A 57,671-nucleotide genomic window follows, 5' to 3' on the forward strand; every position below is an offset into this window, starting at 1 on the left:
CTTCAACTCCTGTGGGAAATGTTTGACCTGAAGATCCACTTTTTTGAGCGGGTTTTGCTAAAAAAGTTAGCTGAAGGACAAACCCCACGGAAAGGGAAGTGGGTAGCCGGAGTGGTGGTCAAGCAGTAGCTATTCCATAATAGCTACTAGAGGAAGCGTAAAATCTGAGCATGTAGTGATAAGGACTGAGCGAATTTTGCTCAGTTTTTTTTATAATGAACATACGTGTCATTATCTATTTGGATAGAAACTCCTCGATAACCTTCTTCCAGTAGTTTTTTCTGTGTTTCATAATCCATCATTCGAACGATTTTTTTCTTTATAGTAGTATTAAATTCTCTTGTGAAATCACGGAGTAGTATGTAACGAAGTTTTCCGTTATATTTCTTTTTGAGTGCGATTATTTCCATTCCTAAGGCAATCTTATCTTTAATACTTGGAATATTGAATGGTGCAACTGTGGTTGCTACATATTGAAAACGCTCTTTGTCTACTTCTGTAAATAGTAATTCCCCCATATACGTTTGTAGTCGATTCCCACGAAAGTCAGGATGTACATTAGATATTTCTGAATAGATCATTTTTAACCGTTCTTCTTTCGAAAGTCCAGCATCTATGCCTAAATGTTCATGTTCATCAATATTTGGAATGAGCATTGCTCGAAAAGCAATCATTTTGTTCGTAATGAAGATACCAATCATTGAGCCATTTCCAGTTAAAATATGGCGATATTCTTCATAGCTCAGCGTCTGTAAAGCCGCTGGTACTTCCATTGCTTGCTCAACTATTTGTTGAAGCTCTAAAATTTGTGGTATATCATCAACGGTTAAGAATCTAACATAAAAGGATTGCTTAGACTTTGGAAGCTTTCCTTCAGCAATAATCTTATGATTCATATGGACACCTTCTTTGTATGCTGTCAATGTAAGTAGTGTGGATTCATCAAATCAATTCCTAGGCCGATGTGTTTGGTTCAATTGAATAAATGGAAACATTATATTGTAAATTGCCAACGTCTTTTGAAAACTTTAATGGACCTGTTAATTCTACGCTTGTAATTGTCTTTTTCTAAAAAGCTATATAAAAGCCGGCAGCAGACCCGATGGAATATTCTACCATTGAACCAATCTGACAGTCTATCCGAGCCGTCTCTGCCATCGCGGCTAACTTTATAGCAGGTACATGTCACCACATTTCATCAGTTTAATATTCACTTTATCTGGTGAGCGCTTGGCTATTACTTCACGCATTTTTTTAAAACCATGTAATCCTTCATCAATCCTTATTGGAGTAGTAGTTTTCAATTTTATTTCTGCTAGAGAATCCATATCATCAGCTATAACTGGCTGCTCAAGCTAGTTTAAAGACACATGTTGTAATTTATCTAAAGCTTGTAAGGTAGCTGCAGAAGAATGCCAGCCTTGGTTGACATCAGCATGAATAGCAGTTTTTTGCCGACATGTTTATGGACAGCTTGATACGTTCCAAGCCTATATTTTACTTGGCAATACTTCTATAGCAGTTATTTTCATAATTATCTCTACCTATATATAATGTTTACTTTTCTTTTCTCTAGTTTCTTCATTTTCTAAGGTATTGATATCATTAGCTTGATTTCTATCCATTTTTACAATCGTAAATCCGGTAAAGGCATAGAGTAGTCCGATTAATGGAACTGTAAAATTCAAAATAGCGTATGGTGCATAGGCAAAAGCATGTACACCTAATGTGCCATATATAAACACACCACACGTATTCCACGGTATAAAGACAGATGTTAACGTACCGCCATCCTCTAATGATCGGGATAGATTTTTCGAATGTAGTCCACTATCATAATATACTTTGGCAAACATTCGCGATGGTACAACGATGGAGATATATTGTTCTGAACAAGTAGCATTAGTCAAAAAGCAAGCACCGATCGTTGATGCAATAAGAGAACCAGTCGATTTTACAATTTTCAAAAGCTGATCCATCATGGCTTGCAGCATACCAGAGTATTCCAGTATACCACCAAACGTCATGGCAACAATTGTCATGGATACAGTATACATCATTGACATTAATCCACCGCGATTAAATAGTTCAGAAACCATCTCATTTGACGTGTTAATGGAATAGCCATTTTGTAACACATTTAGTGCGCTGGCTATGGTATCTCCTTGAATGATAATTTCAGATAGGAATCCCATAATAATTCCTACAGCGATTGAAGGAATCGCTGGTACCTTTAATGCTACCAAAATAATCACAAGTAATGGAATCAACAAAAGATATGGTGAGATAACAAAATTCGCTTGCATATCTGCAATGGTTTGTTGAATATTAGCATTCTCAATGGTATTCCTGCCGAAATCTTTTCCCAAGTAAGCGAAAACAAACAGAGAAATCAGTAGTCCAGGGAAAGTTGTATAAAACATATGCTTAATGTGCACAAATAAATCTGTGTTTGTTAAACCAGATGCAAGGTTTGTTGTATCAGATAGTGGCGACATTTTATCGCCAAAATAGGATCCAGAAATAACCGCACCTGCTACCATCGGTACGGGAATTCCCATACTCATACCGATACCCATGCCGGCAACACCGATTGTCCCCATTGTTGCCCATGAGCTTCCAACTGTCAATGCAACAATACCACATAAGATTGTAATCGTTACCAAAAAAATGGATGGTGAAATAATTTTTAAGCCAAAATAAATCATTGTAGCTACCACGCCACCACCAATCCAAGCACCAATAGTCAGTCCGACAAGCATGATGATAAGTACTGCCGGGAGAGCGAGTTTAATTCCTTGAAACATCATTTCTTCGATTTCTTTCCAATTATAACCTTGATTCCAAGCTATCAAAGCAGCAACCCCTGTACCGATAATGAGTGGTATGTGAGGTTCACCTTCAAAAACAACAATGGTTAAAAGCATTGCAATAATCATAACTATTAATGGAACGAGTGACCACCAAATATTGATTTTTCGTTTTTTTATATCGATGCTCATATTGTATCCCCCATCTAGTAAAGTCGTAACAATAATAACATTTTTTAAAAGAATAAAAATTATTTTAATTAGAAATTATAAAATTGTCAATCTATTTTTGTTAATAATATTGTGGGTGTATACAAAGCGTGTTCGTATAAAAACAATTCTTCTCCGTGAGGACGGTAGGCTTAAGCTTACTTACAAATGAATATGTTATGTCTACTTATTTTGAGAAACATAGTTTTTTGTATCCTAATTTGTCAATGATAGCTTTATCTACATCCTTATTTTTACTAATCCAATTAGGGGATATGCTGTATGCTATTTTTAATAAAAGAAGCTGGGACAAAACACAACTTTTTACTCAAAATACGAATAATCATGTTATAAATAGAAGTATCATCGCCGCCCCGTGAAAATATACCCGCTTTCCGCGTGCACGGATTAATTTCAACTAATCAACGTTCAGTTTTATTGTTTCTTCATTCTTTTGTCTCAGCCTCAATTAATGTATGTATCTTTCTACTCTGCGTTTGAAAATATCCCGGCTATTTTGTTTATACTGTAAGCGAAGTCGTTCAGAAATTTTCCTAATAATTACACCCAGCCTCTAAAAGAGAAGCCTCTGCCAGTTTCGAATACCAACGATATAAGTTGCTAACCGCATGTTGACTTGGTGCCGATTAGTAGCTACATAAACTTTTTTGAAAGACAGTTTGCATTCTTCAGATCAGTAATACCCGGATGTATCTAAAATTCACAAATTATGGCATGGATGATGGATGAATATAGCAGAATTAAAGAGTTCGAAAGCTAGACAATGGTAACGTCGGAATGTTTGAAAGGTTATACTGTCTGATCTCAGAGACGTATTTGTCTCTTTTAGGGTCAGACAGTACTTGTTTTATTTCTGACTAATCAATGTTTCTCCTTAAAATTCTTCATAGGTTGCAGGGTCTTGGTCTTTATTTCTACCATCCGGTCGAGTTAGGGTTGCGATTGCCTCCATTTCCGACTCTTCTAAAGAAAAATCAAAAATGGATATATTCTCAAGCTGTCGCTCGTATGCAGCAGACTTCGGAATTGCAATAGAACCAAGCTGATAATGCCAGCGTAAGATAATCTGCGAATTAGATTTTTGATGGTTTTTCGCTATGTCATTAATTATTTCATTTTGTAATACCTCATTTGCTCGCGCCAATGGACTCCATGATTGTGTACGAATGTTATGCTTTTCATGCCATTTTCGCTGTTCTTCCTGATTGAAAAATGGATGTAGTTCAATTTGGTTGAGGCTTGGCAGCACACCAGTTTCTTCTTCTAAACGTTCCAAATGCTCAGGTAGAAAATTACATACCCCAATTGAACGAATGAGTCCCCATTTCTTGGCATCTATTAATGCTTGCCATGCTTCGATATACGTATTCTGCTTTGGATTTGGCCAATGTATAAGATATAAATCGTAATAAGATAAATTCGCTCGATATAGGGATTCTTGAATAGTAGTTATAGCCTTGTCATAGGCTTGGTAACGACCTGGTAATTTCGATGTAATTATTAAATCCTCTCTATGGACAGAACTTCGACGCACTGCTTCTCCGACTGTTCCTTCATTCTCATAATTATACGCCGTATCGATTAATCGATAACCTGCATGTATCGCATTGCTAATTGCTGTTACACCTTGATTCCCATTTAGTTTATATGTACCAAAACCGACAAAAGGTACAGCAATCCCATCATTTAAAGTGACTTCTGGTATAGATAGGTTCATTTCGATTCACCCCTTCTTATTCTTATCTCAAGGTTACACATTTATAGGTAGAAAACCAACTATTTGAACTAATCTTTCATAAAACGTAATCGTTACTATTTACAAATCCAACGATTATAAGTATAATATTTAATCGTAATCATTACGATTTAATGCGCGACTTCTTATATTGAAGCATGAAATTTAGAAAGGAGGGATATGGTGGCTAAAAAAGCAAAAGTAGTCAAAGAGAAAAAACGTCAGGCAATGGTAAAAAAGTATGCTGAGATTCGTAGAGAATTAAAAGCAAAAGGTGATTATGAAGCATTACGAAAGCTACCGAGAGATTCTTCACCAACAAGATTAACAAATCGATGTCAAGTAACCGGTAGACCAAAGGGGTACCTAAGGAAATTTGGTATGTCACGAATCGCATTTAGAGATTATGCCCATAAGGGGCAACTACCAGGAGTCAAGAAATCAAGCTGGTAGGATGGAAAAATTAATAATAACTATATCCTACATTGATTGGTTACCTCTTGCATATAAATCGTAATGATTACGTTTTTTATGAAGGAGGAGAAGCGACTTGAAAAAATATTATAAGTTTAGTATCTATATTGCTTTTATTATTTTATTTTTGACTGGCTGCAATGTAGCGAAGGAACTATCTGTGTCGGAAGCTGGTGAAAATCATAAGGTGTTACAAATTTATACAACGTTATATCCTTTGACCTATTTTACAGAGCAAATAGGTGGAGAGCATGTGGAAGTGGAATCGATTCTACCTTTAGGTGCAGATGCTCATACATATGAGCCTACATCCAAGACAATGGTTGAGATTGCTAAGGCGGATGGATTTATATACAACGGAGCCCAAATGGAAGCTTATGCGGAAAGTATCAAGGAAGCATTAAAAGACGAAGGTGTTACTGTACTAGAAGCATCTAAAGGAATACCTTTATTAGAGCATAAGCATCATCACAGTCATGTCGAAGAAAATGACCATGACCATGGACATCATCATAATGAGATGGAAGAGGAAGAAGAAACGCACCATCACGATCATGGACAGGAAGACCATGAAACAGAAGAGCATACACATGAACATCAAGAGTCCCATAATCATGACGAGGAACCTGAGGAACATCACCATAATCATGGTGACAAAGACCCGCATGTCTGGTTAGATCCAAATCGAGCTATCACGATTGCTGAAAATATTAAAGATTTATTAGTAGAATTACAGCCTGAAGCAGAAGCGGAATTTGAAAATAATTTTACGGATTTGAAATCCAAATTAGAAGAACTAAACAAAAGCTATCATGAAAAAATTCAAGCACAAAGTAGAAATGAAATCTTAGTTACCCATGCAGCATATGGATATTGGGAAGAGGCTTATGGGATTAAGCAAATTGCTATTTCTGGATTATCTCCATCCAATGAACCATCTCAACAGCAGCTAGTGGATGTTATAAATATTGTCGATGACCATGAGATTAACTATTTATTGTTTGAACAGAATGTAGAGCCAAAAGTAGCGAAAGTTATTCAAAATGAAACAAATGTAAAGTCGCTTGACCTGCATAATTTATCTGTTCTTACTGAAGAAGATATACAAAATGAGCAGGATTATTTTTCACTTATGTATCAAAACCTAGATGTCCTAATAACAGCATTAAAAGAATAGACTTTATGCCTTTTCAATAGATAAGTAAATATTACGATTATTACAGGCGGGTCTATTCTATGGACCTAAGGCACTACTCTATCTCCGGAGATATACTAGACTTCTTGAAAAAGAAGAGCGCTTTTTCTGTATCGCTGCCGAAGCTTTCCTTAATCCTAAAGAGGAAAGATACCGGTGAGACCTTACAGTGTGCCAGCACGAGGAGGCTCTCTAGCCACCTAAGGAAAACGAAGTATATTTCCGGAGAAACTTTATCCCACATCTAACTGGCAGTAAGATCCCATTTCAATAAAGTGGAACCAATATGAATAAGAGGGGATTGACTGCCAGTAAATGTCCGATTGATTCTAGGGCCTTTAGGTCATACCCTTGTGGTACGAACAATCAGTGGGAGAATATACAATATCTCCACTGATTGAAGTTTCACTTTATCATATTAGTTATGCGTACTATTCTTTAATTAAAATACGCTTGTCTTCAAGCTTTCGTTAATAGTGGTTATTTCATTCTATGTTCCTCTTTTTTTAATTTATGCAATGTATGTTTAGTTCCCCATTCATGCATGGCTTCCAAAATTGGTTCTAAGGTTTTTCCGTACTCCGTAATGGAATATTCCACCTTAGGGGGAACCTGTGGGTAAACCACCCGCTGAATAATATCTTCTTCTTCCAATTCCCTCAATTGCTTCGTTAACATCTTTTGGGTAATCTCGGGCATCCTTTTTCTTAGCTCATTAAAGCGTTTCGTTCCTTCTTGTAATAAATATAAAAGGATTATTGGTTTCCATTTACCAACAAGTATACCTAAAGCATCTTCTACACGACATTCTTCTGGTATTTTATCCATTCTATTCCTCCTAAGTATCATTTTGTATACTAGGTCACCTTAAAGTGCGTACTTATATTTGTGATGGTTATAAACTACAATAACACTATAAGAGGTAATTGGAAAGGTGGATGAACAATGGAAACTTATCGCATTGATCGACGTAAAGGAATGGAGTTTGGCATCTATACACTAGGGGACCACCTGCCAAATCCTAAAACAGCAGAACGTATCTCTGCACAAGAACGTATACATGAAATAATTGAATTTGCTAAGTTAGCTGAACAAGCAGGTATCGATTTCTTTAGTGTTGGGGAGAGCCATCAGGAGTATTTTGCAACGCAGGCACACGCCGTAGTATTAGCAGCAATTGCCCAAGCAACAGAAAAGATAAAGCTTGCAAGTTCTTCGACGATTATAAGCACATCTGATCCAGTACGAGTATATGAGAATTTTGCAACCATTGATCTCATTTCAAAGGGAAGAGCTGAGATTGTAGCTGGGCGTGCATCAAGGATTGGATTATTTGATTTATTGGGCTATGATGTACACGATTATGAAGCATTGTTTGAGGAAAAGTTCGAATTGTTATTAAAAATCAATCGAGAGAAGATAGTTAATTGGCATGGTGAATTTCGTGCGCCGTTAAATAGCGCTGAAGTTCTCCCACGTCCGAAAAATGATTCTATGCCAATTTGGCGAGCTGTTGGTGGTTCTTCGGCTAGCGCCATCAAGGCTGGTTACGCTGGAGTTCCAATGTTTCTTGCTCATTTAGGTGGTCCAGCTACAAGCTTTAAACGTTCGATTGATGCATATCGTGAAGCTGCTAATAAAAGTGGGCACGATTCATCTAAGCTACCAGTCGCGACTGCTGGCTTCTTTTATGCAGCAGAAACTTCCCAGCAAGCTTTACGTGAAATGTATCCTCATATAAATGAAGGAATGAAGCTAACGAATGGACAAGGATTTCCTAAACAGCATTTTGCACAAGGAGCAGATCCGCATAATGTTATGAATATAGGTAGTCCACAACAGATTATTGAAAAAATCTTATACCAGCATGAATTATTTGGGCATCAACGTTATATTGCCCAAATTGATTTTGGTGGTGTTCCATTTGATCGTTTAAAGAAAAATATCGAGATCATTGGTGCTGAAATTCTACCAGCCATTAAAAAATATACAGCAGAAAAATAGGAGGAAAAAATGAAAATTGTTGCGATGTCTGGGTCAAAGATTGGTACGAAAACGAGCACGGCTATGAAGTATACGATGAAAACAATTAAGAATACGTATCCACATGTAGGCGTTACTTTCATGGATTTAGCAGAATATGACGTTCAGTTCAGTGACGGCCGTCATTATTTAGATTATGAAGGGGATACAAAATATGTTACCCAATTAATTATGAGGCAGATGCAATTATTATCGGAACACCTATATTTCAAGCATCGATTCCAGCTACGTTAAAGAATATATTTGATTTACTTCCAGTAAACGCATTTCTTGATAAAGTTGTAAGTATGCTAGTAACTGCTGGTTCGCCAAAACATTATTTGGTCCTTGAACAACAACTGAAACCAATTTTAACGTATATGAAAGCACAGATAGTTCCGTCTTATGTATTTATTGAGGAACAGGACTTTTATCAAAAAGAAATAATTAATGATGATGTGCGATTCCGAGTTGACCGTTTAGTGGAAGATACAATTGTATTAACCGAAACATATACAGCTATTCGCGAAAAGAAAGAAGCAGAATACTTCTTTTAATTCATTAAGGTAAAAGCTTTCCCTTACAAAAGCATCTTGCCTTTTTAAGGCTATATGTTGCTAACGCCTAAGGAAAGCGCATTCAAATGGTCTTGACAGATAGTTCTCCATCCTATATGATAAAATTAATGAAAGTCGACAACAAAATAGCATTAACAATTGGGTATGTGCTTAGGTGAATCCCTGCAATAATTGGCAGTTAACTGTCAGTTGGTTGTGGGGATTTTTTGTTGTCTATATTATAGAAATTGGGGAGATAGCATGCAAAAAACTAGACGAATGGCAAATCTATTTGCAAAAGATGGAAAGTCAATAACGTTGGCTCTTGATGGGTATTATTTTTCAACGAAAACGACCGGTATTGATAAGGCAATCGCTCAATTGCCAAGCATGATTGAAAATGGGCTAGATGCAGTACTTGTGACATATGGCATGGCTAAAACATATGCTGATACTTTTACCAATGTCGGCATGGTAGTACGTGCGGATATATCGACAGAACTGTTTGATGCAAGTGTTCCAAATACAACTGGATTAATTACAGTTGAAGATGCATTAAAACTCGGCGCTGATGGTGTGATTTCAATGACGTTTCCAGGAACTACGAATGAAGCAAGTTCACATCAAATAGCTGCTAATTTGGCACGTGAAGCAGATAAGTGGAATATGCCATTTATGTGCGAAACATTACCATTTGGTTATGCGATAAGTAGTGAAGCCTCCAATCAACCGGAAGTCATCGCCTCTGCAGGAAGAATGGGGACGGAGCTCGGTGCTGATATTATTAAGACTAGATTTTCTGGTGAAGCTAGTGACGTAGAGATTGTGAAAGCTGCTCAACGACCTGTGCTTGCCTTAGGTGGACCTAAGACAAATGACATGTTAGCCTATTTTAAGTTTGTTAAGCATTGTATGGATGCTGGAGCGAAAGGCGTGGCTGTAGGACGTAATATTACGCAAAATGAACACCCATCAAAAGTGGTAGCTGGTTTGAATACAATTATTCATAAAAATGGTACAGCTGAAGAAGCGTATGAAGTTTATCAGACATAATAGCTAGTAAAATACGTAGAGCTTGACACTTTTTTTGAAGTTTTCTAGAGTAATAGTTGCAAGCGCTTTAAAAAAGGGGTGAGGGCGATGTTTTCGCAAAAGACTGTAATCCCTTCTATAAGACAACTAAAGGATTTGCAAAGTGCGCTTTCAAGTAAGTCAACATATATATTTCTCTCTGAAGTGCATATTGGCAATTTAAAAGAGCTAACGAATCGTTGTCACCAAGCTGGTAAAAAAGTCATCGTACATTTAGATTTGGTTGAAGGGTTAACGAAAGATACGAAGGGTGTTAAATGGTTAAAAGAGATGTTTAAAGTCGATGGGGTTATTTCTCCGAATCAACGTGTATTAAACGCTGCAAGTAAAATGGGAATGCTGACAATCTATCGTATCTTCTTGTTTGATTCTCGTTCGTTGGATCAGTCATTGAAATCGTTAAAAAATACGCATTTTGATGGTGTTGAAATTTTACCAGGACCGTTTGCTATTCATTTTGTCGAACGGATTCAATCCATCGTCCCAGAAGCAAGCCTGCTTGCGGGTGGTTTTCTAGATACAAAAGATAAAATAAATAAAATTCTTCATGGGGGATTTGTTGCTGTGACGACAAGTAATAGAGAGCTTTGGTAAAACAAAATAGCGAAGGGGTATTTGTGATTAGGTGATAATTCCCTCAAAGCTGACAGACAAAGGGCTGTCTTCTTTGGGGGGTTTTTCATGCACAAAAAAAGGGGGAATAGAAGGATGGAAATAATAAACTGGGTTATTGATCTAGGTCCGTCAGTTATGATGCCAATTATTTTCTTAATTTTAGCACTATGTTTTAGGATTAGGTTAGGTCGTGCTTTTAAAGCTGCCATGCTTGTAGGAATTGGTTTTATGGGTATAAATCTAATCATTACACTTCTTCTTGAGAGTATGGGACCTGCAGCAGAAGCAATGGTAAAGCGATTTGATTTGCAACTGACGGTGATCGATCCGGGGTGGCCAGTAGCAGCTGCAATTGGCTGGGGAACACCGATTGTTCCTTTTGCAGTAATTAGCATCATCCTAGTAAATATAATTCTATTAGTGTTTAATATAACAAAAACAGTCAATATTGATATATTTAACTTCTGGATATTCATGATAACAGGTGCACTCGTTTATAGTATAACTGGGAGTATATCAATAGCTGTTGTTGCATCACTGCTTCATTTTATAGTGGTTTTGATCATTGGCGATGTAACTGCTCCACGGATCCAATCAGACTATAATTTAAAAGGGATATCATTCCCACACGGGACTACAGCAGTTTTTGTGCCATTTGGAATAGCTATAAATTGGATAATCGAGCGTATACCCGGATTACGTAAAGTGGAGGCAGATCCTGAATCGATTACTAAAAAATTCGGGATATTGGGAGAACCCCTTACATTGGGGGCGATCATTGGAGCACTGTTAGGGATTTTAGCGGGATTTAATATAAGCTCTGTTTTAACGTTAGCTGTAACAGTAGCAGCGGTAATGGTACTTTTACCTAAGATGGTTGACGTACTTGTAGAGGGATTATCAATAATTCGTGAAGCAGCAGAATCGTTTTTAAAACGAAAGTTTCCAGATAGAGAGTTTTACATTGCTATGGACACAGCGTTGTTAATTGGTCATCCTGCTGTACTTGCAACCGGTTTGTTGATGATACCATCTACGCTTTTACTTGCAATTATCCTACCTGGCAACCGATTATTACCATTCACTGACTTGGCATCGCTTTCATTTTTGTTTGCGATGTGTGCACCTTATTTAAAACAAAATATGGTTCGGTTATACATAACAGGGCTGGTAATTATGACGATGGTGTTATATATCGGAACAGATATCGCTACTGCTTTTACGGAAGCTGCTAATCTAGCAAACGTTACTTTACCTGACAACATAAGCGATACAACAGAGCTTGCAAATCTTGTTGGTGGAGCTTCAACGCCGCTAGGTTGGTTATTAATTAAAATTGCATCATTTTTTGGATAGGGAGGAATGATTTTTTTGAATAAGTATTTACTAGGTATTGATAATGGGGGAACAGTTACAAAGGCAGCACTCTATTCGCTATCTGGAAAAGAAGTGGCAATTGCTTCTCAAAAGACAACGATGATTATGCCAAAGCCATTTCATACAGAGCGTGACATTAATGAGTTATGGAATGCCAACGTAACGGTTATTAAAGAGGTACTAAAGAAATCAAACATTGATTCAGAACAAATAGCTGGAGTTTCCATTACTGGACATGGTAACGGTTTATATTTAACAACCAAAAGTGGTGACCCTACTTACAATGGTATTATCTCTACCGATAACCGTGCGAAAAGCTATATTGAGAAATGGTACGCTAATCCGAGGTTTGAATCAGAAATATTGCCGAAAACAATGCAATCTGTGTGGGCAGGCCAACCGGTAGCGTTGTTAGCGTGGTTGCAAGATAATAAACCCGAGGTAATAGAAAACACGGATTATGTATTCATGGTTAAAGATCTCATTAGGTTTAAATTAACTGGAGAAGCCTATTTGGAATTGACTGATATCTCAGGTACGAATCTAATCAATGTAAAAGATCAGTGCTATGATCTGCATTTACTTGAATTTTTTGGTTTAAGTAAAATGTTGCCAAAGCTACCTCCTCTTAAGCAATCAACCGATATTTGCGGATATGTTACGAAAGAAGCTGCATTAGCAACAGGGCTGAAGGAGGGGACGCCAATTGCAGGAGGAATATTTGATATCGCGGCGTCGGCTGTAGCATCAGGCTTAGTTGAAGAAGATAAATTATGCATTGTAGCGGGGACTTGGAGTATAAATGAATATATTACTAGGAAACCAATTGTAGACAAGGATTTATTTATGACTTCTATTTATTGTTTGTCTGATTATTGGCTTACAACTGAAGCAAGCCCAACTTCAGCAAGTAATTTGGAATGGTTTATTGAAAAATTTATGTCTGTAGAAAAACAAGAAGCTGAAAAACAAGGAAGTTCTATATATGACCTTTGTAACGAACTAGTAGCTTCAACTGAGCCTGAGGAGAGTAATCTTTTGTTTTTTCCATTTTTATTCGGTTCCAATACAGTGCCGAATGCCAATTCTTGTTTTATCGGAATGAATAGCTGGCATCAATTGAAGCATTTCTTAAGAGCGGTGTATGAAGGTATTGTCTTTAGTCATTTATATCATATTGAACGATTGACGAAATATAATGACCAACTTGAATCATCGCGAATTGCTGGCGGTGTAACTAAATCAGCTATTTGGTTACAAATGTTTGCTGATTGTCTACAAATCCCACTGGAAATTGTTGAAGTCAAAGAACATGGAACGCTTGGAACAGCAATGTGTGCAGGGGTAATGACTGGATATTACCGATCAATCGATGAAGCTGCTAGAAATATGGTACATGTAGAACATATCATTAAGCCAAATCCGAACAGAGCCGAAGTGTATGCAACAAAATATAAGCTTTATAAAGAAACGCTAGAGAAGATGGAGCAAATTTGGAAGGTAGGGGTGTAGTAGCGATGGATTTAGGGATAAAAGAAAAAGTAGCCATTATTACTGGAGGTTCAAGAGGCGTTGGTAGGGAAACAGCACTAGCTTTAGCAAGAGAAGGTGCTAATATTGCTATTACCTATCAAGGAAGTCAAGAAAAAGCCCAAGATGTAGTAAGTGAAATTAGAGCTTTGGGCTGCAAAGCCGTAGCTTTTCAAGTGAATCTTGCGGATGCTCATGCAGCAAAAGAAGTAGTGCTTAAAAGTATTGCGTATTTCGGTGATGTAGACGTTTTGATTAATAATGCAGGTGTATGGCCGACAAGTTACGTGAAAGATATGCGATTGGAGGATTGGAAGGAAACTCTTGATATTAATTTAACCAGTGTATTTCAAACATGTAAAACTTTCTCTAATCATTGCTTAGACAAAAAGAAATCAGGAAAGATTCTTAATATTACCTCGCAAGCAGCATTTCATGGATCGACAACTGGTCATGCTCACTATGCAGCAAGTAAAGCTGGAATGGTTGGTTTTACGATTTCGCTTGCACGTGAATTAGCAAAAAGCGAAATAAATGTAAATAACCTTGCTTTAGGGATAGTGGAAACAGATATGATTAAAGACTCATTACAAAAAAATAAAGAATACTACATGAATCGTATTCCGCTGGGGCGTGTTGCATCACCTAGAGAAATTGCTGATATAGCAACTTTCTTAGTCTCAGAGAAGGCAAACTACCTTACTGGTGCAACCATTGATGCTACAGGTGGCATGTTGATGCGATAAACATTAAAACAAAAAAGGGGTTATGGAAATTGAAATGTTTAGCCATTGCTGACTTATTTATTACAAAAGAAATGATGGAACAAGGTCTAACCAAATTAAAGGAAGCTGGTATCGAAGTTACGATACGTGAATGGAAACATGAAAATTTAGAGCAGTTGCAAAAGGATAATCTAGCGATTGAACAAGGCGGGAGTGAGGTTGTTGACGTACCGAACGACTTACTAGAGGATATGGATACGTTTGATATGATCATTACACAATTTGCTCCTATAAATAAGAAGGTAATTTCTTCTGCAACCAATTTAAAAGTAATAGGTGTACTTCGTGGGGGAACAGAAAACGTAAATAATGATATAGCCAGAGAAAAGCATATTAAAGTGGTGAATACACCAGGACGCAACGCGCGAAGTGTAGCTGAGTTTACGGTTGGACTCATCTTATCAGAAATTCGTAATATTGCAAGATCTCATGCTTCTCTAAAACAAGGTGAATGGCGTAAAGAATTTCCGAATAGTTCCTTTATACCTGAACTTGAAGAGAGGACAATTGGCTTAATCGGGTTTGGAAACATTGGCCAATTAGTTGGTCGCTTCTTAAGTGGATTTGATGCTCGAATTATTTTCTACGACCCGTATTTTCATGGGCAAACAACGTTTGAACAGGTTGATTTAAATACGGTGCTTACCGAATCAGATATCATTTCTATGCATGGTCGATTGACGAATGAAACGAAGCATATGATTCGCTATGAGCATTTCCAACAAATGAAGAATACGGCTGTAGTCATTAACTCTGCTAGATCAGCACTTATGAAGGAAGCAGACCTTATTAAAGCATTACAGCATAAAGAAATTGCGGGAGCAGCGATTGATACATTTGATCATGAACCATTAGGAGATAGTAGTCCATTTTTACAATTAGATAATGTGACAATTACTGCTCATATGGCTGGAAGTACGAATGATGCTTTTCGCAATACACCAAAAAAACTCGCAGAATATTTATTAGCATGGTATAAACGACAAGTGTAAAAGTAGTCTTTTAACATTTTTATCCCGCATATAACTAGCAATAAGATCGCCGCTTCAAGCGGTTCACCTAACAATCAGTGGGTTGATAAACCACCCCCCACTGATTGAAGTTTCACTTTATATTTCTATTGAATGAAAAGGGAAATGATTACAATCGGTATTAAAATGCTATTAAAAACCGACAGTGATCATTTCCTTCTGTTTTGCAGCTTGTTCGTGTAACATTATCCGTTTGTAATACCTTTTGAAACATGGAGGTTTCACATCGGCATGCAATTTTGTATTCTTTAGCAACTGCCATAATAGGACAATTATATTCAGTAAGCTCATAGGTGTTTGCGTCAATCTTTGTGATATCCGCCATATAACCTTTTTCATTTTGAATCATTTCCATTTCTTTTATTCTTTCAGATGGGGATTTTTGGTACATCCGAATATTATATTCGTTCGTTAAACGATTTTCTCGTCTTTGAAATAATCGCTGAATGGAATCATCTCCATGCAAATCTCTAATATCGTTTAAAAATTCTACACTTAACCCTTCATAGCTTTTTGGAAACAATAATTCGCCTTTTTCCGATAACGAATACTGTTGCATCGGTCTTCCCATCGATTGTTTTACTTCTTCTGAAAAGATAAGCCCGTCTTTTTCCATAATAGAAAGATGCTTTCGAACTGCCATATCTGTGATATTCAAATGCCTTTTCAGTTCACCAACAGTCAATTTAACCTCTTTTTTTAATAGATGAAGTATCTTATCTTTCGTAGTAATCCTTTCCATAATTAACACCTCTTTTTAGGAAATTACGGTCACTGTCTGTATAAGAAGCAACAAGTCTAGGCTCATACTAAACCTGGTCATTGATATGGCAGAATATAGATTTCCTTTATTGTATAAAAAAGTAGCAATAGTTAAAAGCAAAAAGAAACTATGTGACCAACAAAATTATTAGGGTTTTTGAGCATATAAATTGCTTTTAACAAATTGATGCGATATCCTTTTTGCATACTTATTATACCAATAAGTATAATAAGTACAAAATAAAAAGGATGGAGGAATTTTTTATGGCAAAATTTGAATTACCTGAACTACCGTATGCAACAAATGCATTGGAGCCGTACATCGATCAAACTACTATGGAGATTCATCATGCGAAGCACCATCAAACATATGTAAACAAATTAAATGCTGCACTAGAAGGTAAGGCTGAATTAGCAGACAAATCATTAGAAGCAATTATTAGTAATTTGGAAGCAGTACCAGAAGATATCCGCACAGCGGTACGTAATAATGGTGGAGGACACTTAAACCATACGCTTTTCTGGGAAATTATCGCACCAGGTAAAGAAGCAGCTGAACCTGCTGGAAAACTGGCAGAAGCGATAAAAGAAGCATTTGGAAGTATTAGCAGTTTTGAACAAAAATTCGCTGATGCAGCGACAACTCGCTTTGGCTCTGGATGGGCATGGTTAGTTGTTAATCAAACTGGTAAGCTAGAAGTAATAAGTACACCAAATCAAGACAACCCAATCTCAGAAGGAAAAACACCGATTTTAGGTATTGATGTGTGGGAGCATGCTTATTACCTTAAGTATCAAAACCGACGTCCAGAATACATTGAGAATTTCTTTAATATTATTAATTGGGACGTAGTTGCTGAAAAATATGAGTTAGCTGTGAAATAATGCAAATAAATGGAATGATGTGCTATTCTGGCGCATTATTCCATACATATACAGAATATAAAAAAGGGGGGAAACCAGTGAAAATTGTTGGAATTTCCGGATCAATAGTTGGAGAGAAAACCTCACAAGCTGTGCACGAGGTTTTACTTGCTGCAAAACGCCAGCAAAAAGATGTCGAGACAGAGTTAATCGATTTAAAAGACTATGAAGTTGAATTTGTTCGTGGAACCCCTTTAGCTTATTATAACGAAGATACTTGGTATGTTGTAAATACAGTCTTAGCAGCAGATATCATTGTATTTGGCTCCCCAATATATCAAGCTTCGATCTCAGGTGTGTTAAAAAACCTGCTCGATCATTTTCCTGTGGACGCTTTCAAATCTAAAGTGACAGGAATTATAACAACGGGCGGATCTGAAAAGCATTTTCTTGTGTCTGAATACCAGCTTAAACCGATACTTTCTTATTTAAAAGGGATCGTACCGTCTTGTAGTGTTTTTATTCATAATGACTCATATAATGATGATAATGAAATCGTAGATCCTTCCATTTTAAATAGGATCACATTGCTCACGAAAGAGATGATGGCGATACAACAACGGATTGAACTGGAAACACAATAATGATGCAGTAAATCTGCTGATAGCTGATAGACGAACAGGGCTGTTCCCGAAATTTAAACTGGCTTTTTGGTGACAGCCCTTACTATGTAGCCTCTTTTACAGGAACTTATAGCACTTAGTTCTCTACAATATTTTTTGCAGGTGAATCCTTCTTTAAATTAAAATTATATTGGTTTTCATTTTCATATTTTGGGTCTAGGTAACTGGATTTTAAATCGCTTTTTGAAGTAATTTTAAATTCAGGAAAAGAAGTGTATGCTTCTTCTTTCCATACCCAAATACCTGTTCTTCCTACTTCCTTATGAAATACATTCATTATTAACTTGTTGGCATAATTTGTTGTAAAATGGTTAGCAATAAATAGACGAGATGGTCCAGCAGTTAAAATGTTTTTTTCAATCACATTTTTTTTAATATTATGCTGTAATAAAAGCTGTCCCCCGTCTAACCCTTTCGTATCGTTTCGATAAATAATATTTTTGGAGATAATGGAATTTTTCGTACCACCTCGTTCTTTATCATATCCGCCAATTGATATGCCTGTGTAATAGTTTTCATAAATAATATTATTTCTAATTGTAATATGCTCCGCATATTTCCCAGCATGTTCAGAGGTTGCTTCAATACCGATATCGCAATGATAGATGGTATTCTTTTCAATAGTTATATTTTTTCCGCCGTCTACGTAAATACCACCTGCACTATAATCTTCTCCATAACTTGGATTTCCGTAAGAGGAAATATCATAAACTTGATTATTCTTTATGAAGCCATTTCGTGCATAGTCATTTTTCTTATCATTAGATATCCCTTCATAACCGATAATATCAATGCCTATATTATCATTTCGGCGAACAAGATTATGTTCTATTTTAAAGCCATTTATATTACCATTGAGTACAATCGATTCACTTGAGCCAAGCTTTAAATCTTCCACTGTATTATTTAAAATGTTTATGTCTACCATTGGAGAGGTTCCATATACCGCAATTCCATGCCCATTTCCATCATTTGCATGAGTTTCAATACGCTGCACATGGTTATTTTCTAAAGTAATATGACTGCTAGAACCTGTAACATAAATTCCCATTACTGTTTCATTTGTTACATTACTAGTTAAATCCTGTATGATTAAACCACTAACTGTAACATAGTTTTTATTATTTATTGTAACTAACGAAGTATTCTCTTCAGCATCCTTTAGGTCCTTTCCACTAACAACTACCTTCTCGTTTTTGTAGGCTTTAAAAGTAATTGGTTTTGTTTTTGTACCACTATGTTTAACGACAAGCTTTTCGTTGTAAGTTCCTTTTCGTATGAAGACAGTAGTTCCTGCACTAGCTTTTGTAGCGGCTTTATTTAGCGTGCGAAATGGCTTTAATTTTGTACCATCATTTTGATCATTTCCATTTATAGATACATATATGACCTTTTCCTGCCCTGCATTAGCACTATTCGATATGAGAAAAATTGTAACAGCAGCCCCCATCAATAGAATAAATAATACCTTTTTCATGTAATCACTCCGTAATAAAAATAATTATGTCTTCATCATCGTACACGATGATGAAGACAAATACTATTTCTTCGTATTTAAAGCAAAAAAGAAGGCTGAAGAGATGGCCATGCGGCATTAAATCTAATTTATGGGAGCTTTAGTGCAATTCTATTTGGAAACAACTGAAAACTGACTGAGTTGAAAAAAGTATAGTAGCAATTATTTGTTGATCTAATTTTCCATCAACAAGAAGGGACATGAGGGAAAACAAAGCATATGGAAGCATGTGGGAACACTATATTAATAGAGAACTGGTAGAAGATACATAGGTTGGTTTGAAGCAACCGTACCTAGTTACGACTGAATCTGAACTTCATGGGATGAAGAGCAAGAGGTTAGTGGCATTTGGAGAAAATGCTATCACTAACTCCTAACTTACTTACATGTCCTTTGACCAAATTGGTAGAAAAAGCTTAATGCCTCGTTTGTTAAACGGGAGGAACTTGCTATCTCCAACTAAGTGGCTAATATACCCAATGAGGCAGGTATAGTAAACGCCGTCAACAGCAAGTGAGGATTCTAGGTTAGCAGCAATAAACCCAAAGAAAATAACCCCCAAGATAGAATGCGTATATGTACGGTGTGCTACAAAGGAAGCAATAAGAATATAGATTCCTAGCAATAGTAACCACATTTCCTGTAAGGATAGTCCACCCGCTAGTATACCAATCCCGGTAATGGTTAGCATATGCTTTTGCTTGATCGATGAAGATAATGCCAACAGTGCTAAACCGATTCCCATCCCAATGTACCTTTCATTATTTGCTCCTTCATAGAAACTATAGCAAATAAGCAAAACACCAATTAATTGTGCAACCGCTCGAAACATCTTATGAGATAAGGTTATCTTTCCTCTTAATTTACCATCGATATCAAGATCAGGAAGTAAACCTGATACGGTACCGATCCCGATTAGTAAAAGTGTTTGCGAAGGAGTAGATTGAAGGTTGTTTGCTATAATAAATCCTGTTGCTGCTCCAATTGTTGCATGTGCTGTACCATTCATTTAGTAGTACTCCCTCCATCCTATACGAGATTATAGAAAAACAGACTATTACATTGTACAACAAAATATATGTTCTGTTTAGTAGTAGAATTAATTATTTCAATTGTTTTATTTTATGAGAAAGTATAGAGAACAAGTGAAAGTCAAACGTGAAAAGGCAGTCTGAATTGGATAATCTATATTTAGAAAACAAAAAGGAGCAATCTCAATCTATCGAGCTTGCTCCTAGTTACAGATCATCTTATTCTTTTGTGTTTGTAGAATCTACAAAATTCCATAGCTTGAAGGCTATTTCTCTGGCCTCTACTTCATGGGGCGTTGTTTTAAATACTTCTTTAAATGAGTGCGAAATTGTCTCGATCAGGAAATATCTAGGATCATCTTTTTTTAATTCTTCAAGTAGAAATAGCAAGTACTCCAGACCGCTTGATGTAGTATTCGTATCAAGTTTTTGGTGGAAGCCATTTAATTGAGTTAAAAGTTGGTCTTTGGATCCTTTCTTATCACCTATGTTTCTCGCTAATGTGCTTCGTACATCGTCATCTAAAAGCAGGTCTTTTGAATGTATCAATTGTGGTACAATCGCATCTATTCTTCTAATCACATAGGCTACAAGCTCAGTAATATCACTTAAATTCTTTGATGAGGCAGTCCAAATATGAATAATATGTTGCATCATGCCAAGTAGAAGGACTGCACAATCAAGTGCATAGGGAGCAGATGCTTTGCCATATACATCAATTAGTCTATCTCTTAGCCAAAATAATTCGGCTAAATGATTTTTTTTGACAAAATCTCTTAGTTCATCGTCACCGGAATGGAAAATAGCTTCAAACAGAAGAAATAGATTCTGTTCGCGATTAATGTGCATACGAATTGCTATTTGTTCTGCAAGAACTTTTTTATCAGAAAGGTTTTGTCCAATAAGAATTTCTCTTCGCCTAACAAATGTCTCCTCATTAACATATTCTAATATTGCTATTAGACATTCATTCTTCGAGGAAAAATAGTTATAAAATGTTCCCTTTGAAATGTTTGATTCCTCTAAAATATCTTGTATGGAAGTAGCAGAGAACCCTTTCTCGATGAAAAGTTGTTGTGCAGTAACTAAAACTTGTCGCTTTCTTTCATTCATCTTATCACCTTTATTCCGCTCTCACAGGAAGAAAAAGATAATTTTGCTCCATTCCTGTAAGAACCAGCGTCGTTCAACTGCAAATAATGGAAGGATAATATTAGCTATACCTTATGCAGCATAAGATTATCGTAACCGATTACTATCTTCTTAGCAATGAGAACGAATATTATTGAGAGAAGCTTAAAAAAATTGTTGAGCTTTATACAATATTAGTATCAGGTATTAATACTTTATGTTAGAATGAAGTCGTAAGAATAAATCAATCTATTTATAAAGTGAAGGGGTTTCAGGATATGTATTATTTCGCAGCACATGCTTTAAAAATAATATTACGTTTGTTTGGAAGATTGAGTGTATACGAAAAGCAAAATGTACCGACATCAGGTGGCTATGTTATAGCTTGTACGCATACAGGTTGGGTTGATATATTATGGCTCGGAGTATCTGTTCTGCCAACAAAAATCCATTATATGGCAAAAAAAGAGCTCTTTCAAACTCGATTTTTAAAATGGTTGATGGAGGGGCTCCACGCATTTCCAGTTGATAGAGAAAATCCTGGTCCGAGTACCATTAAAATTCCCAGACGTTTACTATCTGAGGGAAAGGTTGTGGGGATTTTTCCAAGTGGTACGAGAACGAGTGAGGAAGTTCCTTTAAAAAGAGGTGCAGTTACGATTGCAGGACATGCGAATGTTCCAATTATTCCGGTGGCTTATAGTGGGCCAAATAATTTTAAAGATCTGTTGACGCGTGTGAAACCGAAAATTATATATGGCAAACCAATTTATCTGTCAACAGATTTGACTAAAAAAGAGGGAATGGAAGTTATGTTAGCTGAACTAAATCAGGAATTACGTCTGCTCCAGCAGAAGCTCCAGTCAAAGTGATCTCAACAAGAGGGAGTCTATGTTAAGAAATAGAGCTCCCTTATTAATAGATTAGCATAGAGGATGAGTAATTTTTCCGCATGAATAATACACTGCCTTACGTTACAGCCAGTTTTGAAAAGTATAAAAAGACTAATTATTCATCTAGGTTTAGTTAGATTAATTTTATATGTAATGATAAACGATTCATTACTCTAAGTTAATTAATCAATAACTTTGCACATGAGAATACAAGCGTAAAAAAGCGTAGGAGGGAAAGTTATGGGGATTAGAAATTCTGCCAAAGCAATTATTATTCATGAGGGTGAAATTTTAACAATAATGAAGCAAGATAGAGAGGGCTATTATTATTTGTTGCCTGGAGGTGGGCAAAATAAAGGTGAAAATTTACATCAGGCCTTAAAAAGAGAAGTATTAGAAGAGATAAGTGCAGTTGTAGAAATTGGTGAATTATTGTGCATACGTGAATATATCGGAAAAAATCATGAACATGCCACATATGATGGGGATACGCATCAAATCGAATATATGTTTATTGCTAGTTTAGAGGGAGATAGAAGCCAAGTAATGAATGGCGTTCTTCCTGATGATGGTCAAATTGATGTAGCTTGGCTACCTATTTCAAGCATTGAGAACTATCGGCTATATCCAAAAGCACTTCGTCCCTATTTAATTGAATATATGGCTGAAGTAAAGCCTCCCGTTTATCTTGGGGATGTTAATTAACGATATATACTTCAATAAATAATATAAAACAATAGATGTCCGTATACCTTTCTTTTAAAGGGAAAAAGTAAGTAGAACCGATAAAAAAGATAGAGGTGTGTAAAATGGATAATGTTAATCTAGGGCTATCTGATGAAATGCAGAACCATTTAAGCAAATATTTAACACAAATTACATCTGATATTAATCATGTGCTTGATACAATTGAAAGAAAAGACTGCTGTATATTAAATGAGTTTGAGCATATCCATCATACGTTTCATGATTTACAAAAGACAGCTGCTTCGTATTATTTAAATTCATACTTATCCTCATACACTGATCGCTATCAAGCCTTATCAACAGCGATACAACATTTTTCCGAGCGTAAACACGGGGCACTCATGGTTGTTGAACGAAATGATATGTTGGAAACATTCCTACATTCTGGGATTCCAGTTGGTGCAAATCTTAGTTATGCCTTATTGGAATCCATATTTTACCCTGGAAGCCCACTTCATGATGGCGCTGTCCTAATTAAAGGGAATACCATAATCTCTGCGGGAAATGTTCTTCCTCTCTCTCAACAGGTAGCAGGTGATAAAAAAATGGGAACACGACATAGGGCTGCATTAGGATTATCTGAAATTAGTGACGCAGTTGTACTTGTTGTATCAGAAGAAACAGGTAAAGCTTCCTTTGCATTAGATGGTAAAATGTATGCGATTCATCCTGGAGGAATGATTTAAATGGTTGAAACTGACAAATCTTATGCGTATCATCCAATCGGTCATTCGAAGATAGTTTCTTTCTCAAGCTTTTCGGATTGAAATAATTCAATAAATCGCCTTGTACTTTTAGAAAGGTAACGGTCCTTTAACCAAATAAGAGATGACTGAGAAATGATTGTATTATCTTCTATTGTTAATGTTTTTAGCCCACGTAATTGATGTCCAGATAGTGTCGACTCAGGAACAATTGTTGCTCCAACCTCCTCACTAACAAGTTGGAGAATCATGTCTACATCTGGACATTCACAGACTATTTTAGGGTGTAGATTAAAACTTTCAAATTGATCAAGGATTAATTCATATTGTCCAATGCCGCTAATTCTGTGTAATAGTAACAATGGAAATGTGCTTAGTTGTCTCATTGTAGTAGCTATCATGGAAGATTCGCACCATTGTTCTGGCATTACTACGATATATTTTTCATCCGGAAGGGAAAGGGAATTAAAGGCTTGCATCTCTAATGGTAAACGAATAATGGCAATGTCAATATCTCGATTACTTAGTTGTTCAGCAAGCGAATAGGAATCTCCTTCTTTTAAATAAAAGTGCACGTGAGGGTATTTTTCCTGAAATAGCTTTATTTGCCTTGGTATGTGAGAGAAGCAAGTTTTCACACAACCGAGCGAAATACTTCCCTTCGTACCCGTCCCAGTTTCTTTTACCTCTGTAATTGTTTCTTCTAATGTATCGAACAATTCGTTAATTTTATTATAGAGTACTGTTCCTGCATCTGTTAATTCCATTTTACGCCCGTTACGTTCCAATAATTTAACTCCTAGTTCTTCTTCTAATGACTTCAAGCTTTGACTTAGTGGTGGCTGGGCCATATGTAATTTATTAGCTGCTCGGGTAATTTGCCCTTCATTAGCTATAGCTTGAAAATACCGTAAATGTCTTATTTCCATTGAGCTATTCATCCTTTTTTAGTTGGTAACGCTTACTTTCATTGGATTATATATGATTTGATGTACAAAAACAATATCTTTTAAAACAAATATATATTATATATATAGATTACTAATGAAATAGATATTATTAATATAGAAATAATCGTGCTATTATTCTAATTAAAGGTATTATTCAGAAAAAGTTTGTGCATTGGACCGAAATGATACCGCTTACAATAATAAAGTATAGGAGGAAAGTATATGCCAGCAAAATCAGGAAAACAATATATCGATCGTTTAAAGCAAGCGAATAATAATGTGTATATTCATGGAGAACGTGTTGAAGATGTAACAGAGCATCCGGCATTTAAAAATGCAGTTCAGTCCATGGCAAGACTATATGATATTCAATATGAAAAACCAAAAAAAATGCTCTACACTTCTCCTACTACAGGAGACCAAGTAGGGAAGACATTTATGGTACCAACCACCATTGATGAACTAATCGAGCGACGTGAGGCAATTATGGAATGGCAAAGTTTTACGAAAGGGTTAATGGGAAGATCTCCTGATTATTTAAATGCTGATGTTATGGCAATGGGAGCAGCAAGTGAATTCTATGCCGAGGGTGACCCAATGTTTGCTGAAAACGCAAGGAACTTTGCTACTTTTGCAAGGGAAAAAGACATTAGTTTGACCCATACATTAATTCACCCACAGGTGAATCGTGCAAAGATTCAGGCTGAGCAGAAAGATGCAAATGTCGCTCTTCATGTAGTAGAAAAAAATGATGAAGGTGTCGTAGTTGATGGGATTCGCCTTTTAGCAACGCAAGGTGGTATTACGGATGAAATTCTAGTATTTCCATCTACAGTTAAAAAATCAGGTGAATTAGACGATCCTTATTCGTTAGCTTTTGCAATTCCGAATAACACACCAGGACTAAAGTATTTGAGTCGTGAATCGTTTGACTATGGAAAGAATCAATATGATCATCCACTCAGTTCTAAATTTGAAGAAGGGGATACCATTGTCGCATTTGATCATGTACTTGTACCGTGGGACCGAATCTTCGTTTTAGAAAATTCATCCATATGTAATCGGGCATTTTCTGAGACGAATGCAGTTGTGCATATGACACATCAAGTGATTGTCAAGGATATCGCTAAAACTGAATTCCTGCTTGGGGTTGTTCTTACACTAATGGATTCGATTGGCATTGATGGATTCCAGCACGTAAAAGATAAAGGCACAGAAATCATGCTTACCTTAGAAACAATGAAATCTCATCTATTTCGAGCTGAGCATAGCGCTAAATTGGATAGGTGGGGGATGATGACACCTAATTTCCAAGCTTTAGATGCTGCTAGAAATTGGTTTCCTCGTGTTTATCCGAGAATGGCTGAAATACTAAGGATTTTAGGGGCATCAGGCATGATGGGAATACCAACATATGCTGATTTCGAAAATGAAGAAATTGGTCCAATTCTTCATCGTGCTATGCAAGGAAAAAACGTTGAAGGTTATGAGCGCGTACAGATTTTTCGTTTAGCTTGGGATTTGACAATGAGTGCATTTGGTAGTCGCCAAACGCATTATGAATACTACTTTTTTGGCGATCCAATTAAAATGGGCATGGCGTATTTTGATAAATATGATAAAGAAGTGTATAAAGCCCAAGTTCGGGACTTTTTAAGTAGTCAGCACATGGGGCAAGTGAAATTATAAAATTTTTATTATAAAAGCCAAATAAAATTGATGGTAATACATTGAGCCTAGAAATTGGCTCGGTGTTCATTATCAAATGAAAATTACTTTCTCTAATACAGTTATAAATTGTAATTTACTTAAGCCAACAGGCAGCCACATGAAGGAAGCTATAAGGTTCTCAAGTGGTATATTGCAATATAACGGTGATAGCCAATGGTTGGTGGTAGTAAAATCGAATGCGTTATGAGTAAGACTACCAAGATAGATGTTCTAAGTAATTTCCATGATTTCCGTAGAGTCAGTTTCCATCTTACAATAAAGGAGGAGAATTAGCATGGAAAACAGAGAGTTTCGTAATGCAATGGGGAGATTTGCCACTGGAGTTACGGTAATTACAACAAAATCGGGAGATAATCATCATGGCATGACAGCGAATGCGTTTATGTCTGTTTCACTAGATCCTCAATTGATAACGGTTTCCATTGACAATCGAGCTAATATGTTAAATAAAATAAACCAGTCTGAGAAATTTGCTGTTAGTTTTCTGTCTGATAAGCAGCAGGATATTTCCATGCACTTTGCTGGTCAAGCAAATGCTGACGAGGAAATAGAATTTGATTATATACAACAAGTTCCGGTAATCCAAAACGCTCTAGCCTCCATAGTATGTGATTTAGATCGTAGCGTAAAAGTTGGAGATCATACATTGTTTATTGGTAAAGTGATCGATATGAATGTAACAGATGGAAATCCGTTAACATTCTTCGGTGGAAAATACGGAAAACATGAACCCGTTGAATATGTATAGTTAACGATCGAAATTATTATATATGATTTAATATATTATATTCAAAGGAGTGGAAATCACATGGCTAATCAAGTAGCTGATCAGCATTTGAAAATGAAACAGCAAACAAAAGATATCAAGCTCTATATCAATGGAGAATTCGTTGAAGCCGAAAGTCAGCACACATTTGAAAATATAAGTCCATATACAAATGAAACCATAAACAAGGTTGCATCAGGTGATCAAGCTGATATTAAGAAAGCTGTACAGGCAGCAAGAGCTGCCTTTAACGGAGAATGGGGCAACTTAAAAGTAAAAGATCGGCTTGCATATGTCTACAAAATTGCAGATCTTATTGATGAGCATATTGAAGAGATAGCCCCTCTAGAATCATTTGATACTGGTTTACCAATAAGTCAAACCAAGAAAATGGTGAGTAGAGCAGCCTATAATTTCCGTTTTTATGCTGAAATGGTTTCTACGCGCATGGTAGGAGAAGCATATCAAGTGGATGATGAATTTTTAAATTATACCATTCATAAACCAATTGGTATTGCTGGGTTAATTACACCATGGAATGCACCATTTATGTTAGAAACATGGAAAATAGCACCAGCATTGGCTACTGGGAATACCGTTATCTTAAAGCCGGCGGAGTGGTCTCCATTGACTGCTAATCGATTGGCAGAAATCATAGACAAGGCAGGACTTCCTAAAGGCGTATTTAATGTAGTTCACGGCTATGGAGAAACAGCAGGTGCTTCCCTTGTAGCACATCCCGATGTTGAGTTGATTTCATTTACTGGAGAGACGACTACTGGCTCAGAAATCTTAAAAAATGGTGCGGACGCTTTGAAGAGCTTTTCTATGGAGTTAGGTGGAAAATCACCAATTATTGTTTTTGACGATGCTGATGTTGAACGTGCACTTGATGCATGTACATGGGGGATATTCTCGTTTAATGGAGAGCGCTGTACGGCGAATTCGCGCTTGTATGTGCATGAACATATAGCTGATGAGTTTATTCATAAGTTAAAACAACGTATAAACAAGATAAAAGTAGGAGATCCGTTAGAAGCAGATACACAGGTTGGTCCACTTATTCATAAAAATCATTATGCTAATGTCAGGAATTATCTTGAAATTGCTAAAAAAGAAGGATGCGAAGTAATTAGTGGAAATGTTCCAGACAGCAAAGGTAATTACGTTGCGCCAACCCTTATTCTGAATGCAACTAATCAAATGCGTGTGATACAGGAAGAAATATTTGGACCAGTTATTGCTGCAATGACATTTACAGATGAACAAGAAGTTATTGACTTAGCTAACGATGTTCGCTACGGCTTAGCTGGTTACGTTTGGACACAGGATATACAACGGGGGCATCGTGTTGCTCAAGCGATTGATTCTGGTATGTTATGGGTGAATTCACAGAATGTACGTGATTTAAGAACACCATTTGGAGGATCAAAGCACAGTGGAATTGGTCGTGAAGGTGGACATTATGCCTTTGAATTCTATACGGAAACACAAATTATCCATGTTGCTTTAAAGGATCATCCTATTCCGCAATTTGGAAAGTAATAGCTGTCATGATTTTATATGGGGAGGGGAATGCCAGCATGAACTTTGATATTATTCGTTCAGGTCGTGCCATTTTACACGTAACCGATTTAAAAAAGTCTAAAGCTTTTTATGAAGCGCTCGGATTTATCGAGTCAGAAGCGGATGATGAGAATATTTTTTTCCGCGGGCTGGAAGAACACAATCATCACAGCCTCTGGTTAAGAAAGAAACCGGAGGCTGCTGTGGAAGCAATAAGCTATAAAGTTACCTCTGAAAAAGATCTCGATGAACTGGAGAAATTCTTTCTTAGCCAAGGCAATGATGCGAAGTGGTTAGAAAAAGGGACACAACGAGCACTTGGGCGTGCATTACGAGTTCAAGATATTTCTGGTTTACCATTAGAATTTTACGCAGAAATGGAGACGGTTGACCGCCTATTACAACGCTATGACCTGTATAAAGGTGCGAAAGTACAGCGGATTGATCATTTTAACTGTATGGTACCAAATGTGGAGCAAGCATATGACTTTTATATCAACCAACTTGGATTTATGTGTTCAGAATATACCGTTGGAGAAGAAGATAAAATATGGGCTGCTTGGCTACATCGTAAGCCATCCGTTCATGATGTTGCATTCATGAATGGGCAAGGACCACGGCTACATCACATTGGTTTTTGGCTAAAAGACCCAATGAGTTTAATAGATGGTTGTGATGTGCTTGCGGCTATGGGGTATGGACCAAATATTGAACGTGGGCCAGGTCGTCATGGATTATCCAATGCCTTCTTCTTGTACCTAAGAGATCCAGATGGTCATCGAATTGAATTATATAATGGAGATTATTTAACGAGTGACCCCGACTTCAAACCAATTAAGTGGGATTTAGATGATCCAATGCGACAAACATTTTGGGGACATGAAGCGCCGGACAGCTGGTTTGAAGAAGCGTCTAGAGTTTTGGATGTACAAACTGAGAGAAAATTGCCGCTACATGAACCGAAATTGAAAAAAAGAAAACCGCAATTTGTACTATAGGTTAATTCAAATCGTTTAATGAAAAGAAAGGATGAGCAAAATGACCAAGACATATGAGGAAATAAAGCAGCGTTTAAGGGGGTCAATCACTCCAGTTATTACACCGTTCAAAGCTGATTTTTCAATTGATTACGATAAACAATCGGAACTGATTGAATATCAGTTGAACAATGGTACACATGCGATTTCTGTTACAGGTACATCAGGGGAACCAAGTTCACTGACCATTGAAGAACGGGTCAAAGTAATGGATAACGCGAAGAAAACAATTAATGGTCGAGTACCATTTGCACCAGGTACTGGCTCAACGAACCACGATGAAACCATGTATTTAACAAGAAAGGCACAAGAAATTGGTGCAGATGCAGCCATGGTTATTGTTCCATATTATAATAAACCGAATCAGCAAGCATTATATAAGCATTTCAAGACGGTAGCAGATTCGGTGGATATACCAATTATTGTATATAATATTCCGGGTCGCACTGCATTAAATATGGAAGTAGAAACATTAGCTAAATTAAATGAGGATTGTCCAAATATTGTGGGTGTTAAAGAATCAAATAAGGATTTTGAACATGTGAACAGAGTAATGCTTCGTTGTGGTAGAGACTTCCTATTATATTCAGGTATTGAATTACTTTGTTATCCGATGTTGACTATTGGTGGTGCAGGATCAATCAGTGCAACAGCTAATGTAGAACCAGCAAAGGTAGCGGAGATGCATGATGCATGGACAATGGGGGATGTGAAGCGTGCACAAGACTTGCATTTTGAATTAATGAAATTAAATGATGTCCTATTTAAAGATACAAACCCTGCACCAGTAAAGACAGCTTTAGGGATGATGGGGAAAATCGAACCCGTATTACGACTGCCGATGGATTTACCTTCAAAATCGCTTCAAAACGAAATTCGTGAAACCTTGGTTGAATACGGGAAACTTTTACAGCCCACTTAAGGAGAACAACATAAGAGCAAAAGTAAGCTAGTCAATGGGCAATGAGGCTTATGGGTATATTTTTTCATAGTACTTCGAGCTTAAGCAATAATCTTTTGTAACAGGATTGGGTATTGCTTAAGCTTGGTATATAGCTCAGAAAAAAGGATGATGAATCATGAAAACCGTTCGCTTAAAGATGTCAGGTATACAGCATTATAGGGAAGCCAAGGTCGATGTTGAAAATGGGAAAATCGAAATTGCTGGAACATCGTATAAGCAAGAGGAGGTTTCGTATGATATCCCTGTGTCTGGAACAGTTTACGGTACGTTATTAAACTATCAGGGCGAATACAAACAACTAGAAAAGGCTATGTATGAAGCACCATATCTAGCCCCTCCCAAAGCACCGATTTTATATATTAAACCTGTCAATACATTTGCTTCTGCAGGATCGATGATTGTCCTACCTGAGGACATTTCAGAACTAGAGATGGGTGCAGCCTTAGGTGTTGTAATAGGTAAATCAGCAACCAAGGTTAATGAAGTCGAAGCATTATCGTACGTAGAAGGATATACGATTGTAAATGATGTTACTATTCCACATGATAGTGTTTATCGACCAGCTATTAAAGAAAAGGCTCGCGATGGTTTTTGTCCAATTGGACCCTGGGTTGTAACACGTGACTCTGTAGATAGCCCTAATGATTTACAGATTCGAGTAAGGATTAATGGTGTGTTGAAACAAGAAAATAATACGAAAAATCTTATTCGTTCCGTTGAGAAACTAATTGCTGATGTGACCGCGTTTATGACATTAGCAAAAGGGGATGTGCTATTAGTTGGCATACCAGAAGACCCACCTGTTGCCAGAATAAATGATGTTGTACAGATTGAAATTAACAAGATAGGTATATTAGAAAATACGATAACTACCGAAGAAGCACTAGTAGGAGGGAGAGCATGAAGCATGCACGAATTGCTTATCAGGGACTTGTCCATGAAGCAGTTGTTACAGAGGATGGTATCCAACTAAATGATGGAAGAATGGTAAGCGAAGATCAGGCAGTGTGGCTGCCTCCAGTTAAGCCAAATACAATTTTTACATTAGGTTTGAATTATGCCGATCATGCGAAGGAATTATCGTTTTCTCCAACTCAAAAAGACCCACTTGTATTCTTTAAAGGTCCAAATACACTAATTGGTCACAAAGCCAGCACCATGCGTCCAAGTGATGTTGCATTTATGCATTATGAATGTGAATTAGCGGTCGTCATTGGCAAGGAAGCGAAACAGATAAGAAAAGAAGTTGCATATGATTATGTTAAAGGATACACAATTGCAAATGATTACGCGTTACGTGATTACTTAGAGAATTATTACCGGCCAAACTTAAGAGTGAAAAATCGTGACGGTTGTACACCAATAGGACCATGGTATGTAGATAAAGCCGATGTGAAGGATCCTATGAATTTAGCATTGCGTACATACGTCAATGGAGAAAAAACACAAGAAGGATCAACTGCTGATATGCTTTTAGGAATTCCAGAGTTAATTGAATACTTAAGTGGATTTATGACCCTGTTCCCAGGAGACATTATTTTAACCGGCACCCCAAAGGGCTCCATAGATACAGCAGTAGGAGATGAAGTAGTAACCGAGATAGAAGAAATCGGTCGTCTTGTCAATACAATAGTTGGGGAGGAAGCCTTTCTATCTAATTAATATGGCGAAAGGAGAAGAGCTTGTGCCACATGTAATCATTGAATACACAGATAATTTAAAAGCGGTGAGTATCCCAAAATTATTGAAAACAATAAATACCACACTACTTAACCATCAAGATATCATTCCGATTGGTGGACTTCGTTCCAGAGCTATTGAATTGAGTGATTATCTTGTCGCTGATGGTACTCAAGATGACGCTTTTGTACATGCTACGTTAAAAATAGGAAAAGGACGAACGGAAGAAGAAAAAAAGCGATTAGGTGATGATTTGTTTCGTGCCATCGAACAGCATTTTTCTACGATCTATAAAGATCGTTATCTTGCATTATCTATGGAAATCTATGAATTTATCTCTCCTACGTATAAATTAAATAATATTCATCAGCGCTATAAAAAATAGTATTGGAGAAAGTTCAAAATAGTTACTAGCACAAAGCGATCAAATATTTATGCCAAATAGCTGGGAAAGGCCTGCCACCAATTGATGTTATCTTAAAGGGTAACCTGTTGAAGAGGAGGTATGTAACCATTTTGACATCATATATAATATAGTATATGATTAATCCACTATGGAAAATAAAACAATTACTAAAAAACAAAAAGCTTATGATTATATGAAATCAAGAATTATTGAAGGGTACTATGCACCTGGTCAACGCATTGTCATTAATCAATTAGTAAAAGAACTATCTACAAGTGCAATTCCAATACGAGAAGCTGTACGGCAATTAGAAGCAGAGGGATTAATTGATTATCAGAACAATATTGGACCGGTAGTTACGCCAATTGATAAAAACGAGTATTTAGATACGATTTCCGTATTAGCAGTTATGGAAGGATATGCGACTGCATTGAGTAACCAACAGGGCTTCTCAGAAGAGAAAATAACGGAGTTATCAACGAAAAATCAACAAATGAAAGAGGCTATTGAAGCATTTGATTTTCAGGCTTTCGGAAGATTAAATCGGCAGTTTCATGATTTAATCTATACCCATTGTGAAAATAGATTTTTGGTTGAGGAAATTCGCAAATCTTGGAGAAAGTTAGACTCAATACGGAGAACAGGTTCTGCATTTCATCCTAAACGTGCTTTTGCTTCTATTCAAGAGCATCAACAACTCATAGATTTACTTCGTAGAAAAGCTGATTTTGAAACGGTTGAAAAGGTAGCTCGTATGCATAAATTAAATACAAAGGAAGCATTTAAACATCAACGTAACCAAATCCATGGAGATGCCTTTATATAATATGCAAGGTGTTATTGGATCGATTTTTTTGCTGGTAATTATACACGATGGCAATGCTTATGGGAACAGATAAGGTGGAGTATGTACTTGTTCACAAGATGAAAACCGTGCTTGTAAAAAAGGCTCATATTCCTGTTATGTAAGTAGGGAGCTGACGAATACAGACAGCTCCTTTTACATAGTCTAGGAAATTAAAAAATTAGCCCATGTCGATAAATATGGGCGTGTCAAGCCGGGTCCAGGTTCAGCGCTCAGAAACGAGGTGACTTCATGAATTGCTCTACAATAAGTCATCATCGGTTCGTAAGCACACCGTGATTCCTTATCTCCGTTGACTCGCCAGTCGTTACGTTTCTAATCGAAAGAGAAAAAATTCTGATAATTCACAATTGACATTATATATGATCTTATATATAATTTTGTATACCAAATGGAAGCGTTATCAAAAGGATGATGGCTGAATTTATTCCTTGGAGGGAAAATGATGTTTGATAAGCTTGGATATTTTATTGGGATTATTGTATTGCTTTTACTAACAGCTTGTTCTGAAGGAATAGCTTCCACTGGATCACAACATAATTTAATTATTTCTCATTTTTTACCCGGGAGTCATCCGGTTCAGACTCAGGTGTTACAAGGTATAGGTAATGAAATAGAAAAAAAGACAGATGGAGACATAACCTATGAATTATATCCCTCCAATGCATTGGGAGTGGCAGGATCACAATATGATATGGCTGTTACGGGAGAAGCAGATATTGCATTAAGCGTTCATGGATATTCTCCTGGGAGGTTTCCATTGATGTCTGTTATGGAACTACCTTTTTTGGCGGAAACAGCTGTCCATGGTTCGGAAATAATAGCAAATCTCTATGAAGAATTTCCAAGTATTCAGGAGGAGCATGCTGATACGATACCATTATTTTTATTTACCGCAGAACCTGCTCAGTTAATTACGAAAAATCACCGTATTGAATCACCTGAAGATGTAAAAGGTTTACGTGTTCGATCTCCATCTCCGTTAGCTAATGATATTTTGGAAGCATTAGGAGCTGTACCTGTATCTATGCCAATGGGAGATGTTTATGAGTCACTAGAGCGAGGTGTTATCGATGGAGCGATGGTTCCTTTGGAAGCGCTTTATAATTATCGTCTACATGAAATAGCGGCTTATATCACAATTGGCAACTTCTCTGCAACTCCTTTCTTTTCGGTAATGAATAAGGAAGCATATTATCGTTTTACAGATTCGGAAAAACAGGTCATAAATGAAGCTACAGGAATAGAAGCGTCTATAGAAAGTGGAAGTGTTTTTGATGTAGACGGTCAGACAGGAAGGAAATTAGCAAAAGAAAATGGAGCAGAGGTAATTGATTTAACAGAGGAGCAATTAATTCCATGGAGAAAGGCATTGGACCCAATTGTTCAAGCATGGATAAATGACATGGAAAATAGGGGCTATCCCGGTCAACATATTTATGATCGAGCATTTCAATTAAAAGCGGAGCTAAAGAAGTAGAAAGAAGGTGATTAGATGGACAGCATAATGAAGCAATTAAGTAGAGTCATTCATTATATTGCTCAAGTCATTCTATTATTGATGGCGATCTTGATTACATTAGATGTACTCAGTAGATGGATTCTTAAAGCTCCTATCACGGGTACGGTCGACTTTACGGAGCTAGGTCTATCACTTGTCATCTTCTTAAGCCTAGCTTACACACATGTCAGAGAGGGACATATTACAATTGACTTTGTAATTGAGCGATTCTCAACTCGTATACAGTGGATATTTGAATCTGTCATTAATTTGTTAATCACGGGTTTAATGCTACTTGTAGCATGGAGTACCTGTGAATATGCAATTCGTCTCTTTTACGCTCATACGGTAACAGGTGATTTACGTATTCCACTTTTTCCGATCGCTATGTTAGCAGTTATAGGGACAATATTATTCGCGCTAACCGCATTTCTGCATGCTATTCATTATTTGCAAAAGGTGGTTCATTCAAATGAGTCCTGAAATAATCGGTTTTATTAGTATTATTGCATTGATTGTCTTGTTATTACTAAAGGTTCCCGTAGGTATTTCTCTTTTATTTGTAGGCTTGACAGGTACAACATTAATAAGAGGTTGGGATGTGGCATTTGCTCAGCTCGGTAGGACTCCATTTGACACGGCGAGTTCCTATTCGTTAAGTGTTATTCCATTATTTATTTTGATGGGCATGATTCTTTCATACACGGGATTGGGAAAGGATTTATACAAAGCTGTAGACAGTTGGGTTGGTCATCTTCGGGGAGGATTAGCAATGGCCACCATTGGTACTGCAGCCATTTTTTCTTCCATTTCTGGTTCACTTAATGCGACAACTGCAACCGTTTCTAAAATTTCACTTCCTGAAATGGAAAAATTTAAATATCAACCGAGTCTATCGACAGCTTGTGTAGCAGCAGGTGGTACACTTGGAATATTAATTCCGCCAAGTGTGATCTTAATTTTATATGGAATTCAAACAAGGGAAGCAATTGGGGCATTATTAATAGCAGGTATTATTCCTGGTGTCATTCAGGTCATTATCTTTATGATTATTATTGCAATTCTTGTTCGGCGTAATTCAACATTAGCACCTGCGAGATCTGAACAAGCAACAATTCGTGAGAAATTACTTACATTAAAAAATGTTTGGCCATTTTTAGGCTTATTCTTAATTAGTATTGGTGGAATCTACTTAGGTATTTTTACACCAACCGAAGCTGCGGGTGTAGGAGCAATGGGTGCAATTATTTTCGCTTTTTTATCTAGAAGACTTGACTGGAATAAACTAAAGCAATCATTTAATGAATCGTTACGGTTAACTGCCTATATCTTTTTAATACTTATCGGAGCTACATTATTTAGTCAGTTTCTCACAATTAGCAGACTACCTGTGAAGCTTACTTCCTTTGTGAGTGGGTTAGAACTTAACGCATATGTAATTCTGATCTTAATATTAATTGTATTATTTATATTAGGATGTTTTATCGAAGGCTTATCCTTAATCGTTTTAACGCTTCCAATTATTTATCCGATTATTATGGAACTTGGATTTGATGGTGTCTGGTTTGGAATTATTATGGTGATGGCAATCAATATAGGATCATTAACACCCCCGTTAGGAATTAGTATCTTTGTTATTAAAGGAGTCGCGACTAATATTCCAGTACAGACAATTTTCCGAGGAGCTGTGCCTATGATCATTGGGATGATCATTTGCATCGTATTGTTAATCGTATTTCCGCAAATAGTAACGATATTACCTAGCTTAATGAAATAAAATATATTAAAGATCTTCTAAAATGCAAAAGTATTGCTATACATATATCCCTTCGTTGAAAATAACCGATCATTGCTTACGGAAAATTAAAAGCTCTAAATTCTTCAGAAGTGGGCATTGCTTTATAGCCGAACTTCTGTGACTTATACAAATAGTAATGAACCTATTCAAGCTACATTTATAGTGAAAGAAAGAAGTATCTTTCATAATTAGTTTATGAATGGTAAACTAGAGCTGCAACTTAATTAAGAAATCTGTAAAAATACAGGAGAGGTTCGCAATTCCATCCCTCTATAAAAAACTAAGGAGACCAAAACAACACCCTTCTTAGTGTTGTTTTTTTGATGGGAAATGCTAGTTAACGAACACTCTTCTTTGTCGAGGAGGAGAAGCGTCGATGAACGACCAAAAAGCGATAGTTGTATTCAGTGGAGGCCAGGACAGTACTACTTGTTTGTTTTGGGCGCTGAGAAAGTTTGAACATGTAGAAGCAGTAACATTTCAATATGGTCAGCGCCATATCGAAGAATTACAAGTTGCGAGAAATATTTGTGAACACTTGGAAGTTACACATCATCTGTTGGATATGAGTTTGTTAAATCAGTTAGCACCAAATGCGTTAACTCGAAAAGATATCGAGATAACAGAAAATGAGGGAGAGCTACCATCTACCTTTGTCCCTGGAAGAAACCTTATGTTTTTATCGTTCGCAGCAATTTTAGCTAAGCAAATAGATGCCAAACATTTAGTAACTGGTGTCTGTGAAACGGATTTTAGTGGTTACCCAGATTGTCGGGATATTTTTATTAAATCACTGAATGTAACAATAAATTTAGCAATGGATGAACAATTTGTTTTGCATACACCGCTTATGTGGTTGGATAAAGCAGGGGTGTGGGAGTTAAGTGACCAGCTAGCGGCTTTTTCATTTGTGAAAAATAATACGTTGACCTGCTATAACGGAATCAAAGGCAGTGGATGTGGGGAATGTCCGGCATGTAAATTAAGAAAAAATGGGTTAGAAAAATATGAAGCTAATCGGAAGAGGGAGCAAGCAAAATGATACAACAAATCTATCCTGTTCCACATCATAACTATTCCTATGAAATTAACAAAGACTTTCATTTTGCAGCAGCACATTATATTCCACATCAAGACACTGGGAGATGTCAGTCCATGCACGGACATACATATTTTACAAATATTACGATTGTTGGTGAAACACTTAACCACACAGGATTTTTAGTTAATTTTAAAGAAATAAAGGATTTGATTCATAAACGCTTTGATCATGGTGTTATGAATGAAGATATTGCTTTTTCAAATGTGTGTCCTAATACCTTTCCAACAACAGAAATTGTTGCTCGGACGATTTATGAATTAGTACAGGAATATTTAGATGGTTTTTCGCATTCTCCGCGTTGTATCCAAGTGTATTTACGGGAAACGCCTTCTAGTTATTGTGTTTATCGTCCAAAGGAGAATATAGATGAAAATACCAGTAATTGAAATATTTGGACCGACCATTCAAGGGGAAGGAATGGTTATTGGAAGAAAGACCATGTTTATACGAACTGCTGGTTGCGATTATTCCTGTTCATGGTGTGATTCAACATTTACATGGGACGGATCAGAGAAACATCTCATTAAAATGATGGAAGCAGAGGAAATAATGCAAACCTTATATCAAAAGGGTGGAGATCAATTCGGCCATGTAACGATTTCAGGTGGCAACCCAGCGTTACTTAGCCAATTGAGTCGCTTGATTGATTTACTCCATCACGAACAAATAAAAGTTGCTATTGAGACACAGGGAAGTAGATGGCAATCGTGGTTTACTAAAATTGATGATCTAACGTTATCACCAAAGCCTCCTAGCTCAGGGATGAAAACCAATTATCAAACGTTAGATTTTATAATTGATTCGTTACAACATCGACAAAAAGGAGAATATAGCTTAAAAATTGTGATATTTGATGAGGGTGACTTAACATACGCTGAACAGATTCATAAAAGGTATCCTCAGGCTAAATTATTTCTTCAAGTAGGAAATGATGAAATTGGTATGGAAAGTTCAGATAAATTGATGGAGCACTTACTTCAGAAATACGAAGCGCTTATTGAACGTGTAATGACAAACAACATCTTAAAAGATGTGCGGGTGCTCCCTCAATTACATACCTTTCTCTGGGGGAATAAACGCGGTGTATAAGAACACGATGGAGATGAGATATATCTTATCCTAAAGCCTTCACTTTTAAAGAAAAATGATAGGGAAAAATTATAAATATGTAAAATATTTTTACAACCAAAAAGCCGAACTAGATTCAAATGAGAGCGGGTAAAACGTTTCGAATCTAGTTCGGCTTTCTCTTTGGCTAAATTCTTATCTCAAATTCTATATTGATGACTTATTGTCATTTTCGTTGACATTATGTCATCGTGAAGATAAGCTAAATGAAGATACGCTTGGGAGGAATAAATTCATGGCAGCGGACAATTGCAATTTTCGGCATGGTCATTATTTTCATGATCAATTTTTATCAGTTAGCCCATTTAGTAAAATGTCAACAATGGATAAGGTTACTATGTTAACTATTTTGAATGGGAAGCGACAGGGAGCATCAATCATTTACTGGTGTTTAGGAGAATACATAAACTCTATTATCTATGAAAGGTAACTAAATTCATGAAGGACACTACGTTTAGCCGTATACGTTTTTTAATTATTATCTTAATCTGTTTATTTTTATTTAGTCTGGTGGCTGTGTATAGTGGGTCTGGTCAGTATGCAGTGGCAGATGAGTTTTACTTTGTAAAACGACAATTGTTTTGGTATATAGTTGGATTTCTTATGTTGATCATGGTTGCTTGGTTTGACTATGAATTACTAGAAAAATGGGCTTTTCCAATGTACCTTATTGGGGTTTTGATGTTAGTCTATGTCCAATTGTTCGGTACAGTAAAAAATGGTTCTCAGCGATGGATAGATTTGGGGATCTTTCAGTTACAACCCTCTGAGTTTATGAAACTATTTTTAATTCTTTATATTGCTGTTCTTTTAAAGAAGGCTGGTAGTAAACGTCTATCATTCATTGCTAGTATTCCAGTTGTATTAAAGGTTTCCATCGCAACGGTAATACCATTATTTTTCGTATTAATGCAACCAGATTTAGGTTCGGGCTTAATGATCGTAGCCTCTACATTGACGTTTTTATTTGTCTCCCATATTTCTACAGCTATGCTTTTATTGTTAACCGTTAGCTTAATTGCTTTAATTATTCTACTAATAACCTTATACTATTTGAATTTTGAGTTGTTTTCTCGTTTTTTTCAAGATCATCAATTATCTAGAATTTATGGTTGGTTGAATCCGAATGAATTTGCATCCGATTATGGTTATCAATTAAAGCAGGCTATCCTAGGTATTGGTTCTGGGCAATTAACAGGAAACGGGTTTAACCAGGGTGTGCAAGTCCAAAATGGGCAAATTCCAGAAGCGCACACTGATTTTATCTTTACGGTTATCGGTGAGGAATTTGGATTTATAGGTGCAAGTATATTGCTATTGTTGTATTTTCTACTAATTTACCAAATTATGATGACTTCATTTCATTCAGGTAGCTTGTTTGGTGTTTATCTTTGTATTGGTATTAGTGGGTTAATGGCATTTCAAATTTTCCAAAATATTGCTATGACAGTTGGTTTGATGCCAATAACGGGTATTGCACTTCCTTTTCTCAGCTATGGTGGTAGTGCTTTATTAACTAATTTAATTGCATTAGGAATAATAGCTAGTATCCGAATCAGATCTAATCGTCGCTATGTATTTGGAAAAAATGTATTGACACAAGGTGATTAAATGAAAGAAAAAATACAGCAAATGGATTATCTCTTATTAATAACTGTTCTTTTGTTATCGGCATTTGGTTTAGTAATGGTATATAGTGCTAGTTATCCGATTGGGTATGAAGTTTATCATAATAGTACTCATTTTTTTGTTAGACAGTTTCTTTGGGTGTTAATTGGTTTCTTATTCTTGATAGTCACCGTACTTATACCACTGCATCGGATAAATAGAATGGTTCCATTGCTAGTTATATCATCTATATTTTTTTTAGTTCTTGTATTAATTCCTGGTATTGGAATAGAAAGGAATTATGCACAAAGATGGATTTCAATAGGTAGATTTGTCTTTCAACCAACAGAAGCTATCAAAGTTTCAATGGTTATATATTTTGCCTATATATATGCGAGAAAACAATCGTATATTCACAAGTTTGGCAAAGGTGTTCTTCCACCTCTTCTGCTATTAGCAACTGTATTTATGCTTATCTTATTACAGCCAGATCTTGGAACAGCCTCTCTAATTCTATTTTCCTGTGGAATTATTGTATTCTGTTCTAGAGTTAGATTTATACATTTAGTCGCGCTAGGTACTATTGCGATCTTAGGTGTAAGTTATTTTGCATACACATCACCGTATCGGTTGCAACGCTTAACATCTTTTCAACAGCCATTTGAAACCGCTGCTACTGATGGGTATCAACTCATAAACTCCTATATCGCAATAGCAGCAGGAGGAATAACTGGTAATGGACTAGGGAATAGTGTTCAAAAATTAGGTTATCTACCTGAAGCTCACACGGATTTTATTATGGCAATTATAGTAGAAGAGCTCGGCATAGTAGGTTTAATTATAGTGCTAGCAGCTTATTTAATGATTTTCTATAGAGGCATTCATATAGCTTTTCAACAGAGACATATGTTTCCCAAATTATTAGCTCTGGGCTTGACATTTCAAATAATTATTCAAGCTATATTAAATCTTGGAGCAGTTTCTGGAATGTTACCAGTTACAGGGATTACGCTTCCTTTTATAAGTTATGGGGGTTCTTCTTTGCTGTTTATGCTAATTTCTGTTGGAATATTAATTAATATATCTACATTAAAATATGAAACCGTTAATACACGATGATTGTTTTTGTAGTTAGATTATATTATCATTTATGGTGTTGGTAATAATAAAGGAAACGATTGTGAAGAGAATCACTAATGTAACGAATACGATGGTTATAAAAATGACATTAGTTAGTAAAGGAGTAGAACATTGAAGATAGGTATAGACAAAATAGGGTTTTACACACCACATTTATATGTAGATATGAATAAATTAGCTGTGGCTAGAGACGTGGAGCCAGAAAAATTTACGATTGGAATTGGTCAGGAAAAGATGGCTGTTGCTCCAATTACACAAGATTCAGTGACAATGGCTGCTAATGCAGCTTGGAATATACTAGATGATAAAGATAAGGAAAACATCGATTTTATTATATTCGGTACAGAATCTGGAATTGATAATTCAAAAGCAGCAGGTGTGTATATTCACGAATTACTCGGATTAAACCAACATGCACGAACAATTGAGGTAAAGCAAGCCTGTTACGGAGCTACTGCTGGAATACAGTTAGCAAAAGGTCATATCGCCTTAAATCCAGATAGTAAGGTGTTAGTGTTGGCATCTGATATTGCTAGATATGGATTGAATACTGGTGGTGAGGCTACCCAGGGTGCAGGTGCAGTTGCAATAGTGGTTAGTGCTGATCCGGCGATTCTTGCGTTAGAGGACAAAAGCGCATATTTAACATCTGAAGTAATGGACTTTTGGCGCCCAGTATATTCGGATACAGCTATGGTAGATGGAAAGCTTTCTAATGAAAAATATATTTCTTTCTTCGAAGAAGTATGGGAAGATTATAAGAAAAAATCATTATTGACGTTAGCTGACTTTGCAGCCATTTGCTTCCATTTACCATATACAAAGATGGGTTTAAAAGCATTACGTACGATATATGAGGAAGGAACAACAGAAGATAAAGAACGTCTTTTAGAAAACCTGGAATACAGTAAGCTGTATAATAAGCATGTTGGTAATATTTATACCGGTTCTTTGTATTTAAGTTTCCTTTCACTGCTTGAGCAGAATAAAGGCTTAGAAGCAGGTTCGAGAATCGGATTGTTTAGTTATGGATCAGGAGCTGTTGGTGAATTCTTTACAGGGATAATACAGCCGAATTTTCGTGAACATTTACTAATAGATCAACATGATCATCTACTATCATCAAGAAAAGAGCTATCTGTTGAAGCATACGAAGAAGTTTTTAACAATACGTTACCGACAGATGGTTCTAGTTTAGAATTAGACATCACTGCCGACCCTGCCAATATCACTTTAGCTGGTATAAACAAGCATATTCGTCATTACGTAAACAAAACGAATCACAAGTGAATATAATGATAAATCGGATTACTATAAGAAATCAGAAGCTTGTAGAGAAACTTTTTTGTTTCTTTGCAAGCTTTTTTATAGTCTAGGAAATTACACTAGCGTTGCATAAAAAATAACTGTAGAAGTTAATGAATATATTTTTGATCTCAATCAATTTGAACGATTTTTCTGATATTGGTTATATTTTATTTATGAAAAAGACAATAGGGCTATTATTTTTTTATATTGCAAAGCGTTACATCAAACCCCTTATAAACCTTCTGTATCAAGGTTTTGCTTGTTTTCAAGAACGTAGGATAAAGTAAGTTAATGAATCTAATTGGGGTACATTTGGGGGAAGATAGGGAACAAACAATGTACGTGGGTAGATATTATATGAGAGAGGACTTGAACCTCTCTCTTCCTATTTATATATTCTGTTAGAGAATTAATTTCCCTGCATTTATTTTTCTTTAACGTTTTTCTAAATGGTCTTTTAATCCACTGTAAATAAAACTGATACGAGACCCAACTTAGCAAAATTTTTCAACCGCATTTATTGCGGTTTTTGTTGCAAAAAAACCTAAATGGAGTTATTCAAAATACTTTGGTTTTCTATAGTTAAAGCACCCGTTACTTTAAGTACGATATTTCACATAATTCAATTAAAAATGCTTACTCTTATAATCGTATAATGGGTTCAGTCAACATTTTGTGAATTCTGTACGCTAAGGAAAATATCAACTAAAAAGACCTCTATTAACTAGAAGTGGATTTGCTATTATATCAATTTTATATATTTTTTAGACCTTTTCTTTTCATTTGAAAAATCCTTATAGACTAAAACTGCAACAAAAATAAAACTTAGACTAACAATCCTGAAGATCATCTCTAAACTAATCCATTCAGCTAAGATTCCTAATATAAATGCGCTGACTCCAACACCAATGTCAAAACTGGAAAGAAAGGTTGCGTTGGCAGCGCCACTTTTTTCTTCACTTACCTTTTGAACAGTCCATGTTTGTAAACATGGCATAACAGTTCCATAACCTGCACCAAATAAAATCGCTGCAATAATAAGATAAAGATTATTTGTCGTATATGATAGCAACACAAGTGACAAAAAACCTAGAATTGCTGAAACAATGATGATAGACCAAGGTCCTTTTTTGTCATACCATTTTCCTGTAAAAGGACGTAGTAAAGTGGAGACAGTCGCATTGATAAGGAAAAATAGAAAAATATGATCTAGTCCCTTTTGTTTTCCAAAAAGAACCAAAAAAGTAATAATTGCTCCAAAACCAAGTGTTGTAATGACCGTCAGTAATGCTGGGAACCACACGTCTTTCTCGAAAATCGCTTCAAAAAATTGAAATGATTGTTTCTCATGTTTAACAGGAGTAGGTGAATATACAAAATAAAGCGCAATTACTGCCAAAAGACTGAGTACTACTGATGACCAAATTAAAATATTGAAAGAAAAAGAGTCATAGATAAGGATACCTACACTTGGTGCAATGATAGCCCCAACCGTTGTTGAAATAGAAAAATACCCTATCCCTTCTCCTAATCGTGTATTGGAAATTAAATCGACTACCATTGTACTATTGGCTGTGGTTGATACTCCCCACGCTGCGCCATGGAAAAGTCGTAACAATAGCAAAAGCCAAATAATATTAAGAAAAGGATATAGCATTGTAATAATCATTAAAGCGGCACTTGCAATAATGGCAAGACTTTTCCGTTGGTTATCAATTAAATAGTAGCCTATAAAAGGTCTGAATAGAACAGCGCCTAGTGTAAATAATGTTGTCATTAGACCTACTTGAATGGAAGATGCATTCATGCTTAACAAATAGGCTGGTAAAATAGGTAACAACATCTCAAACCCTATAAAAACTAAAAAGTTACTTATAAATAAGAATATAAATGATTTAGTAAAGATTTTTTGCTTTTTCATATTATTATCCCTCGCTTCTAATTATTATTCTAAATTAGAAGCGCTTGGAACACTGAAACATTTCTATATTGCCTAAGCCTTTTAAACAATTTTCTCACCCTTTCTAAACTTCTGGTTCCACACAAATTATTGCAACAGTTTTTTTCGTTATTTGGTAGTTCCTTATCTGGTCTTTTTACACTTTTTTATGAATTCATCCAACAAGAGGATGAATACACATATACAACACAATTCTTCTCTTGTATATGCAAAAAAGACACCATATAAAAACCGGCGTCTAGTTACTAATTAGTATTTAATCAAAATGCACAAACAATTTAACAGTTTCTACAGTTCTAAAATAAAAAGACAAAAAGCTTCCGGTATCTGGTTTCTATATGAAGTTTGCTTAAAAAAGGACAGACTGATCCCGTTAAAAGTATATCTCCTAGATGTAAATATGACTTTACTTCTGTTGCAATTCTTCTGAAAACAGTTTCCATGACTTTTTGCCTCCCTTTCTTAATATTAGAAAATAATTTTATTCATTTTAATATATATTGATAAAAAAAGCAAATCCATCTGAGGATACGTTATTGGCATTACAAATCATTTTCAATTATAATTAATCCTTCTTCCAATAACCTGCCAGCTTCATGTTACGTCTTTTTTTCGTTACTCTTGGTGAAAATTCTCAAACATTATTATAAGTTGTTTAGAAATTCTACCAGCTGAATTAATGTAATTTTGTGTTTTGATAGTTTATTATTAATTATCATAAATAAATTAATTTTCTAAAAAATACTTTACAACTTTCTTAAGTTAAAGGTATAATTCTTAGTAAGTTTTACTAGCTTCTGCATCACTAGGAAAATAAAAGGGGGCTTTATTATGAGGCTAAGAAGCTGGATATTATTCCTTGTATTTGGTCTATTAATCAGCGTAATTGTTGCCTGCTCCGGTGAGAGTGAGGATGCATCGACATCTGAAGGGGAAACAGATGAGGCAACAGCAGATACGAATGAAGAAAAAGAAGGAGAAAAGGTATTAAGTTTTATTAACCCCGAAGCAATCCCGTCAATGGACCCTTCACTTGCAACTGATGAATCATCTTTTATATATTTAGCAGCCACGACGGAGGGGCTTTATCGATTAGATGAGAATGCGCAACCCGTAGAAGGGATCGCAACTGACCATGAAGTAAGTGACGATGGACTTACCTGGACGTTTACTTTACGAGAGGATACAGTTTGGGAAAATGGAGACCCTGTTACTGCCCATGATTTTGTTTATTCATGGCAGCGGGCTGTTAATCCAGAAACCGGATCAGAATATGGTCCATATATGATGAATGGTGTCATAAAGAATGCAACTGCAATTAGTTCTGGAGACAAGCCTATTGAAGAGTTGGGTGTTAAAGCTGATGGAGATTATACACTAGTAGTAGAACTAGAGAATCCTACAGCATACTTTGAATCTTTAACAACATTCGGTACCTTTTTGCCATTAAACCAGAAGTTTGTTGAAGAGCAAGGTGATAATTTTGCTACTAGTTCCGATACACTTTTAGCTAATGGACCATATAAAATAGCGAATTGGAAAAGTACTAGTAGTTCTTGGGAGCTTGAAAAAAATGAAGATTATTGGGATGCCGATACTGTGAAAATGGATAAAATTAACTTTGAAGTGGTAAAAGATCCTCAAACGTCTGTTGATTTATATGAATCAGGAAAGATTGATCGTGTTGATCTAACTTCAGATTTAGTTGATCAATATAGTACAAATGATGATTATGTCATTACTCCTGATACATTCGTTTACTTCATTAAATTTAATCAAACGACAACGGATGCTACTGCAAATGTAAATATTCGAAAGGCAATCAGTAAAGCATTCAACAAACAAGCGCTTGTTGACGAAATTTTAAATAATGGATCCATTGTTGCTAATGGTCTGGTTCCAGCTGATTTCACGCCAATGCCTGAAACTGGTGAAGACTTCAGAGAAGTTAATGGAGACCTTGTGACGTATGATATTGAAGAAGCGAAGAAATTATGGGAAAAAGGTTTAGAAGAGATTGGTAAAGATTCTGTTGAACTTGAACTGTTAACAGACGATGATGAAACAACAAAGTTAATGGTTGAGTATATTGCTAATCAGCTTTCTACAAACTTACCAGGTCTTAACGTTACGTTAAAGCAAGTACCTAAAGAGCAGCGGCTTGATCTGGATACAAGCATGAATTATGAAATTCAAGTTTCTAGATGGGGTCCAGATTTCCTTGATCCATTCACGTATATGAATCTTTGGACAACAGATAGTGGCAATAATATGATGGGGTATTCTAATGAAGAATACGATAACTTAGTGAATGCAACTACTTCCTCCTTAGCTACAGATAATGTAGCTCGTTATGAGAACTTTTTAGAGGCTGAGAAAATCCTTTTTGAGGACGCAGCTATTGCGCCGATTTATCAGGCTTCGAGAGCACAGCTTGTTTCTCCGAAAGTAAAAGGTGTTTTTGTGAATCCGTTTGGAGCAACATATGAATACAAATGGGCTGATGTAGGATCCGCTGAATAATTTAATGTACATGTATTAGGAGAGTCTGGGACAAAACACAACTTTTTTACTCAAAATACGAATAATCATGTTATCAATATCAGTATCATCGCCGCACCGTGAAAATATACGCTCTTTCCGCGGGCACGGCTTCAGCTAACTTGGTAAAGAAAAACACGTTACCACGTGGATCTTCGGACTCGTGCTGTTCCCGCCGGAGTCTCGCTTATTTCAGGTGCTAAATGAATGACTTCAATCAAAAAAACGAACGATGATTAATTTATGATAATTATCGTTCGTTTTTTACTGTTTCTTCATTTTTTTGTGATAAAGAATTTAAAATATAGAAGAATACCCCTCTCACCCATAGCATTTTCACTCAGCCCATACAGTATAACCGTTAAGTGACTAAGTTTGGAGTTCTAAATTGCCTTACCTTGTGCTGCGGTGCTTTTAAGCAGACCAATTATCGCTTCATTGAGCCTATTACATAATAGGATTTGATTCCTGTAAATGTTTAGCTAGTCAATTACTTGAATAATATAGTGTTAGGTTGACAAACTAAGCATAAATCGCTATTATTATATTTAATTAATAATACTTTAATTAAATATAATTCATCAAAGGAAGTGTATAGTTGTGAAAAGAACAGCGGGAATTCACCATATTTCAGCAATTGTTGGCCATCCGCAGGAGAATGTAGATTTTTATGCAAGTATATTGGGGTTGCGACTTGTGAAGAAAACGATCAACTTTGATGATCCGGGTACGTATCATCTTTACTTTGGAAATAAAGAGGGAAAGCCAGGAACAATCATTACTTTTTTTCCATGGACCAATGCCTTTCCAGGTAAAATTGGTGATGGTCAAGTAGGTGTCACCTCGTATGCTATTCCACTGGGGGCGATGGATTTTTGGCAGGAACGATTTAGAGGTTTTGGCATCCAGTTCACAATGGAAAAGCGTTTTAGAGAAACGTATTTACGTTTTAAAGACCCCCATGGTCTACAATTAGAGCTTGTAGAGCGAGAAAACGGTGACCGGAATAATTGGACTTTTGGTAACATAACTCCTGAAGCGGCAATTAAAGGTTTTGCTGGAGTAACGTTATTTTCTTCGCAACCTGAAAAAACAGCGCAGGTACTAGAAGAAATAATGGGATTAGAGCGAATGGAAGAAGAAGAGGACCTTATTCGTTTTCGGTCTTTTGGGGATATTGGAAATATGATTGATTTAAAAACTACATCTGCTGGGCGTGGACAAATGGGAGTTGGAACAGTTCATCATATAGCTTGGCGTGCTGAAAATGATGCCGACCAATTAGATTGGCAAACATATGTTAGGGAGAGTGGTTATAGTGTAACAGCAGTTAAAGATCGAAATTATTTTAACGCAATATACTTTAAAGAACATGGTAATATATTATTTGAAATTGCTACAGACCCTCCTGGATTTTCCCATGATGAATCATTAGCGACGTTAGGGGCAGCATTAAAATTACCAGAGCAATATGAGATTTATCGTGGGAAATTAGAAAAAACATTATTTCCTATTAAAATTAGGGAATTGGATCAATAATAATAAATTTGGAGGGGGGTAGCGTAGGAGTGCTTTCTTTGAATCCAATACATTTAATTGGTAGTGTGGTACCGCGATCGATGGCATTTGAGACTGAAGACAGTACTATTCATGGAGCACCATCAGCTTTTTTAATATCGTATCGTAACATCCTCCAACCATTTCACAATCTTTTCAGCGCAAAGAGGATAGAATACAAAAGGATAATGTTAGAAATATTTTACAATCCAAAGCATTTGTAGTTCATATCGTAAATGAACAAATGTCAAGTAGACTAGAACATAGGGTGGTCATCTATCGGCAGGATTATGTGTTATCATGAAGATGGAGACAACTATAAGCAAGGGAGAATTAACCATACAGCATTAGGGGTAGTAGCATTAGGGGTAGTAAGTCGCTTTGCTGGTTCCATCACTAAGTTAGGTAATCGTTTTTCGATATCTGCCACAATAGAATGTAATTAAGTGAAGGTAGTCTTATAGAAACTGCTTTCGCTTTTCAATAATTTGAATATTGATAATTATGATAATTGTGATGTATGATACATAGTGGTGAAAAGCATAAAGGGCTAGAAGTAAAAAACGATGTTGGAGGGATAAGAATGATATTGAAATATGCTATCTATCAGATGGATATTGTCCCTGGTAACCCGTCCAAAAATCGAGCTAAAGTAAAAGAGTGGATGAAAAGAGAAGTAGCTAAAAATAAACCAGATGTTGTTGTGTTACCAGAAATGTGGACAACTGCTTATACACTACCATCATTAGATGAACAAGCAGATATAGGTGGTGAGCCAACAAAAGGTTTCTTACAAAACTTAGCGCTATCGCTAAATGTAAACATCATTGGGGGCTCAGTTGCAAATAAAGTGAATGATTGCTTCTATAATACGTCCTTCATTATTGATCGTAATGGAGTTGTTGTGTATCAATACAATAAGGTCCACTTAGTTCCTATGCTAGATGAGCATAAGTACTTAACAGGTGGTCAAAAGCCCCCAACAGTGTTTGAACTTGAAGGAGTAAAGATGGGTGTAATTATATGTTATGACTTGCGTTTTCCGGAGGTCATTCGTTCTTTAGCGCTTGAGGGAGTCGAAATTCTTCATGTCGTTGCAGAGTGGCCAGAGGCTAGGGCTGCTCATTGGAGAATCCTCCAATTGGCGAGAGCTATTGAAAATCAGATGTACGTTGTTTCTGCAAACAGAGTAGGAGAATATAATAATATTCTATTTTGTGGTAAGTCGATGGTAATCGATCCTTGGGGAGAAATAGTAGTGGAGGGTTCAAGGTATTCCGAGGACTCATTCTGCACACAAATTGATGCATCAACAGTTCCTCAAGTTAGAAAAGATATACCTGTTTTTGAAAGTAGAGTACCACACTTGTATAAAAAGTTGTTTTAGCACGGAAAATTAAAAGGGGAGGGTGGAAATGTTTCAAAAGATGAAAGATCCGTTGAAAAAATGGATGAATTCTAAGGTGATACAGGTGATTGGAAATATCGTTCTAATACTTATTGTACTCATGCTGTTTATAGTGGTTGGAACATTCGTTTACTTAGTAATCGCAGATCTATTATATAATGAATCTGCAATCAACGAAATTGTAAGTGATTACATATGATTTATTTTTTGTCTTAATAGATTATGTATGAATAGTAAAACAGATTAAGAAGCAAGCCTAGGTAAGGTTGAGTGTTGAATATTCCTGTATTAAGCAACAATAATTTTTGTCGTTACGTCCTATTCAATTTACTAAGGGGTGGAAAATACGAGTAAAAAATGAAAGGGTTTTCTGAAAATATGGATGCTGAAGTCGTGCCCGGAAAAATGAGTGTTTTCTTGATGAGCGATGATAGAGCCCGTTTTAAAAACGGAACTGTGTAGCTCTCTCACTTACACAGTCCCGTGTCTAGTCTATATTATCGTAAATTAGCTCGGACTTATTTATAATCGCTTTCTAAAAACGCTTTTAAAGCTTGCTTATTTTTTTCAAGATCGATGTTTAACACCGCTCCAGCATCTACATGTAAATTTGTATAAGAATTTTCGGTAGGGATGCGTAAGGTTTCTACTCCTTCGTTGGAATGTGTAAGTAAACCTTTACCTATCGAATATAAAATTTGTGTATTTACATTCGTATCTATATAAGCGTTGGTAGCTCCTAATATTTTTGGAAGTTTAACTAATTGATTGATCCTCAATGCTTGATCTTTTAATTTTGACAATACTTCTTGCTGACGCTCTACTCGACCGAAGTCATTTTGACTATCTTTTCGAAAGCGAACATAGCCTAATAATTGATCACCATGCAAAATTTGTTCGCCAGGATGCAGTGTCATGCCGATACCTTTAGACATTTCTTTTTCAATATTTACTTTTATCCCATCAGGTGCAACTAAATCTATAATTTTAGGAAAACCATTAAAATCGACGGTTGCATAGTAGTTAATATTAATATCAAAATTATGTTTAATGGTTTTTCTTAATAACTCTGGACCCCCGAAAGAGTAAGCTGCATTTAATTTTTGCATTCCATAACCAGGAATTTCAACGTATGTATCACGCATTAAGGATACAATTTTTATTTGATGTGTATGCTGGTTGTAATAACCAATCATCAATGTATCGGATCTACCTTTTTCTTCTCCTCGAGCATCGGTTCCTATTAAAAGTACTTTTATTTCTCCAAATTGTACTTCCTCTCCTTCAAATGGCTCAACAGTCGTATTGGCTACTCCTTTATTCATTGATAACCCCTGATTATATTGATATACACAGTAAATAATGATCATTGTAGTTAATAATGTTATCGATAAAATCAGTTTTCGATTTCGTTTCTTCCGTAATTTTTTTCTTTTAACTTGGTTATTGGCTGCTTTACCCAAATTTCTCACCTTCATCATCTGTATTGTACTAGTAAAACGTACTTATGCTTTCCTCTCTTGATAGTATAGTTGATATTACTAAAAGCTTCTTTTACAACTTACTCCCTTTATATGGAATTAAATATGATATAATTATTTTCCAATATACAGATGTGTTGATTTTTTGTCAACATTCTTTATAGATGGAGATGTCTTGGAGATAGAATGTAATTGAACTATATTAAGTGTTATTAAGAAATGGATTGTATTTTTGATAAATAACACATCATAATATGTTGACTTAAATACAACGTTTTTGACAAAATTATAATGAAGGTATAAAGTAAAAAAGAGTTTTATAGATGAGGAGTAGTGACAATGTCTCTAAATGAAAATGATACGTTAGGTTCTTTAGTAAAGGAACTCTTGCATAAAAAATCATTATCTATGCGTAAATTCAGTAAATTGACTTCCATCGATGTAGCGACGATATCGCGAATTGTTAATGGAAAGCGACGTGCTAACTTAAATCATTTACAAGTATTTGCTCAAGTATTGGACGTTCCGATTGTAAATTTGATGCGAGCTGCTGGTTATGAAATCGAAAAGAATGTAACTGATGATGCTAATGAAACGATACGACAAATGCAAAAAGTTATAGAAAAATCGGATATCCATCAAGAGGAATTTACCCTTGATTTGTTAGAGCAACGGTTATCTTCTTATCAACAATACTCTAGAACGGATGAAGGGGAAGAAATCATACGTAAGGAATTTAAAGAAAAAGTGAAAAAGGTAGCAGGTGTTGGACCATACATCCAACAGCTTCAGGATATATTTACGAAATTTACATTACGTAAGGGGAACGCAAAGGAACTAGCTGTAATGGGTGGTGTGTTAATCTATTTTATCTTAACGATGGACTTAGTGCCTGATTACCTATTTCCAATCGGCTTTATTGATGATGCGATTGCTGTTCAAACTGCAACCCAGCTTTTATCGCAAAAATAATAGGAGCGATGCATATAAAATGAAGCGTGTAGGTACTTTTTCAAATCATTTCAGGGTATTTATTTCTATTGTGTAAACCAAGTATTTTGGTATATGTTTGATTTTGAAGTCCTGGGGAAAAGAGCTTCCTTGAAATTGTCTGTTGAAGTATCTTCACAGCAGCCGATGACGATGCGTATACAGTAGTAAAATTAAATGAATCCAGCCAAATCGCTTTAAACCAAAGAAATTGAAAGAGCTGAATTAATGATAATAGAAAGTGAACAAAACACGGTGCTTGGAGTAGCAGAAATATAAAGTACGATTTGTATGTAATTTAGAGTATTCTATGATACTAGGTTAAACAGCAGTCGTTATATTATTGAAAAGACCTATATAAATGAAAGATTATATAAAGCGAAGATAGTTGATATTACTTGAACTATCTTCGCTTTTTCATGGATATAGGCTGTCTGTGATGTTGCTCTACTGTTTATTATTGCAAAATCATAATCTTACATTTTATGGTCTGTGAAACCTCTTACACAAACGTAATAATAGGGTTATAATTACGGTGTAAAGCGATGCAAAAATAAATCAGCTTTTTATTTTTGCAAAATTACTTTCTAGAAAGGTATTTCAAAATGGTATTAGATAAAAGGCGCGCGTACTTATTATCTATAGTTATGAAAGAATGTAAACCAATTCACACAAGAAGATTATCTGAATTATTGGGAGTTTCTCAGCGTACCATTTACTACGATTTAGACCAACTTAATAATTGGCTGACAGAGCAATGCTTAGAACCAATCCAAAATTGCTATGGAAAAGGAGTTTATTTAGTAGATAAGACTAGAAAAGAATTAATTTATCAAGGGATTATTGTGACGGATGACTATGCATATCAATTTTCAGAGCAAGAAAGAAAGTTACTCCTTACAATCAGGCTATTGACTGATAATGAGCCTTCTACTATGAGAGGCTTTATGGATATGACTAACATGAGTCGTAGTTCTGTAATAAAGGATATAAAGCATGTTAAAGCTTATTTGTCCAAGCATTATCTTCGTCTGCATTATACAAGACCAATCGGCTATCAAGTTGACGGTTCGGAAGAGCAGAAAAGGAGACTAGTTGCTCATATTTTATCCTATACATTATTACAGAAAGAATCAGATATATTTCAGAAAAAAATCTATCAAATTCTCAATCCGTTTTCTAAGCTGTACCATCAAGCTGACCATGCTAGGGAAGCTATTCTAGCTATCATTCATGAAGCGGAATGCGAACTTGGTTTAACGTTAACAGATGAAATGGTAGAAATGCTGTTAATACAGTTATTGGTAGTAGTGAAGCGAGTAAAGGCAGAACAAATTGTAGCAATTGATATAGAAGAAAAGAATGTATTACGTCAATCTGTATACTTTCACGCAGCTCAGTTCATATCTAATAGATTAACTACTAAATATCAACTGGAAATCCCAGATGATGAAATATGTTTTTTAACAATGAGCTTACTAGGCTTAAAGGTCCATCATGATGATTTTCGAAATTATACAGAACGAGAATTACGTGGTCTTCAACGTGTGGTTCATCGTATGGTATCAGAATTCCAAAATAATGCATGTGTCATTTTTGATGATCGAGATGGTCTAGAGAGGAATCTTATTTCACATATTAAACCAACATATTATCGTTTGAAGTATGACGTAAAATATTCCAATCATTTAACAGAGAGCATTCGAAAAAATTATGAAGAAATTTACCATTTTACAAAGCAAGTTATCGTTCATTTGGAGTACTATGTCGGCAAACAGATACCAGAGGATGAGATTGCATATATTTCTTTACATTTTGGCGGATGGTTAAAGAAAGAAAAAAAACAGGTGAATGTAAATTATCGGGCTATTATTGTATGTGAAAATGGGATAGGGACATCAAATATGCTAAAAACCCAACTGGAAAGCTTAATCGTTGGACTTGATGTAGTTGCTGTTCAATCCATCCGTGAATTTAATCAGCAACACCATCAGGTAGATGTTATTTTTTCAACGAATTATCTTAAAGAGAAGGATATCCCAGTTATTCATGTAGCACCGATTTTATCCAATCATGATAAGGAACGTATTTTAATGCAAGTGAATGATATGTTTAACATAGAAACCGTAACTCATGATGAAACGAATGCATTTATGGAGATAATTGCGAGGTTCGCTTCGATTAGAGATCCAATTGGCTTACAAGAGACTTTAAAAAAAATGCTGCAGGATCGAACTCATCATGTAAAGGAGATACGAAAACCAATGCTTAATGAGTTGTTAACAGAGAAAACGATACAGTTCAGAGATCATGTGTCTAATTGGCAAGAGGCTATTAAAGTAGCAGCAGAGCCTTTAGTTTTGCAAAGAGCAATTAAACCAACTTATGTTAAGGAGATGATCGATAATGTGAAGGAGATGGGCCCATACATCGTATTAGCACCAAACATAGCTCTGCCACATGCAAGACCAGAAACTGGAGTAGAGAGATTAGGTATGAGCTTTTTGCGATTAAAGGAACCAGTATATTTTTCAGCAAAGGAAAAGCACCGTGCACAGTTAATCATTGTGCTAGCAGCTATTGATAATGAAACTCATTTAACTGCGCTTTCTCAATTGACAGACCTTCTGTCGGTAGAAGAAAATGTACAGCAGTTAATTGCATCAGAAAATATACAAGATGTACAGAATATCATTAACCAAATTAATCTTATTTAGGAGGAAATAACATGAAAAAAATACTAGTTGTTTGTGGAAATGGGTTAGGAAGTAGCATGATTGTTGAAATGAACGTGAAAGCAATCTTGAAGGAGCTTGGTAAAGAGGCTGATGTATCTCATACAGATTTAGCTACAGCAAAATCTGAACAAGCCGATGTGTTCTTAGGGTCAGAAGATATTGTTAATAGTTTAGAGGATGGTAAGAAAAATGTTATTAAGCTTAAAAATCTAATGGATAAAGGAGAACTTCGAGACGCGATTGAGCAAAACATCTAACTTTACTATACATTTAAAGAAGGGGGAGACGTATAAATGATTGATTTAATAATGAATGATGTGCTAGGAACACCAGCAATCCTTGTTGGGTTATTTGCCTTAATCGGATTAATAGCTCAAAGAAAGAATGTTGCCGAAGTGGTTTCTGGAACACTCAAAACAATTATGGGCTTTGTGATTTTAGATGCAGGAGCAAATGTTATTGTATTGGCACTTGGGCAATTTTCTAGTATGTTTAATGAAGCTTTTAGCGTAGACGGTGTTATTCCAAATAATGAAGCAATAGTGGCGGTTGCTCAGCAAAGTTTTGGAACGGAAACGGCAATGATTATGTTGTTTGGTATGGTAGTAAATATTATATTAGCACGACTTACACCATATAAATACATCTTTTTAACTGGACATCATACGATGTTTATGGCATGTATGATTGGTGTAATCCTAACAACAGGTGGACTTACAGGTGTAATCCTAATTGTGGTGGGATCAATTATATTAGGTTCATTGATGGTTCTTTCACCAGCTATGCTGCAGCCATTCACACGTAAAATTACTGGTTCAGATGATTTTGCGATAGGTCATTTTGGATCAATGGGTTACGTTGTATCTGCGTTAGTTGGTAAATTAATTGGGAAAAATTCGAAATCAACAGAAGAATTAAAGGTGCCTAAGTCTCTTGGATTCCTTCGTGATACTTCCGTTTCTGTATCATTAACGATGGTGATTTTGTTCTTTATCGTAGCTGCTTGTGCTGGTCCTACATTTATTGAATCGGAATTAAGTAACGGACAAAACTTTCTAGTATTTGCTTTCTTACAGGGGTTAACATTTGCTGCAGGTGTATATATTATTTTAGCTGGTGTTCGAATGCTTTTAGGAGAAATAGTACCGGCCTTTAAGGGAGTGGCAGATAAATTTGTTCCTAATGCCAAACCGGCTTTAGATTGTCCTGCTATCTTTCCTTTCGCTGGAAACGCTGTTATTATCGGTTTTTTATTTAGTTTTATTGCAGGATTAATGAGTATGCTTCTTCTTCCTTTATTTGATTTGAAAGTAATTGTTCCAGGATTGGTACCACATTTCTTTACTGGGGCAGCCGCTGGGGTGTTTGGAAATGCTACTGGTGGACGTAGAGGTGCTGTTATTGGAGCAATGGCTAACGGGTTTATTATTAGCTTCCTTCCAGCATTATTACTCCCTGTATTAGGAACACTTGGATTTGAGGGTACGACATTCGGTGATGCTGATTTTGGCATAGTTGGGATCATACTAGGGAATTTGATTCAGTTTATTCAATCTAATCTATTATTTATCATCGTTATTTTTGTAGGCTTAGTCGTAATTTACGCCGTCGGCTGGAAGACGGTAAAGAATGTAGAGAAGAAAGACGTGGCATGATTATTT

53 protein-coding genes, 2 pseudogenes and 1 riboswitch are annotated in these 57,671 nt (G+C 36.0%); of the genes and pseudogenes, 43 read left to right on the forward strand and 12 right to left on the reverse strand.

Annotated elements, in window-relative coordinates:
- Positions 1-200 precede the first annotated feature (200 nt).
- The 4 genes and pseudogenes from RVS70_RS02265 to RVS70_RS02280 all read right to left on the reverse strand — a co-directional run bounded on the left by RVS70_RS02265 (position 201) and on the right by RVS70_RS02280 (position 4,758).
- Positions 201-896 (reverse strand): hypothetical protein, encoded by a 696-nt coding sequence (locus RVS70_RS02265; RefSeq protein ID WP_026681678.1) that lies wholly within the window; start codon positions 894-896, stop codon positions 201-203.
- A 47-nt stretch (positions 897-943) separates the two neighbouring features.
- Positions 944-1,477: pseudogene (locus RVS70_RS02270) on the reverse strand (enolase C-terminal domain-like protein); the annotation flags it as partial.
- Between the two features lie 67 nt (positions 1,478-1,544).
- Entirely contained in the window at positions 1,545-3,002 is a 1,458-nt protein-coding gene (nhaC, locus tag RVS70_RS02275) for a Na+/H+ antiporter NhaC (RefSeq protein WP_321132471.1), read from the reverse strand.
- 913 nt (positions 3,003-3,915) lie between these two features.
- Positions 3,916-4,758 (reverse strand): aldo/keto reductase, encoded by an 843-nt coding sequence (locus RVS70_RS02280; protein ID WP_121604925.1) that lies wholly within the window; start codon positions 4,756-4,758, stop codon positions 3,916-3,918.
- 201 nt (positions 4,759-4,959) lie between these two features.
- Between RVS70_RS02280 and rpsN the strand changes: the two genes are divergently transcribed.
- Together rpsN and RVS70_RS02290 are read left to right on the forward strand one after the other, a co-directional pair.
- On the forward strand, positions 4,960-5,229 hold the full coding sequence (gene rpsN, locus RVS70_RS02285) for a 30S ribosomal protein S14 (protein WP_026681681.1): 270 nt from the start codon (positions 4,960-4,962) through the stop codon (positions 5,227-5,229).
- Positions 5,230-5,326: 97 nt separating this feature from the next.
- The gene (locus RVS70_RS02290) at positions 5,327-6,427 is read left to right on the forward strand and encodes a metal ABC transporter solute-binding protein, Zn/Mn family (protein ID WP_166530339.1); all 1,101 of its coding nucleotides are present in this window, start codon (positions 5,327-5,329) and stop codon (positions 6,425-6,427) included.
- Positions 6,428-6,925: 498 nt separating this feature from the next.
- Here RVS70_RS02290 and RVS70_RS02295 read toward each other — a convergent pair whose 3' ends face one another.
- Positions 6,926-7,273 (reverse strand): winged helix-turn-helix transcriptional regulator, encoded by a 348-nt coding sequence (locus RVS70_RS02295; RefSeq protein ID WP_026681683.1) that lies wholly within the window; start codon positions 7,271-7,273, stop codon positions 6,926-6,928.
- A 117-nt stretch (positions 7,274-7,390) separates the two neighbouring features.
- Between RVS70_RS02295 and RVS70_RS02300 the strand changes: the two genes are divergently transcribed.
- The 8 genes and pseudogenes from RVS70_RS02300 to RVS70_RS02335 all read left to right on the forward strand — a co-directional run bounded on the left by RVS70_RS02300 (position 7,391) and on the right by RVS70_RS02335 (position 15,415).
- The gene (locus RVS70_RS02300; RefSeq protein WP_228088586.1) at positions 7,391-8,449 is read left to right on the forward strand and encodes an LLM class flavin-dependent oxidoreductase; all 1,059 of its coding nucleotides are present in this window, start codon (positions 7,391-7,393) and stop codon (positions 8,447-8,449) included.
- A gap of 9 nt (positions 8,450-8,458) precedes the next feature.
- Positions 8,459-9,024, forward strand: a pseudogene (locus tag RVS70_RS02305) (NADPH-dependent FMN reductase).
- A gap of 261 nt (positions 9,025-9,285) precedes the next feature.
- Positions 9,286-10,077, forward strand: a complete 792-nt coding sequence (locus tag RVS70_RS02310) for a class I fructose-bisphosphate aldolase (RefSeq protein WP_026681686.1) — start codon at positions 9,286-9,288, stop codon at positions 10,075-10,077.
- A gap of 87 nt (positions 10,078-10,164) precedes the next feature.
- Positions 10,165-10,710, forward strand: coding sequence for a glycerol-3-phosphate responsive antiterminator (locus tag RVS70_RS02315; RefSeq protein ID WP_026681687.1), 546 nt, complete (start codon positions 10,165-10,167; stop codon positions 10,708-10,710).
- Between the two features lie 114 nt (positions 10,711-10,824).
- Complete coding sequence (locus RVS70_RS02320; RefSeq protein ID WP_026681688.1) at positions 10,825-12,087, forward strand: PTS galactitol transporter subunit IIC; 1,263 nt, start codon at positions 10,825-10,827, stop codon at positions 12,085-12,087.
- A 15-nt stretch (positions 12,088-12,102) separates the two neighbouring features.
- The gene (locus RVS70_RS02325) at positions 12,103-13,620 is read left to right on the forward strand and encodes an FGGY-family carbohydrate kinase (RefSeq protein ID WP_321132472.1); all 1,518 of its coding nucleotides are present in this window, start codon (positions 12,103-12,105) and stop codon (positions 13,618-13,620) included.
- Positions 13,621-13,625: 5 nt separating this feature from the next.
- Positions 13,626-14,384, forward strand: a complete 759-nt coding sequence (locus tag RVS70_RS02330; protein WP_026681690.1) for a 3-oxoacyl-ACP reductase family protein — start codon at positions 13,626-13,628, stop codon at positions 14,382-14,384.
- Between the two features lie 29 nt (positions 14,385-14,413).
- A complete protein-coding gene (locus RVS70_RS02335; protein WP_205388441.1) occupies positions 14,414-15,415 on the forward strand; it encodes a 2-hydroxyacid dehydrogenase in 1,002 nt (333 codons plus the stop codon).
- 160 nt (positions 15,416-15,575) lie between these two features.
- Here RVS70_RS02335 and RVS70_RS02340 read toward each other — a convergent pair whose 3' ends face one another.
- Positions 15,576-16,196, reverse strand: coding sequence for a helix-turn-helix transcriptional regulator (locus RVS70_RS02340; RefSeq protein ID WP_121604931.1), 621 nt, complete (start codon positions 16,194-16,196; stop codon positions 15,576-15,578).
- Between the two features lie 284 nt (positions 16,197-16,480).
- On the opposite strand from RVS70_RS02340, the gene RVS70_RS02345 reads away from it, so the two are divergent.
- Positions 16,481-17,101, forward strand: a complete 621-nt coding sequence (locus RVS70_RS02345) for a superoxide dismutase (protein ID WP_121604932.1) — start codon at positions 16,481-16,483, stop codon at positions 17,099-17,101.
- A gap of 77 nt (positions 17,102-17,178) precedes the next feature.
- The gene (locus RVS70_RS02350) at positions 17,179-17,724 is read left to right on the forward strand and encodes an NADPH-dependent FMN reductase (protein ID WP_026681694.1); all 546 of its coding nucleotides are present in this window, start codon (positions 17,179-17,181) and stop codon (positions 17,722-17,724) included.
- Positions 17,725-17,839: 115 nt separating this feature from the next.
- Here RVS70_RS02350 and RVS70_RS02355 read toward each other — a convergent pair whose 3' ends face one another.
- From RVS70_RS02355 to RVS70_RS02365, 3 genes are all read right to left on the reverse strand, one after another.
- Positions 17,840-19,240, reverse strand: coding sequence for a right-handed parallel beta-helix repeat-containing protein (locus tag RVS70_RS02355; RefSeq protein ID WP_121604933.1), 1,401 nt, complete (start codon positions 19,238-19,240; stop codon positions 17,840-17,842).
- 421 nt (positions 19,241-19,661) lie between these two features.
- Entirely contained in the window at positions 19,662-20,288 is a 627-nt protein-coding gene (locus tag RVS70_RS02360; protein ID WP_026681696.1) for a metal-dependent hydrolase, read from the reverse strand.
- Positions 20,289-20,529: 241 nt separating this feature from the next.
- Positions 20,530-21,423, reverse strand: a complete 894-nt coding sequence (locus RVS70_RS02365; RefSeq protein WP_026681697.1) for a TetR/AcrR family transcriptional regulator — start codon at positions 21,421-21,423, stop codon at positions 20,530-20,532.
- 296 nt (positions 21,424-21,719) lie between these two features.
- On the opposite strand from RVS70_RS02365, the gene RVS70_RS02370 reads away from it, so the two are divergent.
- The 3 genes from RVS70_RS02370 (at position 21,720) to cdaS (ending at position 23,767) form a co-directional block, all read left to right on the forward strand.
- Positions 21,720-22,313: a lysophospholipid acyltransferase family protein gene (locus tag RVS70_RS02370; RefSeq protein WP_026681698.1), complete on the forward strand. Its 594-nt coding sequence runs from the start codon at positions 21,720-21,722 to the stop codon at positions 22,311-22,313.
- A 261-nt stretch (positions 22,314-22,574) separates the two neighbouring features.
- On the forward strand, positions 22,575-23,039 hold the full coding sequence (locus tag RVS70_RS02375; RefSeq protein ID WP_321132473.1) for an NUDIX domain-containing protein: 465 nt from the start codon (positions 22,575-22,577) through the stop codon (positions 23,037-23,039).
- 104 nt (positions 23,040-23,143) lie between these two features.
- Entirely contained in the window at positions 23,144-23,767 is a 624-nt protein-coding gene (gene cdaS / locus RVS70_RS02380) for a sporulation-specific diadenylate cyclase CdaS (protein ID WP_026681700.1), read from the forward strand.
- A 41-nt stretch (positions 23,768-23,808) separates the two neighbouring features.
- Here the strand turns inward: cdaS and RVS70_RS02385 are convergent, their stop codons facing one another.
- Entirely contained in the window at positions 23,809-24,714 is a 906-nt protein-coding gene (locus RVS70_RS02385; protein ID WP_026681701.1) for a LysR family transcriptional regulator, read from the reverse strand.
- 243 nt (positions 24,715-24,957) lie between these two features.
- On the opposite strand from RVS70_RS02385, the gene hpaB reads away from it, so the two are divergent.
- The 19 genes from hpaB (at position 24,958) to RVS70_RS02480 (ending at position 43,317) form a co-directional block, all read left to right on the forward strand.
- Positions 24,958-26,424, forward strand: coding sequence for a 4-hydroxyphenylacetate 3-monooxygenase, oxygenase component (hpaB, locus tag RVS70_RS02390; protein WP_121604936.1), 1,467 nt, complete (start codon positions 24,958-24,960; stop codon positions 26,422-26,424).
- Positions 26,425-26,740: 316 nt separating this feature from the next.
- Entirely contained in the window at positions 26,741-27,214 is a 474-nt protein-coding gene (locus RVS70_RS02395) for a flavin reductase family protein (protein WP_026681703.1), read from the forward strand.
- Between the two features lie 60 nt (positions 27,215-27,274).
- Positions 27,275-28,777, forward strand: coding sequence for a 5-carboxymethyl-2-hydroxymuconate semialdehyde dehydrogenase (gene hpaE, locus RVS70_RS02400; RefSeq protein ID WP_200862554.1), 1,503 nt, complete (start codon positions 27,275-27,277; stop codon positions 28,775-28,777).
- Positions 28,778-28,815: 38 nt separating this feature from the next.
- Positions 28,816-29,796 carry a 3,4-dihydroxyphenylacetate 2,3-dioxygenase gene (hpaD, locus tag RVS70_RS02405; RefSeq protein ID WP_026681705.1) on the forward strand — a complete coding sequence of 327 codons (981 nt, stop codon included), beginning with the start codon at positions 28,816-28,818 and terminating at the stop codon, positions 29,794-29,796.
- 40 nt (positions 29,797-29,836) lie between these two features.
- Positions 29,837-30,757, forward strand: coding sequence for a 2,4-dihydroxyhept-2-ene-1,7-dioic acid aldolase (gene hpaI / locus RVS70_RS02410; protein WP_121604938.1), 921 nt, complete (start codon positions 29,837-29,839; stop codon positions 30,755-30,757).
- A 157-nt stretch (positions 30,758-30,914) separates the two neighbouring features.
- Entirely contained in the window at positions 30,915-31,703 is a 789-nt protein-coding gene (locus tag RVS70_RS02415) for a fumarylacetoacetate hydrolase family protein (protein WP_121604939.1), read from the forward strand.
- Entirely contained in the window at positions 31,700-32,461 is a 762-nt protein-coding gene (locus tag RVS70_RS02420) for a fumarylacetoacetate hydrolase family protein (RefSeq protein WP_205388443.1), read from the forward strand. The genes RVS70_RS02415 and RVS70_RS02420 overlap by 4 nt, the downstream gene beginning before the upstream one ends.
- 22 nt (positions 32,462-32,483) lie before the next feature.
- Entirely contained in the window at positions 32,484-32,864 is a 381-nt protein-coding gene (locus RVS70_RS02425) for a 5-carboxymethyl-2-hydroxymuconate Delta-isomerase (protein ID WP_321132474.1), read from the forward strand.
- A 169-nt stretch (positions 32,865-33,033) separates the two neighbouring features.
- Positions 33,034-33,711 (forward strand): GntR family transcriptional regulator, encoded by a 678-nt coding sequence (locus RVS70_RS02430; RefSeq protein WP_026681710.1) that lies wholly within the window; start codon positions 33,034-33,036, stop codon positions 33,709-33,711.
- A 484-nt stretch (positions 33,712-34,195) separates the two neighbouring features.
- Complete coding sequence (locus RVS70_RS02435) at positions 34,196-35,230, forward strand: TRAP transporter substrate-binding protein (RefSeq protein ID WP_246484698.1); 1,035 nt, start codon at positions 34,196-34,198, stop codon at positions 35,228-35,230.
- A gap of 15 nt (positions 35,231-35,245) precedes the next feature.
- On the forward strand, positions 35,246-35,734 hold the full coding sequence (locus RVS70_RS02440) for a TRAP transporter small permease (protein WP_205388445.1): 489 nt from the start codon (positions 35,246-35,248) through the stop codon (positions 35,732-35,734).
- Positions 35,724-37,028, forward strand: coding sequence for a TRAP transporter large permease (locus RVS70_RS02445; RefSeq protein ID WP_205388446.1), 1,305 nt, complete (start codon positions 35,724-35,726; stop codon positions 37,026-37,028). The genes RVS70_RS02440 and RVS70_RS02445 overlap by 11 nt, the downstream gene beginning before the upstream one ends.
- A gap of 264 nt (positions 37,029-37,292) precedes the next feature.
- Positions 37,293-37,339: riboswitch (PreQ1 riboswitch) on the forward strand.
- Positions 37,340-37,425: 86 nt separating this feature from the next.
- Positions 37,426-38,091 (forward strand): 7-cyano-7-deazaguanine synthase QueC, encoded by a 666-nt coding sequence (gene queC / locus RVS70_RS02450; protein WP_205388447.1) that lies wholly within the window; start codon positions 37,426-37,428, stop codon positions 38,089-38,091.
- On the forward strand, positions 38,088-38,537 hold the full coding sequence (locus RVS70_RS02455) for a 6-pyruvoyl trahydropterin synthase family protein (protein ID WP_205388448.1): 450 nt from the start codon (positions 38,088-38,090) through the stop codon (positions 38,535-38,537). The genes queC and RVS70_RS02455 overlap by 4 nt, the downstream gene beginning before the upstream one ends.
- Positions 38,518-39,240: a 7-carboxy-7-deazaguanine synthase QueE gene (queE, locus tag RVS70_RS02460; RefSeq protein WP_026681716.1), complete on the forward strand. Its 723-nt coding sequence runs from the start codon at positions 38,518-38,520 to the stop codon at positions 39,238-39,240. Before RVS70_RS02455 ends, queE begins: the two co-directional genes overlap by 20 nt.
- A 274-nt stretch (positions 39,241-39,514) precedes the next feature.
- Positions 39,515-39,709 (forward strand): hypothetical protein, encoded by a 195-nt coding sequence (locus RVS70_RS02465; RefSeq protein ID WP_205388449.1) that lies wholly within the window; start codon positions 39,515-39,517, stop codon positions 39,707-39,709.
- A gap of 8 nt (positions 39,710-39,717) precedes the next feature.
- A complete protein-coding gene (rodA, locus tag RVS70_RS02470) occupies positions 39,718-40,890 on the forward strand; it encodes a rod shape-determining protein RodA (RefSeq protein WP_121604947.1) in 1,173 nt (390 codons plus the stop codon).
- Positions 40,891-42,006, forward strand: a complete 1,116-nt coding sequence (gene ftsW / locus RVS70_RS02475; protein ID WP_121604948.1) for a putative lipid II flippase FtsW — start codon at positions 40,891-40,893, stop codon at positions 42,004-42,006.
- 132 nt (positions 42,007-42,138) lie between these two features.
- On the forward strand, positions 42,139-43,317 hold the full coding sequence (locus tag RVS70_RS02480; protein WP_026681720.1) for a hydroxymethylglutaryl-CoA synthase: 1,179 nt from the start codon (positions 42,139-42,141) through the stop codon (positions 43,315-43,317).
- A gap of 760 nt (positions 43,318-44,077) precedes the next feature.
- On the opposite strand, the gene RVS70_RS02485 is transcribed toward RVS70_RS02480, so the two are convergent.
- Positions 44,078-45,256 (reverse strand): MFS transporter, encoded by a 1,179-nt coding sequence (locus tag RVS70_RS02485; RefSeq protein ID WP_121604949.1) that lies wholly within the window; start codon positions 45,254-45,256, stop codon positions 44,078-44,080.
- 870 nt (positions 45,257-46,126) lie between these two features.
- On the opposite strand from RVS70_RS02485, the gene RVS70_RS02490 reads away from it, so the two are divergent.
- The 5 genes from RVS70_RS02490 to RVS70_RS02510 all read left to right on the forward strand — a co-directional run bounded on the left by RVS70_RS02490 (position 46,127) and on the right by RVS70_RS02510 (position 51,000).
- Positions 46,127-47,818 carry a peptide ABC transporter substrate-binding protein gene (locus RVS70_RS02490; protein WP_121604950.1) on the forward strand — a complete coding sequence of 564 codons (1,692 nt, stop codon included), beginning with the start codon at positions 46,127-46,129 and terminating at the stop codon, positions 47,816-47,818.
- Positions 47,819-48,436: 618 nt separating this feature from the next.
- Positions 48,437-49,375, forward strand: a complete 939-nt coding sequence (locus RVS70_RS02495; protein WP_205388450.1) for a ring-cleaving dioxygenase — start codon at positions 48,437-48,439, stop codon at positions 49,373-49,375.
- Positions 49,376-49,683: 308 nt separating this feature from the next.
- On the forward strand, positions 49,684-49,839 hold the full coding sequence (locus RVS70_RS02500; protein ID WP_161629274.1) for a hypothetical protein: 156 nt from the start codon (positions 49,684-49,686) through the stop codon (positions 49,837-49,839).
- A 137-nt stretch (positions 49,840-49,976) separates the two neighbouring features.
- A complete protein-coding gene (locus tag RVS70_RS02505; RefSeq protein WP_308035987.1) occupies positions 49,977-50,780 on the forward strand; it encodes a carbon-nitrogen family hydrolase in 804 nt (267 codons plus the stop codon).
- A gap of 28 nt (positions 50,781-50,808) precedes the next feature.
- A complete protein-coding gene (locus RVS70_RS02510; protein ID WP_026681725.1) occupies positions 50,809-51,000 on the forward strand; it encodes a hypothetical protein in 192 nt (63 codons plus the stop codon).
- 319 nt (positions 51,001-51,319) lie between these two features.
- Here RVS70_RS02510 and RVS70_RS02515 read toward each other — a convergent pair whose 3' ends face one another.
- Positions 51,320-52,279: an LCP family protein gene (locus tag RVS70_RS02515; RefSeq protein ID WP_121605881.1), complete on the reverse strand. Its 960-nt coding sequence runs from the start codon at positions 52,277-52,279 to the stop codon at positions 51,320-51,322.
- Positions 52,280-52,621: 342 nt separating this feature from the next.
- Here RVS70_RS02515 and RVS70_RS02520 point away from each other — a divergent pair, with 342 nt between their 5' ends.
- The 4 genes from RVS70_RS02520 (at position 52,622) to RVS70_RS02535 (ending at position 57,665) form a co-directional block, all read left to right on the forward strand.
- The gene (locus RVS70_RS02520) at positions 52,622-53,254 is read left to right on the forward strand and encodes a DUF1232 domain-containing protein (RefSeq protein WP_026681727.1); all 633 of its coding nucleotides are present in this window, start codon (positions 52,622-52,624) and stop codon (positions 53,252-53,254) included.
- A 623-nt stretch (positions 53,255-53,877) separates the two neighbouring features.
- Positions 53,878-55,989, forward strand: coding sequence for a BglG family transcription antiterminator (locus RVS70_RS02525; RefSeq protein ID WP_026681728.1), 2,112 nt, complete (start codon positions 53,878-53,880; stop codon positions 55,987-55,989).
- Positions 55,990-56,000: 11 nt separating this feature from the next.
- Entirely contained in the window at positions 56,001-56,267 is a 267-nt protein-coding gene (locus tag RVS70_RS02530; protein WP_026681729.1) for a PTS sugar transporter subunit IIB, read from the forward strand.
- 36 nt (positions 56,268-56,303) lie between these two features.
- Entirely contained in the window at positions 56,304-57,665 is a 1,362-nt protein-coding gene (locus RVS70_RS02535; RefSeq protein WP_026681730.1) for a PTS ascorbate transporter subunit IIC, read from the forward strand.
- Positions 57,666-57,671 lie beyond the last annotated feature (6 nt).

It is taken from the genome of Virgibacillus sp. M23 (assembly GCF_034190895.1).
Lineage (GTDB): Bacteria > Bacillota > Bacilli > Bacillales > Amphibacillaceae > Virgibacillus > Virgibacillus salarius.

What these genes read in the sequence shown, in the direction of transcription:
- RVS70_RS02265 (WP_026681678.1), bottom strand. Translation starts at nt 896, where the DNA reads ATGAATCATAAGATTATTGCTGAAGGAAAGCTTCCAAAGTCTAAGCAA.
- nhaC (WP_321132471.1), bottom strand. Translation starts at nt 3,002, where the DNA reads ATGAGCATCGATATAAAAAAACGAAAAATCAATATTTGGTGGTCACTC.
- RVS70_RS02280 (WP_121604925.1), bottom strand. Translation starts at nt 4,758, where the DNA reads ATGAACCTATCTATACCAGAAGTCACTTTAAATGATGGGATTGCTGTA.
- RVS70_RS02295 (WP_026681683.1), bottom strand. Translation starts at nt 7,273, where the DNA reads ATGGATAAAATACCAGAAGAATGTCGTGTAGAAGATGCTTTAGGTATA.
- RVS70_RS02300 (WP_228088586.1), top strand. Translation starts at nt 7,391, where the DNA reads ATGGAAACTTATCGCATTGATCGACGTAAAGGAATGGAGTTTGGCATC.
- RVS70_RS02310 (WP_026681686.1), top strand. Translation starts at nt 9,286, where the DNA reads ATGCAAAAAACTAGACGAATGGCAAATCTATTTGCAAAAGATGGAAAG.
- RVS70_RS02315 (WP_026681687.1), top strand. Translation starts at nt 10,165, where the DNA reads ATGTTTTCGCAAAAGACTGTAATCCCTTCTATAAGACAACTAAAGGAT.
- RVS70_RS02320 (WP_026681688.1), top strand. Translation starts at nt 10,825, where the DNA reads ATGGAAATAATAAACTGGGTTATTGATCTAGGTCCGTCAGTTATGATG.
- RVS70_RS02330 (WP_026681690.1), top strand. Translation starts at nt 13,626, where the DNA reads ATGGATTTAGGGATAAAAGAAAAAGTAGCCATTATTACTGGAGGTTCA.
- RVS70_RS02340 (WP_121604931.1), bottom strand. Translation starts at nt 16,196, where the DNA reads ATGGAAAGGATTACTACGAAAGATAAGATACTTCATCTATTAAAAAAA.
- RVS70_RS02345 (WP_121604932.1), top strand. Translation starts at nt 16,481, where the DNA reads ATGGCAAAATTTGAATTACCTGAACTACCGTATGCAACAAATGCATTG.
- RVS70_RS02355 (WP_121604933.1), bottom strand. Translation starts at nt 19,240, where the DNA reads ATGAAAAAGGTATTATTTATTCTATTGATGGGGGCTGCTGTTACAATT.
- RVS70_RS02360 (WP_026681696.1), bottom strand. Translation starts at nt 20,288, where the DNA reads ATGAATGGTACAGCACATGCAACAATTGGAGCAGCAACAGGATTTATT.
- RVS70_RS02365 (WP_026681697.1), bottom strand. Translation starts at nt 21,423, where the DNA reads ATGAATGAAAGAAAGCGACAAGTTTTAGTTACTGCACAACAACTTTTC.
- RVS70_RS02370 (WP_026681698.1), top strand. Translation starts at nt 21,720, where the DNA reads ATGTATTATTTCGCAGCACATGCTTTAAAAATAATATTACGTTTGTTT.
- RVS70_RS02375 (WP_321132473.1), top strand. Translation starts at nt 22,575, where the DNA reads ATGGGGATTAGAAATTCTGCCAAAGCAATTATTATTCATGAGGGTGAA.
- cdaS (WP_026681700.1), top strand. Translation starts at nt 23,144, where the DNA reads ATGGATAATGTTAATCTAGGGCTATCTGATGAAATGCAGAACCATTTA.
- RVS70_RS02385 (WP_026681701.1), bottom strand. Translation starts at nt 24,714, where the DNA reads ATGGAAATAAGACATTTACGGTATTTTCAAGCTATAGCTAATGAAGGG.
- hpaB (WP_121604936.1), top strand. Translation starts at nt 24,958, where the DNA reads ATGCCAGCAAAATCAGGAAAACAATATATCGATCGTTTAAAGCAAGCG.
- RVS70_RS02395 (WP_026681703.1), top strand. Translation starts at nt 26,741, where the DNA reads ATGGAAAACAGAGAGTTTCGTAATGCAATGGGGAGATTTGCCACTGGA.
- hpaE (WP_200862554.1), top strand. Translation starts at nt 27,275, where the DNA reads ATGGCTAATCAAGTAGCTGATCAGCATTTGAAAATGAAACAGCAAACA.
- hpaD (WP_026681705.1), top strand. Translation starts at nt 28,816, where the DNA reads ATGAACTTTGATATTATTCGTTCAGGTCGTGCCATTTTACACGTAACC.
- hpaI (WP_121604938.1), top strand. Translation starts at nt 29,837, where the DNA reads ATGACCAAGACATATGAGGAAATAAAGCAGCGTTTAAGGGGGTCAATC.
- RVS70_RS02415 (WP_121604939.1), top strand. Translation starts at nt 30,915, where the DNA reads ATGAAAACCGTTCGCTTAAAGATGTCAGGTATACAGCATTATAGGGAA.
- RVS70_RS02420 (WP_205388443.1), top strand. Translation starts at nt 31,700, where the DNA reads ATGAAGCATGCACGAATTGCTTATCAGGGACTTGTCCATGAAGCAGTT.
- RVS70_RS02430 (WP_026681710.1), top strand. Translation starts at nt 33,034, where the DNA reads ATGGAAAATAAAACAATTACTAAAAAACAAAAAGCTTATGATTATATG.
- RVS70_RS02435 (WP_246484698.1), top strand. Translation starts at nt 34,196, where the DNA reads ATGTTTGATAAGCTTGGATATTTTATTGGGATTATTGTATTGCTTTTA.
- RVS70_RS02440 (WP_205388445.1), top strand. Translation starts at nt 35,246, where the DNA reads ATGGACAGCATAATGAAGCAATTAAGTAGAGTCATTCATTATATTGCT.
- RVS70_RS02445 (WP_205388446.1), top strand. Translation starts at nt 35,724, where the DNA reads ATGAGTCCTGAAATAATCGGTTTTATTAGTATTATTGCATTGATTGTC.
- queC (WP_205388447.1), top strand. Translation starts at nt 37,426, where the DNA reads ATGAACGACCAAAAAGCGATAGTTGTATTCAGTGGAGGCCAGGACAGT.
- RVS70_RS02455 (WP_205388448.1), top strand. Translation starts at nt 38,088, where the DNA reads ATGATACAACAAATCTATCCTGTTCCACATCATAACTATTCCTATGAA.
- queE (WP_026681716.1), top strand. Translation starts at nt 38,518, where the DNA reads ATGAAAATACCAGTAATTGAAATATTTGGACCGACCATTCAAGGGGAA.
- RVS70_RS02465 (WP_205388449.1), top strand. Translation starts at nt 39,515, where the DNA reads ATGGCAGCGGACAATTGCAATTTTCGGCATGGTCATTATTTTCATGAT.
- rodA (WP_121604947.1), top strand. Translation starts at nt 39,718, where the DNA reads ATGAAGGACACTACGTTTAGCCGTATACGTTTTTTAATTATTATCTTA.
- ftsW (WP_121604948.1), top strand. Translation starts at nt 40,891, where the DNA reads ATGAAAGAAAAAATACAGCAAATGGATTATCTCTTATTAATAACTGTT.
- RVS70_RS02485 (WP_121604949.1), bottom strand. Translation starts at nt 45,256, where the DNA reads ATGAAAAAGCAAAAAATCTTTACTAAATCATTTATATTCTTATTTATA.
- RVS70_RS02490 (WP_121604950.1), top strand. Translation starts at nt 46,127, where the DNA reads ATGAGGCTAAGAAGCTGGATATTATTCCTTGTATTTGGTCTATTAATC.
- RVS70_RS02500 (WP_161629274.1), top strand. Translation starts at nt 49,684, where the DNA reads ATGTGTTATCATGAAGATGGAGACAACTATAAGCAAGGGAGAATTAAC.
- RVS70_RS02505 (WP_308035987.1), top strand. Translation starts at nt 49,977, where the DNA reads ATGATATTGAAATATGCTATCTATCAGATGGATATTGTCCCTGGTAAC.
- RVS70_RS02510 (WP_026681725.1), top strand. Translation starts at nt 50,809, where the DNA reads ATGTTTCAAAAGATGAAAGATCCGTTGAAAAAATGGATGAATTCTAAG.
- RVS70_RS02515 (WP_121605881.1), bottom strand. Translation starts at nt 52,279, where the DNA reads ATGAAGGTGAGAAATTTGGGTAAAGCAGCCAATAACCAAGTTAAAAGA.
- RVS70_RS02520 (WP_026681727.1), top strand. Translation starts at nt 52,622, where the DNA reads ATGTCTCTAAATGAAAATGATACGTTAGGTTCTTTAGTAAAGGAACTC.
- RVS70_RS02525 (WP_026681728.1), top strand. Translation starts at nt 53,878, where the DNA reads ATGGTATTAGATAAAAGGCGCGCGTACTTATTATCTATAGTTATGAAA.
- RVS70_RS02530 (WP_026681729.1), top strand. Translation starts at nt 56,001, where the DNA reads ATGAAAAAAATACTAGTTGTTTGTGGAAATGGGTTAGGAAGTAGCATG.
- RVS70_RS02535 (WP_026681730.1), top strand. Translation starts at nt 56,304, where the DNA reads ATGATTGATTTAATAATGAATGATGTGCTAGGAACACCAGCAATCCTT.